Origin of the sequence: Aeromonas sp. QDB63 (assembly GCF_027707425.1) — a bacterium.
GTDB classification, from domain to species: Bacteria; Pseudomonadota; Gammaproteobacteria; order Enterobacterales; family Aeromonadaceae; genus Aeromonas; species Aeromonas caviae.
In genome coordinates this window covers 1-57,324 of record NZ_JAPCIS010000029.1, presented here as the reverse complement: position 1 = coordinate 57,324, position 57,324 = coordinate 1, and the positions used below count along the sequence as shown (strand labels likewise).

46 protein-coding genes, 2 pseudogenes and 1 other annotated feature are annotated in these 57,324 nt (G+C 62.9%); of the genes and pseudogenes, 25 read left to right on the top strand and 23 right to left on the bottom strand.

Features of this window, described 5'->3' with window-relative positions; all coding sequences use genetic code 11:
- Window positions 1-42 precede the first annotated feature (42 nt).
- From PG879_RS16115 to PG879_RS16105, 3 genes are all read left to right on the top strand, one after another.
- Window positions 43-1,140, top strand: coding sequence for an AMP-binding protein (locus tag PG879_RS16115; RefSeq protein WP_268914617.1), 1,098 nt, complete (start codon window positions 43-45; stop codon window positions 1,138-1,140).
- Between the two features lie 190 nt (window positions 1,141-1,330).
- The gene (locus PG879_RS16110; RefSeq protein ID WP_181023102.1) at window positions 1,331-2,029 is read left to right on the top strand and encodes a helix-turn-helix transcriptional regulator; all 699 of its coding nucleotides are present in this window, start codon (window positions 1,331-1,333) and stop codon (window positions 2,027-2,029) included.
- A 66-nt stretch (window positions 2,030-2,095) separates the two neighbouring features.
- Window positions 2,096-2,416, top strand: coding sequence for a hypothetical protein (locus tag PG879_RS16105; protein WP_143237504.1), 321 nt, complete (start codon window positions 2,096-2,098; stop codon window positions 2,414-2,416).
- Window positions 2,417-2,508: 92 nt separating this feature from the next.
- Here the strand turns inward: PG879_RS16105 and hisIE are convergent, their stop codons facing one another.
- From hisIE to hisG, 11 genes are all read right to left on the bottom strand, one after another.
- Complete coding sequence (hisIE, locus tag PG879_RS16100; protein WP_029314506.1) at window positions 2,509-3,144, bottom strand: bifunctional phosphoribosyl-AMP cyclohydrolase/phosphoribosyl-ATP diphosphatase HisIE; 636 nt, start codon at window positions 3,142-3,144, stop codon at window positions 2,509-2,511.
- Window positions 3,137-3,910: an imidazole glycerol phosphate synthase subunit HisF gene (gene hisF, locus PG879_RS16095; protein WP_042881382.1), complete on the bottom strand. Its 774-nt coding sequence runs from the start codon at window positions 3,908-3,910 to the stop codon at window positions 3,137-3,139. Before hisF ends, hisIE begins: the two co-directional genes overlap by 8 nt.
- A 178-nt stretch (window positions 3,911-4,088) precedes the next feature.
- A complete protein-coding gene (locus PG879_RS16090; protein ID WP_182958660.1) occupies window positions 4,089-8,060 on the bottom strand; it encodes a PAS domain S-box protein in 3,972 nt (1,323 codons plus the stop codon).
- On the bottom strand, window positions 8,057-10,195 hold the full coding sequence (locus tag PG879_RS16085) for a PAS domain-containing protein (protein WP_113978458.1): 2,139 nt from the start codon (window positions 10,193-10,195) through the stop codon (window positions 8,057-8,059). Before PG879_RS16085 ends, PG879_RS16090 begins: the two co-directional genes overlap by 4 nt.
- On the bottom strand, window positions 10,188-11,297 hold the full coding sequence (locus PG879_RS16080) for a response regulator (protein ID WP_010674688.1): 1,110 nt from the start codon (window positions 11,295-11,297) through the stop codon (window positions 10,188-10,190). The genes PG879_RS16085 and PG879_RS16080 overlap by 8 nt, the downstream gene beginning before the upstream one ends.
- A 132-nt stretch (window positions 11,298-11,429) precedes the next feature.
- Window positions 11,430-12,176 (bottom strand): 1-(5-phosphoribosyl)-5-[(5-phosphoribosylamino)methylideneamino]imidazole-4-carboxamide isomerase, encoded by a 747-nt coding sequence (hisA, locus tag PG879_RS16075; protein WP_143237505.1) that lies wholly within the window; start codon window positions 12,174-12,176, stop codon window positions 11,430-11,432.
- Window positions 12,177-12,181: 5 nt separating this feature from the next.
- On the bottom strand, window positions 12,182-12,805 hold the full coding sequence (hisH, locus tag PG879_RS16070; RefSeq protein WP_143237506.1) for an imidazole glycerol phosphate synthase subunit HisH: 624 nt from the start codon (window positions 12,803-12,805) through the stop codon (window positions 12,182-12,184).
- A complete protein-coding gene (hisB, locus tag PG879_RS16065) occupies window positions 12,805-13,938 on the bottom strand; it encodes a bifunctional histidinol-phosphatase/imidazoleglycerol-phosphate dehydratase HisB (protein ID WP_182958656.1) in 1,134 nt (377 codons plus the stop codon). The genes hisH and hisB overlap by 1 nt, the downstream gene beginning before the upstream one ends.
- Window positions 13,939-13,957: 19 nt before the next feature.
- The gene (gene hisC / locus PG879_RS16060) at window positions 13,958-15,028 is read right to left on the bottom strand and encodes a histidinol-phosphate transaminase (protein WP_069651239.1); all 1,071 of its coding nucleotides are present in this window, start codon (window positions 15,026-15,028) and stop codon (window positions 13,958-13,960) included.
- Complete coding sequence (gene hisD / locus PG879_RS16055; RefSeq protein WP_041211399.1) at window positions 15,025-16,350, bottom strand: histidinol dehydrogenase; 1,326 nt, start codon at window positions 16,348-16,350, stop codon at window positions 15,025-15,027. The genes hisC and hisD overlap by 4 nt, the downstream gene beginning before the upstream one ends.
- A 30-nt stretch (window positions 16,351-16,380) precedes the next feature.
- Complete coding sequence (gene hisG, locus PG879_RS16050) at window positions 16,381-17,277, bottom strand: ATP phosphoribosyltransferase (RefSeq protein WP_041211400.1); 897 nt, start codon at window positions 17,275-17,277, stop codon at window positions 16,381-16,383.
- A 24-nt stretch (window positions 17,278-17,301) separates the two neighbouring features.
- Window positions 17,302-17,430 (bottom strand) — a sequence feature (His leader region).
- A 190-nt stretch (window positions 17,431-17,620) separates the two neighbouring features.
- Between hisG and PG879_RS16045 the strand changes: the two genes are divergently transcribed.
- From PG879_RS16045 to rnd, 7 genes are all read left to right on the top strand, one after another.
- Window positions 17,621-17,866 (top strand): hypothetical protein, encoded by a 246-nt coding sequence (locus PG879_RS16045; protein WP_010674695.1) that lies wholly within the window; start codon window positions 17,621-17,623, stop codon window positions 17,864-17,866.
- Window positions 17,867-17,927: 61 nt separating this feature from the next.
- A complete protein-coding gene (locus tag PG879_RS16040) occupies window positions 17,928-19,847 on the top strand; it encodes an ATP-dependent DNA helicase (RefSeq protein ID WP_042017607.1) in 1,920 nt (639 codons plus the stop codon).
- Between the two features lie 97 nt (window positions 19,848-19,944).
- Window positions 19,945-20,646, top strand: a complete 702-nt coding sequence (gene tsaB / locus PG879_RS16035; RefSeq protein ID WP_042017608.1) for a tRNA (adenosine(37)-N6)-threonylcarbamoyltransferase complex dimerization subunit type 1 TsaB — start codon at window positions 19,945-19,947, stop codon at window positions 20,644-20,646.
- A 50-nt stretch (window positions 20,647-20,696) separates the two neighbouring features.
- Complete coding sequence (locus PG879_RS16030) at window positions 20,697-21,212, top strand: Slp family lipoprotein (RefSeq protein WP_039039136.1); 516 nt, start codon at window positions 20,697-20,699, stop codon at window positions 21,210-21,212.
- Between the two features lie 9 nt (window positions 21,213-21,221).
- Entirely contained in the window at window positions 21,222-22,073 is an 852-nt protein-coding gene (locus PG879_RS16025; protein ID WP_104452918.1) for an alpha/beta fold hydrolase, read from the top strand.
- A gap of 196 nt (window positions 22,074-22,269) precedes the next feature.
- Window positions 22,270-23,946, top strand: coding sequence for a long-chain-fatty-acid--CoA ligase FadD (gene fadD, locus PG879_RS16020; protein WP_143237509.1), 1,677 nt, complete (start codon window positions 22,270-22,272; stop codon window positions 23,944-23,946).
- 98 nt (window positions 23,947-24,044) lie between these two features.
- Window positions 24,045-25,157 (top strand): ribonuclease D, encoded by a 1,113-nt coding sequence (rnd, locus tag PG879_RS16015; RefSeq protein ID WP_270830409.1) that lies wholly within the window; start codon window positions 24,045-24,047, stop codon window positions 25,155-25,157.
- 158 nt (window positions 25,158-25,315) lie between these two features.
- Here the strand turns inward: rnd and PG879_RS16010 are convergent, their stop codons facing one another.
- From PG879_RS16010 to dusC, 4 genes are all read right to left on the bottom strand, one after another.
- On the bottom strand, window positions 25,316-25,684 hold the full coding sequence (locus PG879_RS16010; protein ID WP_039039175.1) for a TraR/DksA family transcriptional regulator: 369 nt from the start codon (window positions 25,682-25,684) through the stop codon (window positions 25,316-25,318).
- Between the two features lie 81 nt (window positions 25,685-25,765).
- Complete coding sequence (locus PG879_RS16005; protein ID WP_270830408.1) at window positions 25,766-26,731, bottom strand: DMT family transporter; 966 nt, start codon at window positions 26,729-26,731, stop codon at window positions 25,766-25,768.
- A gap of 74 nt (window positions 26,732-26,805) precedes the next feature.
- Window positions 26,806-27,633, bottom strand: coding sequence for an AraC family transcriptional regulator (locus PG879_RS16000; protein ID WP_010674704.1), 828 nt, complete (start codon window positions 27,631-27,633; stop codon window positions 26,806-26,808).
- Window positions 27,634-27,689: 56 nt separating this feature from the next.
- Window positions 27,690-28,634, bottom strand: a complete 945-nt coding sequence (gene dusC / locus PG879_RS15995) for a tRNA dihydrouridine(16) synthase DusC (protein WP_041211404.1) — start codon at window positions 28,632-28,634, stop codon at window positions 27,690-27,692.
- A gap of 176 nt (window positions 28,635-28,810) precedes the next feature.
- Between dusC and PG879_RS15990 the strand changes: the two genes are divergently transcribed.
- The 4 genes from PG879_RS15990 to PG879_RS15975 all read left to right on the top strand — a co-directional run bounded on the left by PG879_RS15990 (window position 28,811) and on the right by PG879_RS15975 (window position 32,975).
- Window positions 28,811-29,188, top strand: coding sequence for a YbaN family protein (locus PG879_RS15990; protein ID WP_143237510.1), 378 nt, complete (start codon window positions 28,811-28,813; stop codon window positions 29,186-29,188).
- A gap of 132 nt (window positions 29,189-29,320) precedes the next feature.
- Window positions 29,321-29,866: an adenine phosphoribosyltransferase gene (gene apt / locus PG879_RS15985; protein ID WP_010674707.1), complete on the top strand. Its 546-nt coding sequence runs from the start codon at window positions 29,321-29,323 to the stop codon at window positions 29,864-29,866.
- Between the two features lie 177 nt (window positions 29,867-30,043).
- Complete coding sequence (gene dnaX / locus PG879_RS15980) at window positions 30,044-32,521, top strand: DNA polymerase III subunit gamma/tau (RefSeq protein WP_041211405.1); 2,478 nt, start codon at window positions 30,044-30,046, stop codon at window positions 32,519-32,521.
- A 124-nt stretch (window positions 32,522-32,645) separates the two neighbouring features.
- Complete coding sequence (locus tag PG879_RS15975; protein ID WP_005301028.1) at window positions 32,646-32,975, top strand: YbaB/EbfC family nucleoid-associated protein; 330 nt, start codon at window positions 32,646-32,648, stop codon at window positions 32,973-32,975.
- A gap of 110 nt (window positions 32,976-33,085) precedes the next feature.
- On the opposite strand, the gene PG879_RS15970 is transcribed toward PG879_RS15975, so the two are convergent.
- Complete coding sequence (locus PG879_RS15970; RefSeq protein WP_041211406.1) at window positions 33,086-34,012, bottom strand: LysR family transcriptional regulator; 927 nt, start codon at window positions 34,010-34,012, stop codon at window positions 33,086-33,088.
- Between the two features lie 118 nt (window positions 34,013-34,130).
- Between PG879_RS15970 and PG879_RS15965 the strand changes: the two genes are divergently transcribed.
- A complete protein-coding gene (locus tag PG879_RS15965) occupies window positions 34,131-35,012 on the top strand; it encodes a pirin family protein (protein WP_041211407.1) in 882 nt (293 codons plus the stop codon).
- Between the two features lie 57 nt (window positions 35,013-35,069).
- Here the strand turns inward: PG879_RS15965 and PG879_RS15960 are convergent, their stop codons facing one another.
- Window positions 35,070-36,392, bottom strand: a complete 1,323-nt coding sequence (locus PG879_RS15960) for a YjiH family protein (protein WP_010674712.1) — start codon at window positions 36,390-36,392, stop codon at window positions 35,070-35,072.
- A 406-nt stretch (window positions 36,393-36,798) separates the two neighbouring features.
- Here PG879_RS15960 and PG879_RS15955 point away from each other — a divergent pair, with 406 nt between their 5' ends.
- The 7 genes and pseudogenes from PG879_RS15955 to PG879_RS15915 all read left to right on the top strand — a co-directional run bounded on the left by PG879_RS15955 (window position 36,799) and on the right by PG879_RS15915 (window position 47,631).
- Complete coding sequence (locus tag PG879_RS15955; RefSeq protein WP_182721847.1) at window positions 36,799-37,869, top strand: helix-turn-helix transcriptional regulator; 1,071 nt, start codon at window positions 36,799-36,801, stop codon at window positions 37,867-37,869.
- 83 nt (window positions 37,870-37,952) lie between these two features.
- The gene (locus tag PG879_RS15950; RefSeq protein ID WP_041211409.1) at window positions 37,953-38,375 is read left to right on the top strand and encodes a CBS domain-containing protein; all 423 of its coding nucleotides are present in this window, start codon (window positions 37,953-37,955) and stop codon (window positions 38,373-38,375) included.
- A 190-nt stretch (window positions 38,376-38,565) separates the two neighbouring features.
- The gene (gene hrpA / locus PG879_RS15945; RefSeq protein WP_041211410.1) at window positions 38,566-42,465 is read left to right on the top strand and encodes an ATP-dependent RNA helicase HrpA; all 3,900 of its coding nucleotides are present in this window, start codon (window positions 38,566-38,568) and stop codon (window positions 42,463-42,465) included.
- A gap of 69 nt (window positions 42,466-42,534) precedes the next feature.
- A complete protein-coding gene (locus tag PG879_RS15940; protein WP_041211411.1) occupies window positions 42,535-43,362 on the top strand; it encodes a hypothetical protein in 828 nt (275 codons plus the stop codon).
- Between the two features lie 163 nt (window positions 43,363-43,525).
- The gene (gene rplY / locus PG879_RS15935; protein WP_041205748.1) at window positions 43,526-43,813 is read left to right on the top strand and encodes a 50S ribosomal protein L25; all 288 of its coding nucleotides are present in this window, start codon (window positions 43,526-43,528) and stop codon (window positions 43,811-43,813) included.
- Between the two features lie 204 nt (window positions 43,814-44,017).
- Window positions 44,018-46,618 (top strand): annotated as a pseudogene (locus PG879_RS20545) (ATP-binding protein).
- Window positions 46,615-47,631, top strand: coding sequence for a response regulator (locus tag PG879_RS15915; RefSeq protein WP_041211412.1), 1,017 nt, complete (start codon window positions 46,615-46,617; stop codon window positions 47,629-47,631). Before PG879_RS20545 ends, PG879_RS15915 begins: the two are co-directional and overlap by 4 nt.
- Here the strand turns inward: PG879_RS15915 and PG879_RS15910 are convergent.
- From PG879_RS15910 to PG879_RS15895, 4 genes are all read right to left on the bottom strand, one after another.
- Window positions 47,607-48,251, bottom strand: coding sequence for an MBL fold metallo-hydrolase (locus tag PG879_RS15910; protein ID WP_041211413.1), 645 nt, complete (start codon window positions 48,249-48,251; stop codon window positions 47,607-47,609). The two genes, PG879_RS15915 and PG879_RS15910, sit on opposite strands and share 25 nt — an antisense overlap.
- Entirely contained in the window at window positions 48,245-49,375 is a 1,131-nt protein-coding gene (gene mnmH / locus PG879_RS15905) for a tRNA 2-selenouridine(34) synthase MnmH (protein ID WP_041211414.1), read from the bottom strand. Before mnmH ends, PG879_RS15910 begins: the two co-directional genes overlap by 7 nt.
- Window positions 49,372-50,409: a selenide, water dikinase SelD gene (gene selD, locus PG879_RS15900; RefSeq protein ID WP_041211415.1), complete on the bottom strand. Its 1,038-nt coding sequence runs from the start codon at window positions 50,407-50,409 to the stop codon at window positions 49,372-49,374. The genes mnmH and selD overlap by 4 nt, the downstream gene beginning before the upstream one ends.
- A gap of 348 nt (window positions 50,410-50,757) precedes the next feature.
- Window positions 50,758-51,942, bottom strand: coding sequence for an acyltransferase family protein (locus PG879_RS15895; RefSeq protein ID WP_041211416.1), 1,185 nt, complete (start codon window positions 51,940-51,942; stop codon window positions 50,758-50,760).
- Window positions 51,943-52,201: 259 nt separating this feature from the next.
- Here PG879_RS15895 and PG879_RS15890 point away from each other — a divergent pair.
- Window positions 52,202-52,845 (top strand): annotated as a pseudogene (locus PG879_RS15890) (glutathione S-transferase family protein).
- Window positions 52,846-53,319: 474 nt separating this feature from the next.
- Here the strand turns inward: PG879_RS15890 and PG879_RS15885 are convergent.
- Both PG879_RS15885 and PG879_RS15880 read right to left on the bottom strand, forming a co-directional pair.
- Entirely contained in the window at window positions 53,320-54,513 is a 1,194-nt protein-coding gene (locus PG879_RS15885) for a class I SAM-dependent methyltransferase (protein ID WP_039039155.1), read from the bottom strand.
- 183 nt (window positions 54,514-54,696) lie between these two features.
- A complete protein-coding gene (locus PG879_RS15880; RefSeq protein WP_041211417.1) occupies window positions 54,697-56,127 on the bottom strand; it encodes a methyl-accepting chemotaxis protein in 1,431 nt (476 codons plus the stop codon).
- An 85-nt stretch (window positions 56,128-56,212) separates the two neighbouring features.
- Between PG879_RS15880 and PG879_RS15875 the strand changes: the two genes are divergently transcribed.
- Window positions 56,213-56,485, top strand: a complete 273-nt coding sequence (locus PG879_RS15875) for an acylphosphatase (RefSeq protein WP_010674727.1) — start codon at window positions 56,213-56,215, stop codon at window positions 56,483-56,485.
- 12 nt (window positions 56,486-56,497) lie between these two features.
- Window positions 56,498-57,232, top strand: coding sequence for a CHAD domain-containing protein (locus PG879_RS15870; protein ID WP_041211418.1), 735 nt, complete (start codon window positions 56,498-56,500; stop codon window positions 57,230-57,232).
- The last annotated feature ends 92 nt before the right edge of the window (window positions 57,233-57,324 follow it).

Genomic DNA, 57,324 nt, shown 5'->3' with positions numbered 1-57,324 from the left:
CTGCGCGAGCAGCTATCACCCAGTAATGGGAATCCCCCTCCTGTGACGCGAAGCGCTAAGGTGGGGGAGGATGTCAATTCCCTCAACTACACCTCCGGCACCACGGGGAACCCCAAGGGGGTGGTCTATCACCATCGCGGCGCCCACCTCAATGCGGTCAACAATGCCCTCTCCTGGGAGCTGCCCAAGCACCCGGTCTACCTCTGGACCCTGCCGATGTTCCACTGCAACGGCTGGTGCTTCCCCTGGACCCTGGCGGCCACCGCCGGGGTGAGCGTCTGTCTGCGCCACGTGCAGGCGGCGGCCATCTACGGGGCGCTGCGCGAACACAAGGTGAGCCATTTCTGCGCCGCCCCCATCGTGCTCAATATGCTCAACAATGCCGATCCGGTCCTCAAGCAGGGACTCGACCACCCCGTCAAGGCGATGACGGCGGGGGCTGCGCCGCCCGCCACCGTGATCGCCGGCATGGAGGCCATGGGGATCGCCGTGACCCATGTCTATGGCCTCACCAAAACCTATGGCCCCTGCGTGGTGTGCGAGCCGCAAAGACGCTGGCAGGGGCAGGATGCCACCACCCTCTCCCGTCTCAAGGCGCGCCAGGGGGTGGCCTCCCCCCTGCAAGGGGAGATGCGGGTCATCAACCCCGTCAGCGGCGAGCCGGTTCCCATGGATGGCAAGACCCTGGGAGAGATAGTGCTGCGGGGCAACATCGTCATGAAGGGCTATCTCAAGAACCCGTCGGCGAGCGAGGAGGCGATGGCACAGGGATGGTTTCGAAGCGGGGATCTCGCGGTCTGGCACCCGGACGGCTATGTGGAGATCAAGGACAGATCCAAGGACATCATCATCTCCGGCGGGGAGAACATTTCCAGCCTGGAGGTGGAGGACGTGCTCTATCGCCACCCCGATGTGGAAGAAGCCGCGGTGATCGCCATGCCGGACGAGACCTGGGGGGAGGTGCCCTGCGCCTTCGTCAAGCTCAAGGAGGGGCGCGAGCTCACCCAGGCCGAGCTCATTGCGTTCTGCCGCGAGCAGATGGCCCACTTCAAGGCCCCCAAGCACATCATCTTCACCCCGCTGCCCAAGACCTCCACCGGCAAGGTGCAAAAATTCATGCTGCGCAAGCAGTTGGCGTGACGACAAAGGCGCCGCGCCATCAACGGGCCTGCGGGCCCGTTTTGTGTTGCGCGATGCAAAGAAGCAGGGCCTCGCCGGTAGCGGTCGCCAGCCAACAAGACGTGCCTTTCGAGCCCGTCCCGGCTTACCATGGCCGCCATGTCCCGCCAGCCTGAGGATGCCTGTGAGAAAATCGGACCGTCTGTTTCAACTGACCAACCTGCTGCGGGCGCATCAACCCCTGACCGCCCGGGAGCTGGCGACGCGCCTGTGCGTGTCGGAGCGCACCATCTACCGCTATATCGACGATCTCTCTTTGGCGGGCATTCCGGTTTACGGGGAAGCCGGGCTGGGCTATCGGCTGAGCGAGGGGTTCGAAATGGCACCGTTGCAACTGAGTGCGACCGAGCTGGAGGCCCTCATCACCGGGGTGAACCTGGTGGCGGTGCTGACGGGCAAGGGGATGGCCGATCCGGCCCGCGCCCTGCTCGCCAAGATTGAGGCGGCCCTGCCCGCCAAGGAGGCTCGGGCACCTCGCGTCCCCGTGGTGCGGGTGCCTGACTATTCCACGGCGCAGCCTGCATACGCTCGCTGGGACAGGTTGCACGACGCCATCACGGCCGGTCACTGGCTGCACATTGGCTACCGGGATGCCAGCGCCAGCAGGACGGAACGCCAGCTCTTTCCCCTCGGGCTCTTCTACTGGGGCGGATGCTGGACGCTCGGCGCCTGGTGTGCGCTGCGCCGGGCCTACCGGGATTTCAGGGTGGATCGCATCGACACCCTGGCGCCGTGCCGTCAGGGGGAAGGGGCGCCCCCTGGCGCGACCCTGGCCGATTACCTTGCCCTGCGCCAGTCGGATGCGTTTCCCCCTGGGCGCAGTGGCGCCGAAAAAGTCATTCAGGACTGACACAAGGCTGTCAGTAGCCCTTCGTTATGCTGGGTTCTCCAGAACATCCACAACGGAGAAAACGAGATGATCATCAAGGGTGACATGCAACAGGCAGGGGGCGTCGAATTTGCCACCTTCAGGCTCAGGGAAGGGGTGACGGAGGCGGATTTGCTCGCCCTGTCACGGCGGGTCGAGTCCGAGTTTCTTCTTCAGCAATCCGAGCTCATCATGCACTGCCTGCTGCGCGGCGCCGACGGCCTCTATGCCGATGTGGTGATGGCCCCCAGCCAGTCGCTGGTGGAAGCCTATTGCCAGCAGTGGCTGCACAACGACGTGGCAGGGGAGTACCTGACCCTGCTTGACCATCACTCGGTCAACATGAGCTTCTGGACCCGTATCGGCTGAGGGCGGCGCGGGGCCTGCCATCCCCCGGCGAGGGGGCAATCATGAAATGAAACGGGCCCACAGGGCCCGTTTTGTTGAACAGAATTCAATAATTACTTGGTGTGGCGCTCATGCAGGCGCTGCACCACATCCTTCAAACCCAAGCCTTCGTTTTGCAGCAAGACTGTCAGGTGGTAGAGCAGGTCAGCGGATTCGTTGATGAGCTCTTCCCTGTCTTTCGCCATGGCGGCCAGGGCCACTTCCACCCCCTCTTCACCCACCTTCTGGGCGATGCGCTTGGTGCCTTTGCCATAGAGGCTGGCGGTGTAGCTGGTGGCGGGATCTGCCCCTTTGCGTGATGCCAGGATCTGTTCGAGCTCGGCCAGGAAGCCGAGCGGCGGCACGGGGTGGCCGTCGAAGCAGGAGGGGTTGCCCAGATGGCAGGTGGGGCCGACCGGGTCGGCGGCAATGAGCAGGGAGTCCTGATCGCAGTCGGTGGTGATGGCGACGAGCTTGAGCACATGACCCGAGCTCTCGCCCTTGGTCCACAGGCGCTGCTTGCTGCGGCTGAAGAAGGTGACCTGGCCGGTGGTCTGGGTCTTTTCCAGCGCCTCGCGGGTCATGAAGCCCTGCATCAGCACTTCGCCGCTGAGGGAATGCTGGACGATGGCGGGGATCATGCCCTCACACTTGGCCCAGTCCAGGCGCTCGGCCAGCGGCAATGCATTGTCTACTGCTTGATTATTCACGGATGGCGACTCCTTCGTTTTTCAGCCAGCGTTTCAATTCGGGAATGGGAATGAGGCCCTTGTGGAACACGGAGGCGGCCAGCGCCCCGTCCACGTCGGCCAGGGTAAAGGCATCGCGAAAGTGCTCCATGGCCCCGGCGCCGCCGGAGGCGATGAGGGGCACCTTGCACACGGCGCGCACCAGCTTGAGCTGCTCAAGGTCGTACCCCTGACGCATGCCGTCCTGGTTCATCACGTTGAGCACTATCTCTCCCGCGCCCCGGCGCTGCACTTCCTGTACCCACTCCAGGGTGGTCCAGGTGGTGGTGCGGGTGCGGCTCTCGTCGCCGGTAAACTGTTTGACCTGATATTGACCGAGGGCGGCATCGAAGTAGGAGTCGATACCCACCACCACGCACTGCACGCCGAAGCGCTCGGCGAGCCGGGTGATCAGGGTGGGATCGGCCAGGGCGGGGGAGTTGATGGAGACCTTGTCGGCACCGAATTCCAGGATCTGGCGGGCATCCTCCACGCTTTTGATGCCGCCGGCGACGCAGAAGGGGATGTCGATGACTTCCGCCACCCGGCTTACCCAGCTCTTGTCCACTACCCGTTCGTCGCTCGAGGCGGTGATGTCATAGAAGACCAGCTCATCGGCGCCCTCGGCGGCGTAGCGGCGGGCGAGGTCGACAATGCCGCCCATCACCTCGTGGTTGCGAAACTGCACGCCCTTGACCACCACGCCATCTTTGACGTCGAGACAGGGGATAATACGCTTTGACAACATGCTCATTGCTCCATGTAAAGCACGGTTAAAGAAACGTCGTTCTGCCGCCGGCGTTGGCCCGGGCGGCGGACGGGAACACGGTTGGCATGCCTTGAACGGGGGCCCATGAAGGGAGAAACGACAGGCCCGGCAGGCCGTCTCGTCGCCTCTGGGCACCCCACTATATGCATGACTTCATTCAGTGATTCAACCCTTTGTCGCCCTTGACCTGCCCCGGATGGCAGGCTGGCGCCTCGGGGAGGGGAGCCCGATCGTCCGGGTGGGTCTCGTCCGTTGCCATATGCTGGCGCAGGGTGAGCAGGGCGGCATCAAAATCAAACGCCTTCAGTTGCCTGGTCAGGGTGTCGCTGCGAGACCCCAGCATGAGGCGAAGGGGACCGGAATACTGCTCGTAGAGGGGGATCACGGCGGTGTCGCTTTGCACCAGCAGGGCTTCCATCTGGCCCAGCAGTTGCTGGCGCCACTGATCCCCCAGAGGCACCAGATCGGTGGTCGGGGCGGCGAGATCGTCCCCGAGCAGAGCGCAAAGGGCGGCGATCTCTTCATCGATGGATGACATGAGTCCGGTGGGCTCAGTGTTGCCGTCCGCGATGGCCTGCTCCAGGGCCAGGCAGTGGCGCGACAGCTCATGTGCCCCCAGGGTGCTCGCCACGCCGCGCAGGCTATGGACCATGCGGGTTGCATCGCTGTGCTCCCCGGCCTGCAAGTGGCGGTGCAGCCGGGTCATATCCTGGCCATGCTCATGGATGAAGTCGCGAAGCAGGGCCAGGTATTTCTCCTGATTGCCGTTGAGGGCCGCCAGCCCCTGGTCGAGATCCAGACCCGGGTGTGCCTGCAGGCGGGCAAGGGGGCCTGTCACGGGATGGCGAGTGCTGTCGTCCGGGGCAAGCTCGGGGACCTTGCCTTGGGGCAGCCAGCGCTGCAGGGCTTCAAACAGCTTGGCGGGGGTGACGGGCTTGGCAATGAAATCGTACATGCCGGCCGATGCGCTCGCCTTTCTGTCCTCCTCGAAGGCGCTGGCGGTGAGCGCCAGGATGGGCAGCCTGTCCATGCCGGGCAGGGCCCGGATGGCGCGGGTGGCGCTGTAGCCATCCATCACTGGCATCTGTATGTCCATCAGGATGAGGTCGAAGGGGTGCTGGCTGACGAGGGCCAGGGCCTCCTGGCCGTTGACGGCCGTCTCGATGACGAGGCCGCTGTGGCACAGGAGCTCGAGCACCACTTCCCGGTTGATGGCGTTGTCTTCCACCAGCAGGATCCGGGCGTGGCGAGGGAAGCTGAAGGCCTGTTGGTTCCCCTGCTCGGACGGGGTCCGGGAAGGAGCGTCCTCTTTTGCCTTGAACAGCCTGGCGGTAAACCAGAAGCAGCTTCCCTGGCCTGGCTCGCTGGTGACTCCGACCTCACCCCCCATCAGGGCGGCGATCCGGCTGGTGATTGCAAGGCCAAGGCCAGTGCCGCCATATCTGCGAGTGGTGGAGACATCCGCCTGTTCGAACGCCTGGAACAGCTTCTCGCGCTGCGCAGGGGTGATGCCGATGCCGGTATCTTCCACCTCGAAGCGCAGCAGGTAGCCGGTGGTGAGGGGGCGGGCCAGCCTGACGCGCAGGGTGACGGTTCCCTGCTCGGTGAACTTGATGGCGTTGGTCGCATAGTTGAGCAGGGCCTGGCGCAGGCGGGTGATGTCGCCGTGCACCCAGGCGGGGGTATCGCCGATGTCCGTCACTATGGTGAGCCCCTTGGCCCTGGCCTGGTCGTTCATCAGGGCGCGGACGTTGTCCAGCATGGCGGTGAGGGTGAAATCGGTCAGCTCCAGCGTCATCTTGCCCGCATCGATCTTGGAGAGATCCAGGATGTCGTTGAGGATGCTGAGCAGGTGCTGGGCGGCAGTGTCTATCTTGGTCAGCCGTTCGAGGTCGGTGGGATCCCGGGTGTCGCGCTTGAGCAGATAGGTGAGCCCCAGGATGGCATTCATGGGGGTGCGGATCTCGTGGCTCATGTTGGCAAGGAAGGCGCTCTTGGCGTGGTTGGCACTTTCGGCCCGCTGGTGGGCCTGGGCCAGCTGCCGGGTGCGCTCGTTGACCATCTCCTCCAGGTGGTAGCGATACTGGTCCAGCTCCTCGCCGAGCTGTTTCTTCTCGGTGATGTCGGCCTGGACCGTGACGTAGTGGGTGATTTCACCGCTCTCCTGGCGGATCGGCGACACCGTGGCCAGCACCTGGTAGTGGGAGCCATCCTTGCGCTGGTTGATGAATTCGCCATGCCAGCGCTGGCCGTGGTTGATGGCATCCCACAGGGCGACATAGCTGGCATCCGGGGTGAGGCCAGAGCGCAGCAGGGACGGGGTCCGGCCTATCACCTCGTGCTGCTGGTAACCGCTGGCGGCGAGGAAGGCGGGGTTGACGTACTCGATGCGCGCCCGGGTGTCGGTGATGAAGACGCCGTCAGGGCTCTGTTCGAGGGCCAGGGACAACTGGCGCAACTGCTGCTCGGCCAGCTTGCTCTGGGTGATGTCCAGATGGATGCCAAGGAGGCGCACGGGCCGTTGCTGGGCGTCCCGATAGACGCTCCCTTTGCTCACCAGCCAGCGGATGCCGCCATCTGGCAGCAGGATCCTGAACTCCAGCTCGACGGGGGCGCCGCTGACCGCCCGCTCCGCCAGCAACTGCTCGATGTGCGGCCTGTCATCCGGATGCAGGCAGGCTTGCCAGGCGGCCAGCTCGCCGAGCGCCTCGGCACTGCGGCCATAGAGGCGGGCGCATTCCGGCGAGAAGAAGAGACGGTTGCTGACCATGTCCCATTCCCAGATGCCGACATGGGCCCCTTCCTGGGCCATCAGCAGGCGCTGTTCGCTCTCGCGCAGGGCGCTGCTGACGGTTTCGGCGCGCACCCGTGCACTGATGGCGTCGTCCATCAGGTTCAGGGCTGCGAGGCGAGCACGACGCTGGGTATCGAGCGCCATCTGCTGATTGTGTTGCAGGCGCTGCTCCGCGAGCTTGCGCTCCGTGATGTCCTGCACGGTGCCGTAGAGCTCGAGTATGGTGCCATCCCTGTCCCTGAGCGCCGCCCCACGGGCAATGACCCAGGCGGTCTCCCCCTGCTCCGTGATCACTTCGGCATCGCACTCGTAGGGCTGCCCGTCCAGCCTGCAGCGCTCGACGGCCTGGGCCACCGTGTGCCACCCCTCCTGGGTGAAGTATTTTCTGACCTCGGGATAGACGGCGGGGGGGAGGGCCGGATCCCGGCCATAGATGCGATAGATCTCCGGTGACCAGAAGTGGCTGTCATCGGCCACGCGCCAGCGCCAGTTCCCTATCTTGGCGAGACGCTGGGACTCGCGCAGTATGGCTTCATTGCGGCGCAGCGCCTCCTCGGTCTCCTTGTTCTGCCGGTTGTCCTCGATGATGGAGATGAAGTAGTCGGGATTGCCTTCGGCGTCGCGCACCAGGGCCACCGTCAGAGTGGTCCAGATGATCTCGCCCCCCTTGTGCAGGTAGCGCTTCTCCAGGGTGTAGTGGGGGATAGTTCCCGCCAGCATCCGGGCCACATGGGCCTCATCGAGGTAGAGATCGTCCGGGTGGGTCAACTGCTGGAACGTCATCCCGGTGAGCTCGTCGGCCCGGTAGCCCAGGATGTGGCACAGCCGCTGATTGACACGCAGCCAGTGTCCATCGGGGGAGACCAGGGCGATGCCGACCGCTGCCTGTTCGAAGGTGACCTGGAAGCGGTTCTCGCTCTGCTGCAACTGGTTCTGGGTGTTCATCAGCTCCTGCCAGCGCAGGACCTCTCTGGCCCGGGCGCGATGAAAGGCGGCACTGAGCACGCTGATGAGCAGACCGTTGGCGATGAGCAGGCACCATTGCACCAGATCCTGGCCAGCCTCGACACTCAGTGAATAGATGGGGGGGAGCATGAAATAGCTGGTGACCAGGGCGGTGATCAGGGTGCAGAGCAGACCAGGCAACAAGCCCCCCAACAGGGCGCAGACGATGATGGGCAGCATGAAGAGAACCAGCAGCGGTCGCTCACCAAAGGCGATGGGCAGCTGGACACGGATTTGCAACATCAGAACGGGCAGCAGCACGGCCAGCAGGGAGATCCCCCAGCGCTGGGTAGAGGGGCGCACATGCCACAGGGGTGACCAGCTCATCATGGGAGATCCTCCGGTGGCATGGGGGCCTGGGGATAGGGGGGCGGCACTCCGAGCTGACGGGAGAGCCCGTTGATCTGGTGCTTGAGGGCCAGCATGGCGAGCTCCCTGTCCACCATCACCTTGTTGAACCGCTCCAGCTCATGGTTCTGCTGGCGCAGCTCGCTGGCCTGGCGGGTCAGGGCCTGTTCAACCTGCTCCCGTTCGGTGACATCGAGCAGAATGCCGATGATGGCGGGCTGGCCGAGGTAGTCGACGCGCCGCCCGTACAGCTCGACCTCCAGGGATTCCCCGTGCTGATGCAGGGCACTGAAGCGGGTGTGGATATCGCGCGCGTCCTGCTCGCACGCGTGCACCAGCTCGGCGACCCTGGTGCTGTCCTTGGGAGCGGCAAGGGCGTGTAACTGGCCAACGGCGATCAGCGCCCCCGGGGTGTCATAGCCAAACAGTCGGGCAAAACAGGGGTTGATGTAGCAGAGCCGACCCTGCTGGATGATGTAGATCCCGGCAAGGGATTGCTCCACCAGGGCACGGAACAGCCCCTCGCGCTCTCGCAAGTCGGCCTCGGCCCGTTTGAAGTCCGTGATGTCCCGAGAGATGCCGAAGATCCCGATCACCTGCCCCTCGCTGTCTTGCAAGGGGCCTTTGGTTGCGAGAAACACATGCTCGCCATCGGGCAGGGTCAGGTACTCCTCCTCGGTCTGCACCCGGTTGCGCTCTATGACCTGGCGCCCGGATGCCATCAGCATCTGCGCCTGCTGCGGCGGGAAGAGCGTCAGATCATCCTGGCCCAGCACCTCGTCAACCGGCTTGCCGACAAACTGGCTGGCGGCCCGGTTGAAGAGGATGTATCTGCCCTCCTTGTTCTTGGCGAAGATGGCGTCTTCCGAGCTGTCGGCGATGGCGGAGAGCAGTTGCAACGCCTCCAGCCGCTGGGACTGGGAGTGCTGAAGCTGCTCGGCCATCTGCAGCCGGGTGTGCTGGCGCAGCAGGATGATGCCGGCGTTGGTGACAAAGAGCACCAGCAGGCCGATGAGACCGATCCAGACGCTCTCCTTGAAGGTGGCCTGGTAGAGTTCCGCCTTGTCGATCTTGGCCAGCAGGTACCAGTCCGTGTTCATGACCGGATAGACAACCCCGAAGACCTCGCTGCCCCGGTAATCCTGGCCATAAAGCACCTGGGGCGTGCCGCGTTCGGCGAGCCGCAAATACTGGGCTGCCAGCAGGGTGGGGTGGGTGACGGGATAGTGCAGGGTGAGAGCCGGTTCCGGGCGATAGCGCAGGCTACTCAGATAGTGGACCTGATCCCCCTGCTGGCGAAACAGAATGGCTTCTCCGCTGCTGTCTGGGATGGGCCAGGTACGAAGGATGCGATCGGCCCAGTCAGTACCGATGATGTGCAGCGCGAGGACGGTGGTCCCGTGGCCTGACGGGCCGAGGGGAGCCAGAAAATCCAGTCTGGCGTATCCCTTTCCATCGACATAGGGGGCCACTCTGAGCACCTTGCCTGCCTCAACCCGGGAAAGGGCGGCCTGCAGGGGACTATTCACGGGGCCAGCCCCCGGGGTCTGCCACAGGATATGGCCGGCAGGATCAAGCAGGGTCGCCCCCTGGAATCCACGCAGCGAGAGGACGTCCTGCAGTTGTGTCAGCCACTGTGTCTTTGCCGTCAGCCCATCAGGAGGCAGGGCACCATAACGCGGGCTCTCGATGATCTGGCGGACATCCTGATCGCGGTTGTCGAGCCATTCGGTGATGCGCCGGCTTTTGAGATCGGCGATGGCTTCGAGACGGGCCACTTCCGTGTCCCGGGTCAGTTCGATGTTGCGGGCGATGGCCATGGCGGTCAGGGCCAGGATGAGCCCGTTGAGCAGCAGGAAGGGGATCCACTGACGCCGGGAGAGGGCGGGCGTCACCGCTGGCTGGCTGATGCGACGACGCAGCATGGCATAAAGCATGAGGGCCGTGATGAGGATGAAGAGCCAGCCCTTGATGGTGCTTGCCATGGCGAACTGGGCAGGGGTGCTGAACAGCCACTCCACCGCCTTGTCGGAGAGCAGGATCCACAGGCTTGCCACGGCGGCATAGGTGAGCACGACGTTGAGCACATGTGCCCGGGTCAGAGGAGCCTCAGCCATCCACGGCCTCGCTGCCATCCTGGTAGCGTTCGGCAATGGTGACGAACGCGTCGAAATGGCGATCGAAGGCGGTCACGACATCGGGATCGAAATGGTGGCCGCTGCCGGAGAGGATGAGGGCGCGAGCCTCGTCGTAGCTCATGGCCGGCTTGTAGACCCTGGCGCAGATGAGGGCGTCAAACACGTCTGCCAGCGCCATCAGGCGAGCCGAGAGGGGGATGGCGTCCCCTTGCAAGCCGTCCGGGTAGCCGCTGCCATCCCACTTCTCGTGGTGCCAGTGGGCGATCTCCTTGGCCAGGGTGAGGAAGGCCAGGGGCTGCTCCATGTCCTGTTCGGCCTCCTCGATGGCATCGCTGCCGAGCTTGGCGTGGGTGCGCATGATCTGCCACTCCTCCGGGGTCAGCTTGCCCGGTTTGAGCAGGATGTGGTCGGGAATGCCCACCTTGCCGATATCATGAAGCGGTGCGGAGCGGCTCAGCAGGTCGATGTAACCCGGGGTCAGGGTATCGGCGAAACGGGGGTGATCAGCCAGGGCGCTCGCCAGCAGACGCACATAGCCCTGGGTGCGCAGGATATGGTTGCCGGTTTCGGGGTCGCGGATCTCCGCCAGATGGGCGAGGGCGCGGATGGAGACCTGCTGGATCAGGTCGTTTTCCGCCATTCGCCGCGCGACCTCGGCTTCCAGCGCCGCATTCTGGTTTTGCAGGCCGTCACGGGCCTGCTTTGCCTCCAGCTGGGTACGCACCCGGGCCTGAACGACCACCGGCTTGATGGGCTTGGTGATGTAGTCGGCGGCGCCGAGGGAGAGGCCGAACTCCTCGCTTTGGGGGTCGGCGAGGGCGGTGAGCAGAACGACGGGAATACGGCTGCTGATCGGGGACTGACGTAATTGCCTGAGCACTTCATAACCATCCATGCCGGGCATCATCACATCCAGCAGGATGAGGTCAGGCTTTGGATCCGCGCTGACGATGCGCAGGCATTTTTCCCCGCTCTGTGCAGCCAGCACGCGGTAATGAGGCGAAAGCAATTCGGTCAGTACCATCAGATTTTCGGGTGAGTCGTCGACGATCAGGATGGTGGCGTTGTGAGGTGTCAACATATGTCTTCCATGACGCTATCCCTGTGAGGTCGAGTATAGAGCCAATTGCTGCCAAATCATAAGATTCGCCCCCATCGGGGAGAAAGAGGCCTGCCCGGATGGGCAGGCTGTCTGATGCCAGAAAGGGGCGCGTCACGCAGCGCGGCCGTCACCCCAGCAGCGAATGGCTTCTGCCACGTCAAACTTGCCCTCCAGCAGGGCACGGCCGAGGATGATCCCCTTGACGCCGGTTCCCTTGAGCGCCTCGATATCCGCCAGACCGCCGATACCGCCGGACGCCTGGAAGCCGACGTTCGGGTAGCGGGCACAGAGATCCCGGTAGAGTTCGACGTTGGTGCCCGCCAGGGTACCGTCCCGGCTGATGTCGGTGCAGAGCACGTGTTTAAGTCCGGCGGGAAGGAAGCGCTCGATCAGCGCCTCGATGGAGATGCCGCTGTTCTCCTGCCAGCCAGCCACTGCGATGTGGCGGTTGCCCTGTTCATCGATGTTGACATCCAGGGCCAGCACGATGCGCTCGGGGCCATATTTCTCCATCCAGCTGGCCACCAGATCCGGGGATTTGACGGCGGTGGAACCGATCACCACCCGGCTGGCGCCGGCCGCCAGCAAGTCGGCCACATCCTGTTCGCTGCGCACGCCGCCGCCGACCTGCACCGGTGCCTCGGTGGCGGACAGCAGCTGGGCGATGAGGGCCAACTGGCGGGCCTTGGCATCCTTGGCGCCGTCCAGATCCACCAGGTGCAGCTGCGCCGCCCCCTGGCTGACATAGTCATCGAAGCGGGCCTGCGGGTTGTCGCTGTAGGCGGTTTTCTGGCCGTAGTCGCCCTGATAGAGGCGCACGACCTGACCGTTGATAAGGTCGATTGCGGGAATAATCATGCCTGTCATAGCTCCAGAAAGTTTTGCAGTAGGCGGGCACCGGCCGGGCCGGATCGCTCCGGGTGGAATTGGGCGCCAAAGAAGTTGTCCCGCCCGACGATGGCGGTAAAGGGCAGGCCGTAGCCGCAGGTCGCCAGGGTCGCGTCGGTCACCTCCAGCGCATAGGAGTGGACAAAGTAGAAGTAGCTGCCGCTGGGAATGCCTTTGAGTAGCGGGTGGGTCTCGTCGTGTTCAATCTGATTCCAGCCCATGTGGGGCAGGCGCAGGTTGCCCACCTCCATCAGGCGGATCCTGCCAGGCACGATGCCGAGGCAGTCGATGAGCGCTCCTTCGCTGCCATCGGCGCTCATGTTCTCTTCCGAGGCCTGTGCCAGCATCTGCATGCCGAGGCAAAAACCGAGCAGCGGCTGCTTGGCGGCGCGAATGAGGGGCACCAGTTCCCGCTCATTGAGGTTCTTCATGGCGGCGATGGCGGTGCCGACGCCGGGCAGGATCAGTTTGTCCGCCTGCTCGATGTCGGTGGCCTTGCAGCTCACCCTGGGCTGCACGCCGAGGCGCTCGAACGCCATGCGCACCGAGGCGAGGTTGGCGCAGCCGGTGTCGATGATGACCAGGTTCTGTTTCCCCATCACAGCACCCCCTTGCTGGAGGGAAGCTCGCTCCCTTCCACGCGAATGGCCTGGCGCAGGGCGCGGCCAAAGCCTTTGAACAGCGCCTCCACCTGATGGTGGGTGTTGCCGCTGCCCACCTTCATCTGCAAGGTGATGGCCATGGCGTCAGAGAGGGAGCGGAAGAAGTGGGGCACCATCTCGGTGGCCATCTCTCCCACGCTGTCGCGACCAAAGCCGCTCGGGCAGTCGAACACGAAGTAGGGACGGCCGCTCAGATCCAGCGCAGTGGCCACGTCCAGCTCGGTCAGCGAGGTGCTGTCAGCCTCCTGGCGGGGACGCCCGTCGATCACCGCCTGCACCTCGTCCATCGCCAGCACGAAGCCGAAGCGGCCGATGCCGCGCTTGTTGCCAAGGGCCTGGCGCAGGGCTTGACCCAGTGCCAATCCCACATCTTCCACCGTGTGGTGATCGTCGATGTGCAGATCGCCGCTCACTTTGAGCTTGAGGCGAAAGCCCGCGTGGGTCGCTATCTGATCCAGCATGTGATCGAAGAAGCCGATGCCGGTGGCGATCTGGTTGCCACCGCTCTTGTCGAGATCCACCGCCACCTGGATGCGGGTCTCCTTGGTGTAGCGCTCCACCTCGGCCACGCGCCCCTTGGAGAGCAGCTGATCACGAATGGCAGTCCAGCCGTGATCTTGCGGGTGGTAGCGTATGCCGCGGATGCCCATGTTCTCGGCAAGCTGGATGTCGGTCTGTCTGTCGCCAATCACGAAGGAGTTGGCAAAGTCGATGCGGCCCGAGGCGAGATACTCCTTCACCAGCCCAAGGTGAGGCTTGCGGCAGCTGCAACCGTCGGTGGGGAAGTGGGGACAGATCAGCACTTGCTCCCAAGTGACGCCCTGGGATTCGAAGAGGTGCATCATCAGGTCGTGGGGCGGCTGGAAGTGTTCAAGGGGCAGGCTGGCGGTGCCGAGCCCATCCTGGTTGGTCACCATCACCAGCACGTAGCCGGCGGCCTGGAGCTCACGCAGCACAGGTATCACCATGGGCTCGAAGCGCAGCTTCGCAAGGCTGTCCACCTGCTTGTCGGTGACCGGCTCCTCGATCAGGGTGCCGTCACGGTCGATAAACAAAAACGGGGTTTTCATCGCTACATCCTTGCTTGTCTTACAGAGAGGGTGGGGGCAGGTCACGCAGCACGGCGAGCACGGCGTCCATTTCGCCCTGATAGCCGATGGTGATGCGGATGCTGTTGTCAAGGCCAGGCTTGCTGGAGAAATCACGCAAGATGATGCCGGCGGCCTTCATGGCGGCGAACACGGCGGCGCCATCTTTGAAGCGCACCAGCACGAAGTTGCCTTTGTCCTCGAACACTTCCTTGACGCAGGACAGACGAAGCAGCTCCGCCTTGATGAGCGCCTTCTGCTTGTTGAGCTCCTGCACCCGCTCCTGCATCAATTCCAGCCCCATGGGAGAGAGCGCCTGGGCGGCAATCTGGGCGATGGGGTCGGGAATGGGGTAGGGCGCGATCACCTTGGCCAGCATGGCAATCACCTCTGGATCCCCCAAAGTAAAGCCGCAGCGGATCCCTGCCAGGGCGAAGGCCTTGGAGAGGGTGCGGGTCACCACCAGGTTCGGGTATTGGGCGAGCAGGTCCACCACGGAGGCCTCCGGGCAGAACTCGATGTAGGCCTCGTCCACGACGATGATGGCGCGGTCCCGGGCCTTCTCCAGCAGGGCGACGAGTCCCTTGCGGCCCACCAGATCCCCGGTGGGATTGTTGGGGGAGCAGAGGAACACCAGCTTCACGTCAGAGAGGCGATCGGCGATGGCGGGCCAGTCCGGCTGACGGCTGGCGGTCAATGGCTGCTCGACAATCCCCACGCCACAGGTCTCGGCGCTGATGGCGTACATGCCGTAGGTGGGGGGGCAGATGAGGATTTGATCTTCCCCTGCCTCGCAGAAGGTGCGGATCAAGAGCTCGATGGCCTCGTCGGCACCGCGGCTTACCAGCACCTGATCCGGATTGACCCCGGCGTAGGCGGCATAGCCATTCACCACCTCGGCCGGCTGGCACTCGGGATAGCGGTTGAGGCGGCTCCCCTCGACGGTGAAGGGATAGGCCAGGGGGGCCTCGTTGGCATTGAGCCAGACGTGGCCCTGGCCGCCGATGCGGCGAGCGGACTGGTAGGGAGTGAGAGCCCGCACAACGCGACGGGCCAGATTGACGATGCTCATGACAAATCCTTCTGCTGTGCTGTTTGTTGGGGCTCGGCGGCCAGGGCGTTCAACCTGAGGGTGACGGCATGCTTGTGGGCATCGAGCCCCTCGGCCTGGGCGATGCGCTGGACGATGGGGCCAAGGCCGCGAATGCCGTCTGCAGTGAGCTCTTGAACCGTGTAGCGGCGCTGATAGTCGGCAAGCCCCAAGCTCGAGCAGGTGCGGGCATAGCCGTAGGTGGGCAGGGTGTGGTTGGTGCCGCTGGCGTAATCACCGACCGACTCCGGTGTCCATGCCCCGAGGAAGATGGAGCCCGCGTTCTCGAGCTTGTCCAGCAGATCCCGGGGGGCCCGGGTCTGCACGATGAGGTGTTCCGGTGCATAGGCGTTGGAGATGGCGCAGGCCTCCTCCAGGTTGTCGCAGAGGATCACCAGGCTTGCCTTCAGGGCTTGCTCGGCGATGTCGCGGCGGCTGAGGTCGGCGAGTTGCGCCTGGATCTCGCTGCCGATGGCATCGGCCAGGGAAGCGGAGGTGGTGACCAGCACCACCTGGCTGTCGGGGCCGTGCTCGGCCTGGGAGAGCAGATCCGATGCCACGAAGGCCGGGTTGGCGCTCTCGTCTGCGATCACCAGCACCTCGGAGGGGCCGGCTGGCATGTCGATGGCGGCGCCCCGCCAGTCACGGGAAACCTGGCCCTTGGCTTCGGTCACATAGGCGTTGCCCGGGCCGAAGATCTTGTCCACCTTGGGGATGGTTTGCGTGCCATAGGCCATGGCCGCGATGGCCTGGGCGCCGCCGATGGCGAACACCTGACGGACGCCACAGGCGCGGGCGGCAAACAGGATCTCGTCGCTCGCCGGAGACGGGGTACAGAGCACCACCTCACGGCAACCGGCCAGGCTTGCCGGAATGGCCAGCATCATCACGGTGGAGGGGAGCGGCGCGCTGCCTCCCGGGACATAGAGGCCGACCCGGCTGATGGGTTGGGTGCGCAGCTCGCACAGTACCCCGGGCTGGGTTTCGACTCGGACGACGGGTTGTACCTGGGCGGCGTGGAAGGTACGGATATTGGCGATGGCGGCCTCGATGGCACCCTTGATGTCATCACCGAGTCGAGCGCAGGCGGCATCCACTTCCGCGTCGCTCACCCGAAGCTGTTCGCGGGGCGCGCGTTCGAAACGCTGGCTCAGCTCGCGCAGGGCCTCATCGCCCCGGCTACGTACCGCGGCAATGATGTCTCGCACCACGGTACCGATGTCGGCTTCGTCGCCAAGGGCGGGCCGGGTCAGGACCTCGGCTTGCCGGGCGGGGGAGAGGGTCTTCCAGATCAGGGTCTGCATGATGTGTCTTCCTTATTCCATCATCTCGGCTTATTCCATCATCTTTTCAATGGGCAGCACCAGGATGGAGCTGGCACCCAGGGCCTTGAGCTGTTCCATGGTCTCCCAGAACAGGGTTTCGCTGGAGACGACGTGCAGGGCCACCTGGTTGGTGTCACCGGCGAGCTGCATGATGGTGGGACGCTCCGCCCCCGGCAGCAGATCGGTGATGGCATCGAGCTTGTCTTTGGGGGCGTGCAGCATGATGTATTTGCTTTCGCGCGCCTGCTGCATCCCCTGGATGCGGGGCAGCAGCTTGTCGATGAGTTTCTGCTTGGCATCGTTCAGGGGGTTGGGAGCCTGCACCAGGACGGCCTTGGAGCGGTAGATCACCTCGACCTCTTTCAGGCCGTTGGCTTCCAGGGTCGCGCCGGTGGAGACCAGATCGCAGATGGCATCGGCCAGACCCGCGCGGGGGGCCACTTCCACCGAGCCACCCAGCATCACGCTCTTGAAGCCCAGGCCCTTCTCGTCGAAGAAGCGCTTGAGCAGACCGGGGTAGGAGGTGGCGATGCGCTTGTCGGCCAGGCTCTCGGGTCCTGTGTAGTTGACATCGTCCGGCACCGCCAGAGAGAGGCGGCAGCCGCCGAAGTCGAGCTGCTTGAGGGTCTTCACCGCAAAGGGCTGCCCCTGGGCTGCGCGAATGAGCTGCACCTCTTCGAGAACGTTCTCGCCGATGATGCCAAGATCGACCACCCCTTCCATCACCAGACCCGGGATGTCGTCATCACGCACTCGCAGAATGTCGATGGGCATGTTCTCGACATGGGCGATGAGGCGCTGTTCCCGCAGGTTGATCTTGAGGCCGCAGCTCTTGAAGAGGGCCTGGGAATCCTGGCTCAGACGACCGGATTTTTGCATGGCGATGCGCAGACGTTGTGTTTCCATTGCTCGATTTCCTTTTAGTCAAAAACGAAAAAACCCTCGGAAGTATGTGCTTCCGAGGGTTTATGAATCTTGCGGTCCTTTTGGAAGTCACCAGTTAAGTGTCTTCCAGCAGTCAACCTCCTGAAAGACTATTCGGGATGATGATGGTGATGATGAGTCTTCAGGGTGGTGAACTTCATGATGTAATCAATCCTTTACAAATCAGATGCCGTTGTTGACGCCCGATTTAAACTACCTGCCTTGACAGAAAATGCAACCGAAAAATGTGATCCGGACGATTAAAGTTGAGAAAACGGTTTTCTGGTCGATAACTAGACAATGAGATGCCAAAGGAGGCGACATCATGCCCAGCCAGGACCTGTTATTTCCCATCCTGCCCCGCGCACCCTCGACACCGAGCCCGGATGACATCAAGCGGGAGGTGACCCAGATCAGCCAGAAACATCAGCTGCGCAAGATAGGCACCGACAATGGCGGCGGTGGCCAGCATCACCAGCAGAGAGAGCAGCCGCCAAAGCCTGATCAACCAGCGGTGCAGGATGATGATCACAAACCGGATCCGGACCACCGGATTGATCTCTTCGTCTGAACGCATTATCAGTCCCGCTTTTTCCGCGCTTTTGGCATAATGCCCGCTTTTGCAGCGGGACATGCCTTTGACCATCATCCAGACCCTGTTCAAGCCAGACGGCCCCCTGGCCCGCCATATCGACGGCTTCAAGGCCCGTGCCCCGCAACTGGAGATGGCCGAGGCGGTGTCGCGCGCCATCAAGCAAGGTGGCCGCTTGCTGGTGGAGGCTGGAACGGGCACTGGCAAAACCTATGCCTATCTGGTGCCTGCGCTGGAATCCGGCAAGCGGGTGGTGATCAGTACCGGGTCCAAGAACCTGCAAGAGCAGCTCTTCTATCGGGATCTGCCCACCATCACGGGGGCGCTTCACTACACCCCGCCGGTGGCACTGCTCAAGGGGCGCAGCAATTATCTCTGCATCGAGCGGATGAACCGGCTGTTGAGTGAATCCCATCTGCAAAAGCCCGAGATCCTGAGCGATCTCGTGAAGGTCAAATCCTGGTCGACTGCCACCGACAACGGCGATGTGGGGGATATCCCGGGGCTACAGGAGAACGCCGAGATCCTTGCCCATGTCACCAGCACCAACGACAACTGCCTGGGTCGCGACTGCCCCTATTACGATGATTGTCACCTGGTCATCGCCCGGCGCCGTGCCATGGACGCCCAGGTGGTGGTGATCAACCACCATCTCTTTTTCGCCGACATGGCGGTCAAAGACACCGGCTTTGGCGAGCTGGTGCCCGAGGCGCAGGTCTATGTCTTCGACGAGGCGCACCAGCTGCCCGAGATCGCCAGCCACTACTTCGGCAAGTCCGTGGGCAGTCGCACCATCCAGGATTTGGCGCAGGATATCCAGCTCGCCTACCGGGCAGAGGCTCATGACATGGCCCAGCTTGGCAAGGCGGCGGACAGGCTCGCCATTGCCAGTCAGGATTTGCGCCTTGCCTTCGGCGTGGAGGGGGGGCGCGGCAACACCCGGGATCTGCTGAGACAATCCCTCTGGGCCCAGGCGCTGGCCCGCCTCAACGATGCCATCGGGCTCTGTTATGAAGTGCTGAAACTGGCGCTCGGGCGAGGGGAGCAGCTGGATCATTGTTTCGAGCGCATCAGCGAGCTGCGTACCCGCCTTGGGGAGGTGCTGGCGGTCAACCAGACCGGTTTCTCCTACTGGTATGACTGTTCGCGTCTGCACTTTACCCTCAATCTGACGCCGCTGTCGGTCGCCGAGCGCTTCGGTGCCGAGGTGCAGCGCCCCGAGGTGGCCTGGGTCTTCACCTCGGCCACCTTGACGGTGGACAATCGCTTCGCCCACTTTGTCGCCGAGATGGGGCTGGCCGGCAGCGCCGAACTCATTCTCGACAGTCCGTTCGATTACGCCGAGCAGGCGCGCCTGTGCGTACCCCGTTTCCTGCCAGAGCCCAATGCCTTCGGGCGCGGGGAGCAGCTGGCGACCCTGATGATCCCCCTCATCAACAAGACGCCGGGGGGGTGCTTCTTCCTCTGCACCAGCCATCAGGTGATGCGCCAGGTGGCCGAGGTGCTGCGCCGGGAAATCGGCCGTACCGTCCTGCTGCAAGGGGAAGACAACAAGCAGCGGCTGCTCAAGACCTTCGTGGAAAACGGTCGGGCCGTGCTGGTGGCCACCAGCAGTTTCTGGGAGGGGATAGACGTGCGGGGGGCGGCATTGTCCTGTGTTATCATCGACAAGCTGCCCTTTGCGAGCCCGGACGATCCCCAGCTCAAGGCACGGGTGGAGGATTGCAAGCTCAAGGGGGGGGATCCCTTTGCCGAGCTGCAGTTGCCCAAGGCGGTGATTGCCCTCAAGCAGGGGGTGGGGCGGCTCATCCGTGATCGCAGTGATCACGGTGTACTGGTTATTTGTGATCCCCGGGTGGTCAACAAGCCCTATGGCGCCACCTTCATCAAGAGCCTGCCTGCCATTCCACGGACCCGGGAGCTGGCGACCCTGGGCGAATTTTTCGGACCACGGGAGTGAGTCCGCCGCGCCGGGGCTGATTGCCCCCGGCCATGCATGACGGCAGGCCTTGGCCATGCTGACGATTTAACTGACTGATGTGAAGAGAATAAAAAGAATGGATGAGTTGAAGATCCTGGCCGTGGATACCGCCACCGAAGCCTGCTCCGCAGCCCTCTTGGTGGGCGATACCCTCTACTCCCGCTGGGAAGAGGCGCCCCGTGACCATACCCGCAAGATCCTGCCCATGGTTCAGGCTCTGTTGGATGAAGCCGGTCTATCGTTGGATGAGCTCGACGCCATCGCCTTCGGTCGTGGGCCTGGCTCCTTCACCGGGGTACGGATCGGGATCAGCGTGGCCCAGGGGCTCGCCTTTGGTGCCGGCGTGCCGATGATCGGTGTCTCCACCCTGGCGGCCATGGCCCAGGGGGCCCATAAGCTGGAAGGGGCCGAGCAGGTGCTTGCCGCCATCGATGCGCGCATGGACGAGGTCTATTTTGGCCACTACGCCCTGGTGGACGGAGTGATGACGCTGGTGGGCGAGGAGGTGGTGAGCGAGCCAGCCGCACTGGTGCAGGCCCGTGACAAGCTGACTGGCGCGGTGAGCTGCGTTGGCACCGGTTTTGAAACCTATGGCGAGACTCTGGGCGGCCTGGCAGATGTGCTGATGCCAAGCCAGGTGCGTTTCCCGGCGGCCGCCGACATGCTGCCTCTGGCACGCCAGGCCTGGTTTGCGGGTGAGGCGGTGCCGGTTGAGCAAGCCACCCCTGTCTATCTGCGTGACAAGGTGACCTGGAAGAAACTGCCGGGTCGCGAATAGGCGGCAACAGCTGCCCCGGGCTGCTTTGTCGGACGATGAAGGAGAGACGAATGAGAAAATCCGTGATCATGCTGGGATTGGTGGGGCTGCTGCTGGGCGGTTGCAGCACGGTGCCCAAAGAGCTTGCCTATGAGCCTGCGGATCAGCTGGTGGCCTATCAACCCGCTCTGCAGGGGATGGAAGGCAAGCCGGCCCGCTGGAGCGGTGTCATCTCGGCGGTCCACAACAAGGCGGATCAGAGTGTCATCGAGGTGGTCTATCTGCCCCTCAAGTCCAACGGGGTGCCGGAGCAGACCGAGCAGAGCCCCGGTCGTTTTCTCGCCATCATGCAGGGGTTTGTCGACCCGACCCTCTATGCCAAGGGTCGCAGCCTGACGGTGCTCGGCACCCTCGACAAGCCGGTGGACAGCCAGATTGGCGAGCACAAGTATCGCTTCTCGGTACTCAAGGTGACGGGGAGCAAGCTGTGGCCACCGGTGAAGGAGGTGGAGATCCGCTACATGGATCCCTACTTTTACGATCCTTTCTATGATCCCTTCTGGCCCAGACGGCCCCTGCGCCGCTGAGGAGCCCGGATGACGGCGACATTGCAGGAGCGCAGGCTGCGCCTGGCGGACGGGCGGCACATCGCCCTGCTGGACAATGGTCAGGAGGACAGACCGCTGCTGGTGGCCCTCCATGGCTGGCTCGACAACGGCGCCAGCTTTTTGCCTCTGGCCCCCTGGCTGTGGGCGTTTCATCTGGTCTGCGTCGATCTGCCGGGCCATGGTCACTCCGATCACAAGTCGACCCCCTATGTCTTCGTGGACTGGCTGGATGATCTCTACCAGATCACCCAGGCCGCGGGCTGGCAGCGTTTCATCCTGCTTGGTCACTCCCTGGGGGCGCTGATTGCCTCTGCCTATGCCGGCGTTTTTCCCGAGCAAATCGAGCGGCTCATTCTGCTGGAGGGGCTCGGCCCCTTGAGCCAGCCTGACGAGGAGGTACCGGGGCATCTGCGTCGCGCCATCCTCAACCGCACTCGTACCCGTGAGCGTGCAACCAGTGGATTTGCCACCCTCGAAGAGGCCGTGGCTGCCCGCTGCAAGGTGGCGGACATCCCCCCGAGTGCGGCACGCCTTATCTGCGAGCGGCAGCTGGAGGCGCGGGCAGGGCGCTGGTATTGGCGCAGTGATCCCCGTCTTCGCGATCTCTCGCCCCTTCGCATGAGCGAGGGGCAGGCCCAGGCCCTGATCCGGGCCATCGCCTGTCCGGTGCTCTTTATCCGGGGAGAGCAGGGCTTCCCCGGGCTCCTGGCACAGTGGCAGTTGCGGGAGGCGGCCTTTGGCCACATTGAACGGGTGACAGTGGCAGGAGGCCATCATTTTCATATGGAAAATTCATCAGAAACCGCCGTTTATATCGAAAACTTCGCTCAAATCCGGTAGGATCAGCGGCTTTGAATCATGTCAGGTTTGCTTTCTCCTTCACATTTCCCGTTGTTAATTCACTGTTAATTGATGTTGCCTTATGTAAATATGTGCGGCATTAGAGCATGAACTTAAAACAACTGATTGAAATGGATGTGACAGGGACGGAGGCAACACAGTGAGCGCACAGGTGCGAGTTATGCAGGAGAAGTTCGTGGAAAGAGTCTGGCTGAAGCGTTATCCAGAAGGGGTGCCCGCCGAGATCAATCCAGACCAATACGGCTCTCTGGTCGAGATGTTTGAAGAGTCGGTGAACCAGTTCGCCGATCAACCCGCCTTCGTCAACATGGGGCAGACCATTACCTACCGCCGGCTGGAGGAGCAGTCCCGAGCCTTCGCCGCCTACCTGCAAAACGAGCTGAAGCTCGGCAAGGGGGACAGGTTGGCCGTGATGATGCCGAACCTGCTGCAATACCCCATCGCGGTATTCGGCATCCTGCGGGCCGGCATGACGGTGGTGAACGTCAACCCCCTCTATACCCCGCGCGAGCTGGAGCATCAGTTGAAAGACTCCGGCGCCAAGGCCATCGTCATCGTCTCCAACTTTGCCCACACCCTGGAAAAAGTGGTGTATGACACTCCGGTCAAGCACGTGATCCTGACCCGGATGGGTGACAACCTGGGGCTGGCCAAGGGGACCCTGGTCAACTTCGTGGTCAAATACGTCAAGAAGCTGGTGCCCAAGTACAACCTGCCCCATGCCAGCACCATGCGCCAGGCCCTCGCCAAGGGGCGCTACCTGCAGTACATCAAACCCGAGATCAGCAACCAGGACATCGCCTTCCTGCAATACACCGGCGGGACCACCGGCCTCTCCAAGGGGGCCATGCTGACTCATCGCAACATGATCGCCAACGTTGAGCAGTGCCTCGGTGTCTATGGCCCCGTGCTGGAGCGCGGCAAGGAGTTCGTGGTCACGGCGCTGCCGCTCTATCACGTCTTCGCCCTGACGGTAAACTGCCTGCTGTTCATGCGTCTGGGGGGCTACAACCTGCTCATCAGCAACCCCCGCGACATCCCGGGTTTTGTCAAAGAGATCAAGAAGTATCCTTTCACCTGCATCACCGGGGTGAACACCCTGTTCAACGCCCTGGTCAACAACGACGAGTTCAAGGGCATGGATTTTGCCAAGCTCAAGCTCACCATCGGTGGCGGCATGGCGGTGCAACGGGCGGTGGCCGAGCAGTGGAAGGGGCTGACCGGCACCCCGCTGCTGGAGGGCTATGGCCTGACCGAGTGCTCGCCCCTGGTGAGCGTCTGCCCCTATGATCTGGTGGATTACAACGGCTCCATCGGTCTGCCGGTCTGCTCCACCGAGATCCGTCTGGTGGATGACGAGGGTAACCAGGTCACCGAACGGGGTGCCCCCGGCGAGATGCAGGTGCGCGGTCCTCAGGTGATGACCGGCTACTGGCAGCGCCCGGAGGCGACCGCCGAGGTGATGCAGGATGGCTGGCTCTGCACCGGCGACATCGCGGTATGCGACGAGCAGGGTTTCTTCAAGATCGTCGATCGCAAGAAGGACATGATCCTGGTCTCCGGCTTCAACGTCTACCCGAACGAGATAGAAGACGTGGTGGCCCTGCATCCCAAGGTGCTGGAGGTGGCCGCCGTCGGCGTACCCAATCCGGTGTCCGGCGAACAGGTGAAGATCTTCGTGGTCAAGAAAGATGCAAAGCTGGCGGAAGAGGAGATAATTGCCCACTGCCGCAAACATCTGACTGCCTATAAGGTGCCGAAACTGGTAGAATTTCGCGACGAACTTCCCAAGACCAACGTGGGCAAGATCCTGCGCCGCGTACTGCGCGACGAGGAGATTGCCAAGCAGTAACCGGCATGCACTGCTTTGCAGTCCAGCGCTGTCGTTATGCAAAACCGTGGGACATCCACGGTTTTTTCTTTCTGGATCCGACCAACGTGCAGGCAACGATGCAATATCAACTCATTTCACAGCAAGCCGAACTGGATCAGTATCTCGCTTCTCTGGCCGACGTTCCCCTGGCCATCGATACCGAATTCGTTCGCACCCGTACCTACTATCCCCAGCTCGGTCTGTTCCAGATCTACGATGGCAAGCAGCTTGCCCTGCTCGATCCCCTGACCCTGGATCTCTCCGGTTTGTGGCAGCGCCTCGGTCGGGCCGGACAGATTGCCATCCTGCACGCCTCCGGTGAGGATCTGGAGCTCATCCAACATCAGGCGGGTCACCTGCCCAACCAGATGCACGATACCCAGCTGGCGACAGCCTTCCTGGGCCATGGCGTGTCGGTGGGGTTTGGCGCCCTGGTCAACGAATTCCTCGGGGTTGAGCTTGAGAAGGATCAGGCCCGTACCGACTGGCTGGCGCGCCCCCTTACCCCTCGTCAGCTGGAATATGCCGCGGCGGATGTCTTCTACCTCATGCCCCTCTACGAGAAGGTGATGGCCAGACTGCGCGAGAGCGGCAAGTTCCCCTGGTTCGAACAGGAGTGCCAGAACCACTCCGCCCGCAAGACCCAGGGCAGCGATCCCCGTCAGGCCTACCTAGAGATAGTCAACGCCTGGCAACTGGGTCGCCGTGAGCTGGCCATCCTGCGCGAGCTGGCCGCCTGGCGCCAGCAGGAAGCGGTACGCCGGGATCTCGCCCTCAACTTCGTGGTCAAAGAGCTGCACCTGTTCAAGGTGGCGGAGCGTCGTCCCGCTTCCCTTCGGGATCTCAACGAGCTGGGCCTCTCGCCCATCGAGATCAAGATCCACGGCAAGCGGATGCTGGACATCGTCGCCGCCGCCCAGCAGAGCGACCCTGCGAGCTGGCCCGATCCCATCCGCCGTCTGGTGGACTTCCCCCAGTACAAGGCCGAGCTCAAGCGCATCAAGGCCATGGTGGAGGAGAAGGCCAAGGCCAGCAACATTCCGCCGGAGCTGGTGGCGAGCAAGAAGATCATCCACCAGTACTTCACTTGGAGCTGGCGCATGAGTGCCGAGGAGCGGGCCAGGGCGGACAAGCCCATGCTGCTGCAAGGGTGGCGTCATGAGCTGGTAGGCCACCTGCTGGCCCAGTGACGAGTACGCAGTACGAGAAGGGGAGTCCATGACTCCCCTTTTTCATGCCTGTGCGGCCGCCCCCAGGGGTTGCCGGGATCGTCGCACCAGGGGGTTGGTCATGATGGGAAGCGAGAAGGGGTGGAGGAGGAAAATGGCGGGCACAAAGGGTGCCCCCATCAGAGTTCGTGAGCGTGGAATCCCTTGCGGTAGCGGGCCTCGCAGCGCGGGCAGCGTTGCAGGGTCGGATCCTGTTCCAGCTGTTCAGGGAGCAGCGGCTCCTCACAATCGGAGCAGAAGCCATAGAGCCCCAGATCCATCTGGCAGAGCGCCGCGTCGAGCCGCTTGAGGCGTGCCACGCTGTGTTCCACCCCGGGCAGATCGAGACGGCTGGTCAGATCAACCAGTTGATCCCGCTCGCAGCGCTCCACCTTCTGTGCCCAGTCATCTTGTCGACAGGCCTTGAGCTGACGGATCAGCTCCTCTCTTGTTTGCGCCCAGTCGGTCAGAAGGCGCTGATGCCATTCGGCCAACCGGGCTTGCGTCACTTCACACACAGCAGCCCCCAAAAACGAGTGATAAAACTCGGCCAGTATAGGGAAACCCGCGGTTTATCAAGATGACATGAATCAAGTTAACCGTGCTTTGACGGGTTTTTCCGGCAGGTGCTGCGGCTTGCCGGTGATGACGTAGAGCACTCCCGCCACCAGACAGACGACACCCACCAGGGTACTCATGGGGGGCATGATCCCGCGCAGCATAAAGGCGTAAAAGAGCCCCGCCAGAGTCTCGAACACGATGAGCGGCCCGACCAGCACGGTCGGCAGGCGCTGGCTCGCTTCGTTCCAGCACAGGGTGCCGAGCCAGGAGCAGAGGAGCCCCACTGCCCCCATCAGCAGCACGAAGCGCAGGGGCGTCGGCCCGAAGGGCAGGGGAAAGTCCGGTGCGCTCAGGGCAAGATGGCCGAGGCTGCCGAGATAGGCAATGAGCGCCACCGGCAGGGTCACCAGCCCCTGGGCGGTGGCCCAGACGGCCGGACTGCGGCCCGGGTGCTCGCGCAGCCAGCGGGCGTTGCGCAGGGGATACCAGGTCCAGCACAGCACGGCGCCCACCGCCAGGGCGAGCCCAAGCAGTTGTTCGGTGCGCGCCTCGGTGTGCCAGGTGAGCTCGGCGCTGTTGACCAGACAGAGGCCGGCCCCCATCAGCACCAGGGACGGGTAGAGCCGGGTGCGGGAGAGGCGACCGTCCCGTGCGCCATAGAGGCGGTTGGCGGCCAGGGCCGTCACCACCGGCAGGGTGCCGATAAACATGGCCGCCAGGGGCGAGCCGATGCGCAAGATGGCCCCCGACAGGCAGAAGTAGTAGAGGAGGTTCCCCACCAGAGTGAGGGCGAGGGCCTCTCGCCAGTCGCTGGCCGAGAGGGCCGCCAAGTGTTTGCGGGCCTGCCAGGCGAGCGGCAGTACGATGAGGCCGAAGGCGAGGTGGCGGCCGCTCGCGAGCAGGGCGGGGGGATAGCCGTCCACTAAGAGGGGGGCGACGAAGATGAGCCCCCACATCAGGCCGGCCAGCAGGGCAAACAGGACTCCGATCAACATGTTTCATATCCGGTAAAGAAGAAGGAGGCCAGCCTAGCAGGGGGGAAGGGGGGCGTATTGAACCAGATTGCGCTTTAGCGGCCAGCCTGCACCTGTTTCTGGTAGCGGACCGGGGTGGTGCCATAGCGGCGCAGGAAGGCACGGTTGAGGTGGGACTGATCGGCCAGACCACAGGCGGCGGCCACCTCGGCCGCGGGCAGGCCGGCAGCCAGCCACCCCTTGGCGCGCTGCAGACGGATGGCCATCAGCATCTGCTGGGGGGTGACGTGAAAGCGGGCCTTGAAGCTGCGCTGGAAGTGGTAGGGGCTGAGGTTCACCGAACCGGCCAGCTCGGCCAGGGTAATGGGGCGGGCGAAACAGGCCTGCATATAGTCGATGGCGCGGCCCAGAGGGTGGGCCGCTTCGCGCGGGGCCGCCAGGGCCCGGGCATGGGGGCGTAGGGTCTCGCACACCCTTAGCAGCAGGCCGTCGGCGGCGAGCTCGCTGTCACAGTGCCAGAGGGCATCCAGGGCCGCCTGCAGGACGGGGGCAGTGCGCGGATCGCTTCGCACGGCATCGGTGAAATACCAGTCGCGCTCGCCGCTGATGGCCTCGAGCCGATCGGCGGGCAGGTAGAGCATGCGATAGCGCCACCCTTGCTCGCAGGCTGACTCGCCCGTGTGCAGCTCATCGGGGTTCATCAGCACCAGGCTGCCGGGACCGGCCAGGAGCTGGCTGCCGCGATAGCGAAAGCGCTCGGCACCGCACTCGATGACACCGAGGCCAAACCCCTCGTGACTATGGGGATCGAAGATGTGGTGCTGGATGTGGGCGCGATAGAGCTCGGTCGCAGGCTGCCCCGGCAGGGCGCGAAAATCGGCCCTGTCGTGCTGATGGGTAAAGTTGACCGGTACTCCCTGCATCCTGACCTCCTGTCAATGAGCCTTCATCATAGGGCGCCGCGGGGCGGCGGCCAAGTCTAGGCCTGTGAGGCGCACTCGCGCTCGAGGGCGGAGCGGATCTCCTCTGCGGTCTTGATGGTGCGGATGCGGCGAAACAGCTCGTCGGCCTGGGGGTATTCCCGCACTATGTAGGAGAACCACTGCTTGATGCGGCTCGGGTAGTAGTCGGCCTTGTCGCTCGCCAGATCCTGCTCGGTATAGGTCACCATCAATTGCAGTACCTCGGCCCAGCTCATGTGTGCACACCCCGTCTTCATCACGTTGGCCAGGTTGGGGAGGGAAATTGCGCCCCGGCCAACCATGAGGGCATCGCAACCGGACACCCGGGCACAGATCAGGGCATCGGCATGGTTCCAGATCTCGCCGTTGGCGGTGACGGGGATGGGCAGGGCGCGGCGGATGGCGTCCACGTACTCCCAGTGTGCCGGCGCCTTGTAGCCTTCGCGCTTGGTGCGGGCATGCACCGCCAGCTCGTTGGCGCCCCCCTGATAGACGGCCTGGGCGTTGTCCAGATAGAGATCCTTGTCATCGTATCCCAGGCGGATCTTGGCGCTCACCGGCAGGTGGGCAGGCACGGCCTCCCGCACCGCCTTGACGATGCGATAGACGGTCTCGGGTTCCTTGAGCAGCACGGCGCCCCCCTTGCTCTTGTTGACCGTGGGGGCAGGGCAGCCGAAGTTGAGATCGACCCCGGGAGAGCCGAGCTCGATGGCGCGCACTGCGTTTTCGGCGAGCCATTCCGGATGCTGTCCCAGCAGTTGCACCCGTACCGGGGTCCCCGCACGGGTCTTGCCATCCTGTCTGAGCTCGGGGCAGAGGCGATGGAAGACCTTGGCGGGCAGCAGTTGATCGACCACCCGGATGAATTCACTGACGCAGAGGTCGTAATCATTGACGGAGGTGAGGACCTCCCGCATCAGGTGATCCAGCACCCCCTGCATGGGGGCCAAAATAACGCGCATAGCTGCTTCCGAAGACAAGGGGAGAAAAAAGAGCGCAGATTGTAGTGGCAATGGCCGGGATTGTCAGCCGTCTGCCCACTCGATGGCCCCCATCGACGGCCGCAGACTGGGCCAGGCTGTCAGCTTCCGGGCCAACTCTGTTAGGCTAAAGGCAGAGAAACACTAGAGGAGTACCCATGAAACGCTGGTGTCTGATGGCCCTGGGCTGGCTTGCCTTCGCCACCGGGATAGTCGGGATAGTCCTGCCCCTGCTGCCGACAACCCCCTTCATGTTGCTGGCGGCGGCGCTGTTTGCGCGCTCCTCCCCCCGCTTTCATGGCTGGTTGCTGGCGCATCCCTGGTTTGGCCCCCCCATCCTCGACTGGCAGCAGTATCGCGGCATTCGCCGCCACGCCAGATGCCGCGCCATCATCTTCATCCTGATCTCGTTCTCGGGATCGCTGCTGGTGGTGCCGTTGCCCTGGGTGAGGTGGCTGCTGGTGGTCATAATGGTGATCCTGCTCACCTGGTTGATGCGTCTGCCGGTGCTGGAGCCGGTTGCAATGAAGAAGTGAAATCCCTAAGCTATCGCGGCAATAATGCTATGGAGTTGGCTCGTCATTTTTGCGTGACGGGCCTTTTTATTGCCCCCAGGCGGAGACCCCGTGCGCCGCCATGGCAGGGCTCAAAAAATAAGCGGTCAAATAATGAATCCGGAAACCCTGAAGTTTATCGAAGCGAGCATCAAGACCATTCCCGACTATCCGAAGCCGGGCATTCTGTTTCGCGACATCACCAGCCTGATCGAGAATGCCGAGGCCTTCAAGGCCACCATCGATCTGCTGGCCGATCATTACCGTGATCAAGGCATCACCAAGATTGTCGGCACCGAGGCCCGTGGCTTCATCTTCGGCGCCCCGGTTGCCTACGCCATGGGGCTGGGGTTCGTGCCGGTGCGCAAGCCGGGCAAGCTGCCCCGCGCCGTCATCGAGGAGTCCTACGCCCTGGAGTACGGCACCGACACCCTGCAACTGCACACCGATGCCATCGTGCCCGGTGACAAGGTGCTGGTGGTGGACGATCTGCTGGCCACCGGCGGCACCGTCGATGCCACCGTCAAGCTCATCCGCCGCGCCGGCGGTGAGGTAGCGGATGCCGCCTTCATCATCTCCCTGCCGTCCCTGGGCGGTGATGCCCGCCTGACCGCCGCCGGCGTCAAGGTTGTCTCTCTGGTGGAACTCGCGGGGGCGTAAATCGCCCCTTCGCGCGGCAGGCCTCGTCACCCTGCTTTCTGCCGCAAACCGGTGCCTGAACGGGCACCGGTTTGAAATTCAAGCGATCCCTCCCAAGGCGGCGCATCCCCCATACAGCCAGCCCTCCATTTGTGTTAGCATCCAGCCTCAATGCCTCGTTTCCCAGCATCGAGATCTATGAGCTATCAGGTTTTGGCGCGCAAATGGCGCCCCCATACGTTTGAACAAGTGGTCGGCCAGCAACATGTGCTGACTGCCCTGACCAATGCCCTGGATCAGGGACGGCTTCACCATGCCTACCTGCTGAGCGGGACCCGCGGGGTGGGCAAGACCACCATCGCCCGCATTCTGGCCAAGAGTCTCAACTGCGAGCAGGGGATCAGCAGCCATCCGTGCGGTGTGTGCGATACCTGCCGCGAGATCGATCAGGGCAATTTCGTCGATCTGCTGGAAATCGATGCGGCGTCCCGCACCAAGGTGGAAGACACCCGCGAACTGCTCGACAACGTGCAGTACCGTCCGGCCCGTGGTCGTTTCAAGGTGTACCTCATCGATGAAGTGCACATGCTGTCGCGCCACAGCTTCAATGCGCTGCTCAAAACCCTGGAAGAGCCGCCCCCCTATGTGAAATTCCTGCTGGCCACCACGGATCCGCAGAAGCTCCCCATCACCATCCTCTCGCGCTGCCTGCAGTTTCATCTGAAGAGTCTGGATCAGACCCAGATCGCCAGGCAGCTCGAATGGGTGCTGGATCAGGAGGGACAACCCTTCGAGCCTCGCGCCCTGCTGGCCCTGGCCAAGGCGGCTGACGGCAGCATGCGCGATGCCCTGAGCCTCACCGATCAGGCGCTGGCCCACGGCAACGGCAGCGTGCGCCTGGAGAGCGTGCTCACCATGCTGGGGACCCTCGATCATCACCACCTGCACCAGTTGCTGGAGGCAGTGCTGCGCCAGGATGCACCCGCCACCATGGCCAAGATCACCGAGATAGCGACCCTGGGCCCCGACTTTGATCAGCTCCATGCCGAGCTGGAAGCCTTGCTCCACCGGGTGGCCATGGCGCAACTGCTGCCTGCGAGCGTGCAGGAGCAGGGGGCGGATGCCGATGCCTTGCTGCAGCTTGCCGGAGCCATGAGCCCGGAAGAGGTGCAGCTCTGCTATCAAATCGTGCTGGGGGGGCGCAAGGATCTGCCCTGGGCCCCTGACGGGCGCACCGCACTGGAAATGACCTGTCTGCGGATGCTGGCCTTCTCTCCCCGGCGCGAGGTGGTCCATCCCGCCAACCTGGCGGCCCAACCTCTCATGACAGGGCACTCCGGCGTGATGGCGGCTGCGAGGGAAAGCGCGCCGCTCCTGCCGGGAAAGCCCCAGGGGGCTGAGCCGGCCCCGGCTGCCAGTGCAGCACCACAGGCTCCCGCCGCGCCAGCATCGGTCCTTGAGGCCGAGCACGTCGCCCCCTCACCCAAGGCGGAGGAGGGCGCAGTGCTGGATCCGCTCTTTGCCGAGCAGGATGAGCTGCTGCGTGAGGCCGAACGGATGGGTTACGAGGCCGTGGTGCCTGCCAGTCCGCCTGCAGAGCCTGCCTCTGGGCCGTTGGCGGCGGATGACGCCGGGCAGACGCAGCAGGTTGATGTTCAAGGGGAAGACGTCGCCATCTCTTCGACCTCCAGCATGCAGAGCCTGCTTGGCAAGCGCAATTTGCTGCGAAGCCGCCTGCGTGGCGAGCAGAGTGCAAACGCCGCGCCTGCCCGGGTCACTCCCGTCAAACCGGTGGCCGCGACCAAACCGGCCCCGATGCCTGCCGTCGCGACTTCGCCCCAGGCCGAGGTGCAACCAGCGGCGCGGCCCGAGATGCCGGTGCAGGGATCTGCCATGCAAACGGGGTATGACGACCTGCCCCCTCTGGATGCCTATGAAGAGGGGGCCAGTGACTACGAAGAGTATCTGAATCAGGGGTTTGACGAGGGGTTTGCCAGTGCCCCGTTGCCCACGCGGGCAGTGACTTCCGCCCAGCCAGCTCCCGCCACCATGGCACCTCCTTCGCAGGAGGATCTGCCGCCCTGGGATCTGGGCGCTGACGCCGGCAGCGCGGATGCGGCGGCACCTGTGGTTGCCGCTATGGTGCCTGCCGCGCCTCCAGTGGCTGCCAGCGAGCCTCAGCCCGCCATTGCGTTGATGGAGACCATCGACTGGGATGCGCTGGAGAGCGACGCCCAGCCCGAGGAGGAGGGGGAGGTCGCCCGTCTGATCCCCTCGTCCTTGCTGGTCAATTGCGGGGACGCCTGGGCCGAGCTCATCGCCCGCACCGGGGTGGGTGGTCGGCTGCGTCAACTGGCCATCAACGCGGTGATGACCCGGGAAGGTAATCGGGTCTCCCTGCTGCTCAAACCCGAGCAGCGCCATCTGGTGAGCGACAAGGCCCGCGCCGATCTGGCCGAGATCATCGGTCCCGAGCTGGGCGGCCCGGTTCACATCGATGTGACCCTGGGCTCGGATCCCGCGCGGGAGACGCCGCTCGAGATAGAGCATCGTCTCTATCTCGGGGTGCGTGAACAGGTGAGCCGGGATCTGGCGGCGGATCCCAACGTACAATTCTTGCAGCAGCGTTTCGGCGCCGTGCTCCATCCCGAGAGCATCGAACCCCTGAGTCGCTGAGTTGCGGTGAAAAAACCGTGCCGGGGCTTACCCCCGGTTGAAAAGACCTTTGGCTGCCCCCACTTAGGGCAGATGAACCCACAGCCCGGCGCTGGATGCCGGATTTCAAGACGAGAGACGATCTATGTTTGGTAAAGGTGGAATGGGTAACCTGATGAAACAGGCCCAACAGATGCAAGAGCGCATGCAGAAGATGCAAGAGCAGCTGGCCCAGATGGAAGTGGTCGGCGAGGCGGGCGCAGGCATGGTCAAGGTGACCATGGCCGGCAGCCACAGCGTGCGTCGTATCGAGATCGATCCCAGCCTGATGGAAGATGACAAGGAGATGCTGGAAGATCTGGTCGCCGCCGCCGTCAATGACGCCGTGCGCCGCGTGGAAGAGCAGAACAAGGCCAAGATGGGCGAGCTGACCGGCGGCATGCAACTGCCCCCGGGCTTCAAAATGCCCTTCTGAGGATCCTGCCCGTATCCGTTTCCCCTCCTCTGTGAAGGGGAAAATGAAAAGGCCAGAGCCAAGCTCTGGCCTTTTGCATGTCGGCACACCCGGGAACGGCCATGCACAGATCATGGCGGGAGCTGCGTACTTGCCTGCCCCAGGGGGGAGAAGCCCTCGACCAGATGATCGATGAGGGCGCGGATGGCAGGCAGCAGACCGCGGCGTGAGGGGAAGACCGCGTGGATCACCTCCTGGCGCGGTGCCCAGTCGGGGAGCAGACGCACCAGCCGGCCATCGGCCAGGGGCTCATCCATCATCATGGTGGGCAGTTGCACGACCCCGAGCCCGTCGATCGCCCCCTGACGCAATGTCTGCATGTCGGTGGTGGCAAAGCGGGGGCTGTGGTGCTGTTTGACTCTGGCCCCATTGGGGCCCAGCAGGGTCCAGTGATGGCCTTCCAGGCTGGCGCCATGACCGAGGCTCGGCCATGACAGCAGATCTGCGGGGGCCCGGGGCATGCCGAGTGACGCGACAAGGGCCGGGCTTGCCACCAGACACTGGGTCGCATAACCCAGCACCCGCATGGCGAGATCGCTGTCCTCCAGGGGCAGTGGTCGCACCCTGAGCGCCATGTCCAACCCCTCCGCGACCAGATCCACCGCCCGGTTGACCCCGACGAGCTGCACCTTGACGCTGGGATGGGCCAGGGCGAAGGAGACCAGCATCCTCCCTACGTGGGCGTGCAGCAGATCGATGGGGCAGGCGATGCGCACCAGACCGCAAGGCTCGCTCTGGGTCGCGGCGATGAGATCCTGCGCCGCATCGGCTTCCACCAGCATGGCCCGGCAACGGGTGTAATAAGCCTGCCCGAGTTCGGTGACGGTGAAGCTGCGGGTGGAACGCTGGATAAGACGCACCCCGAGTCGCTCTTCCAGCATGGCGATGCGGCGGCTGAGCCTGGACTTGGGCATGCCGAGGGCCCTGCCGGCCTGGGCAAAGCCCCCGTGATCCACCACCTGGACATAGAAATAGAGGTCGTTGAGATCCTGTTGCATGGGGTTATCGTTCACAAAATAGGACGCTGATGGCAAATTTTACGTCTACCGGACGCAGCGTTCCAGACTCACAATGCGAGCCACGACACATCCCGTGACGATCACCCAGGAGAGCATCATGAAAAGAGTCATCGGTATTTACAGCGCCCCTCGACAACACTGGGTCGGCGACGGATTCCCGGTTCGCTCGCTGTTCTCGTATCAGACCCATGGCCGCGCCTTGAGCCCCTTCCTGCTGCTGGACAGGGCTGGCCCGGCACATTTCGAGCCCGCCGATCATGCCAGGGGAGTGGGGGAACACCCGCACCGTGGTTTTGAGACGGTCACCATCGTCTATGAAGGGGAGGTCGCCCATCGCGACTCGACCGGCCAGGGGGGGATCATCGGTCCGGGAGACGTGCAGTGGATGACGGCCGCCGCCGGCATCATGCACGACGAATTCCACTCCCAGGGGTTTACCCGTCGTGGTGGCACCCTCGACATGGTGCAGCTGTGGGTCAACCTGCCCGCCAAACACAAGATGTCGACGCCCGGTTATCAGGGCATCACCAGCGACACCATCCCGCAACTGAGCCTCAAGGAGGGCGATGTGCGGGTACGCATCATCGCCGGGAACGATGCCGGGTTGCAACAAGGCGAGGTAGAGGGGCCAGCCCGCACCTTCTCGCCCATGAACATCTGGGATCTGCGGCTCAAGGGCGGGGCCAGCGTGGTGCTGCCGGCGGTAGCGGGATGGAACAGCGCCTTGGTGGTGCTCAAGGGCTCTCTCATTATCAACGGTCAGGAGCGCGCGTGCGAAGCACAACTGGTGCTGCTCGATCCCAACGGGGAGGAGTTCATGCTGGAGGCGGAGGGCGAGGCCAGCTTGTTGCTGCTGAGTGGCGAGCCCATCGATGAACCCATCGTGGGTTATGGTCCCTTTGTCATGAACAGCGAGGCAGAGATCCATCAGGCGATAGATGATTTCAACAGCGGCCGGTTCGCCGTCATCGCCCCCTGAGACAATCCCGATAAAAACAAAGCGCCTGATGGCGCTTTGTTTTTTTGTGAGCCCTGGTCAACCGAGCCAGCCGAGGGCCAGTGCCAGCCTGCCGCACAAGGCGGCCAGCAGGATGCCAAGCAGGGTGCGCAGCAGCCAGATCACCACCAGCTGTCCCACGCTCACCGGGATCCGGGTGGCCAGGATGCAGGGGATGGAGGCAGAGAAGAAGAGCACCGAGCTGACCGAAACCACGGCCGCGACATAGCGCACCAGCAGGTCGGCATCCTTGAGCAGGATGGCGGGCAGGAACATCTCGGCCAGACCGGCAGAGAGGGCCTTGGCGGTGGCGAGCGGTTCGCCGAGATCCAGCAGCCAGGTCAGTGGCCAGAGCAGCCAGCCCAGCAGATCGAACAGGGGAGTGTGCTTTGCCAGCAGCAGGCCCAGCAGACCGACGGACAGTATGGTGGGCACCACGGCAGCGGCCATGTGAAGACCGTCCCTGAGGTTGTCCTTCAATTGCCGCAGCAGGGGATCAGCCTGGTGGGACTGGGTCAGGCCGCAGGTGAGGGCCGCCTGCCAGCGGCTCATGCCAGCCGGTAGCGGCTCGTCGGTCTCCCCATGGTGAGCCAGGCGGCTGATGGGAGGAACACGCGCCAGGATGGCGGTGATGACGAAAGTGATCACCAGGGTGGACCAGAAGTAGAAGTTCCAGTGTCCCATCAGGTTGAGGGTCTTGGCCACGATGATCATGAAGGCGGCCGAGACGGTGGAGAAGCCGGTGGCGATGATGACGGCTTCTCGCACCGTGTACTTGCCCGCGAGGAAGACCCGGTTGGTGATGAGCAGGCCCACCGAGTAACTGCCGACGAAAGAGGCGACGGCATCGATGGCGGAGTGACCCGGCGTGCGCCACAGGGGGCGCATCACGGGTTGCATCAGCACCCCGATGAATTCCAGCAGGCCGAAACCGAGCAGGAAGGTCAGGGCCATGGCGCCGATAGGCACGATGAGACCCACTGACATGGCCAGTTTGTCGAACAAGAAGGGGAGGCGATCCGGGGTCATCAACCAGGCAGGGCCCCAGTCTGTGACATACAAAATGGCCAGGGCCAGCCCGAGCAGCTTGAACAGGCTCAATACCCTGTCGATGGGACGGGCGCGCCAGCGGCCATCCAGCAAGGGGGTGATGGCGCCATAGGCGATGAGCAAGAGAATGAGGGTCAGGGCAAGGGGGCGCTGGGCAATCAGAAAGCCGGCCAGGTGATCCACCACTATGGTGCTGCGCCCGCCAAGCTCGAAGGGAACAAAAAAGATGGCGATGCCAAGCAGGCTGGCCAACAGCAGCTTGATGCCGGCCCCTGATCCTGCCGGTGCAGTGAGCGTGTGTTCAGGTTCCATTTTCTCTCCTTGTGATCCGCATGGTTCAATTCCATTGAGGGGATGATTTGTATATACAATATCGTCCGGCGCTCAAAATGGAAACACCAAAGTCACCAAAATGCAACATGTGAATCGGTGTGGATGCAGATGACCCCAATGTTGAAAAGCGTGATCTTGGGGGGAAGAGGGGCCGGGATGGCGAGTGGGTGGTGAGACATCAAGAGGTAAAACAGGGAGGTAAGCGACCAGCGCCAGGAAAAACATGAGCGGCTATTTACCCTTTTTGGCCATATTCATTCATGAGCCTATATTCATGACTATTTATGAATAAATCATAAACCCTTTGTTCATTTGACTACTTTTCGACTATCCCATTGCAGAGTAAGATGCCTCTTCAATAAAAATAAGAATTAGGAGTTCGGGTGTGAAGGCATTAGAGAAAGAAAGGATATCGCCCTATATCAGCCAGTTATACGAGTGCGGTATTAATGATTCTGACATTAAGCTGGTGGTGGACCAATTTCGCGCGGACGTCTCCTGCAGCTCGTCCCTGTTTTTATTGCGGGACGATGACAAGAGCGACGGAATAAAGCTCTTTTCCAGCGGGTTGAGCGAGGCCCAGCAACAGTTTTATGTACAGCACCATCGCCAGGATGTGTGGTTCAATCATTATCTGGACAAGGGCTGTCAGGGGATCGTCAGCGCCAACACCATCTCCAGCTCAGTGGGTCTGCTGGCAAGCTTCGGCGCCCAGTTTGCGGCCGGTGGCGTCTGCCGGGTGAAGGGAAGGGGTCTTAGCAGCCTGTGCAGCTATCGCGGTGCCTCCCAGGATGACTTCAGCAGCCGGGAGCTCATGTCGCTGTCGGAGATCTATTCCGGTCTTGCCGCCTGGAGCCACCATTATTGGAATCTGCTGGCCCTGGAAACCCAGAACTACCAGTTGCAGCAGCTGGTAAAAAATCATAATAAGCCCAGCGCCATCATAGATGACAAGGGACATATCCATTATTCCAATGTGGCATTCAACCGCATTGCCGATGAAAATGTGGAACTGCGCGCCATCAATGGCATTTTCTCTTTGCAAAATAAAGAGCAGCAGCGCCAGCTCAAGGAGATCCTCAACGGATTTGCCTATTTGCTGCCGGGGGCAAGCGCCTATATGTCTATTCCCCGCCAGGCCAACCTCAGGCCGCTGCTGATCCAGTGCACCCTGATGAGCGGCCTCAGCCGTTTCGAGCGTTATGTGGAGGTGGTGCTGCGCGACCCCGAGCACTCCTTCAACCCCGACATCGAAGCCTTGGCCAGCCTCTATCCGCTCACCATCGGCGAGAAGGAGCTGCTGGTGCTGATGACCAAGGGGTACAGTAGCAACGACATCGCCGAACTGCGCGGGGTCAAGGTGGAAACCGTGCGTTCCACCCTCAAGGGCGTCTTCAAGAAGACCGACTGCCACAGCCAGAACGAGCTCTTGCTCTTGCTGCAATCCATCTCCTGATCCATGCGGACTATGCTTGGAGTGAGCCGGACATAGTGCCCGGCTCTTGCCTCCCCTCGGGAGGCCTGTTGGGGGAAAGCGTCATGGAATCACTCAAGGCAAAGGACTACATGCAGACCAAGCCCATCACCTTCAGCGCGGAGATGATGGTGCAGGCGGCGGTGGAAAAATTTCTCAACAGCCATCAGCTGGGTGGCCCCGTGGTGGACAGCCGGGGGCATCTGATTGGTTGGGTATCCGAGCAGGATTGCATCGCCGTCATGCTCAAAGAGGCCTACCACTGTGAACAGGTGGCCCAGGTCAAGGATGTGATGCGCAAGGAGGTGCTGGCGGTGGGCCCTGACACCAGCATTCTGGATCTGGCCGAGATGATGATGGGGCAGAAACCCAAGATCTATCCGGTGGTGGAGGAGGGACGCCTGCTCGGGGTGATCAATCGCCACAACGTGATGCAGGCCATCCATGCCCAGCTCGACACCTGCTTCGTGCACCAGGCCAGAGTCTGACGCTCCCCGTGTCACGGCATTCATGAGCAGGCCCCGGCCTGCTCTTTTCATCCGTGGTTGTCATGAGGGCTCCGGTTCATGCCCTGGTGCGCCGCTTTAAGGCTTGCACCCTCCGGCCTCGCTCTTTAGGATCGCTCCCAGCTTGTCGATATGGCCCCCTTGCGGGGCACTCTTTTAAGGAATTCGTACCTTGTCTCTCTCTATCGAGGCGCTGCGCCGCCGTCTCTCTGCCTGCATGAACCTCGACGCCCGCCGTCTCTCCAGCCGTCTGCACGGCGTCAAGAAGTTGCCGGAAGCCAAGCAAGGCCAGGTGCTTGAGACCATAGCCGCCGAGCTGGATGCCGCCCAGGCTCGTTACCAATCCCGTCTTGCGGGCGTACCCAAGGTCACCTATCCGGACAACCTGCCGGTGAGCCAGAAGCAAGGGGAGATCGCCAAGGCCATTCAGGACCATCAGGTGGTGATCATCGCCGGGGAAACCGGCTCGGGCAAAACCACCCAGATCCCCAAGATCTGCCTGGCGCTGGGGCGCGGGGTCAAGGGCTTTATCGGCCACACCCAGCCGCGCCGCCTCGCGGCCCGTACCGTGGCGGCCCGTATTGCCGAGGAGATGGAGTCCGAGCTTGGCCACTACGTGGGTTACAAGGTGCGCTTTACCGATCAGGTGAGCGAGCAGACCCACATCAAGCTGATGACCGACGGTATACTGCTGGCGGAGATCCAGAACGACCGGATGCTGACCCAGTACGACACCATCATCATCGATGAGGCCCACGAGCGCAGCCTCAACATCGACTTCATTCTGGGTTATCTAAAACAGCTGCTGCCAAAGCGCCCGGACCTCAAGGTGATCATCACCTCGGCCACCATTGACCCCCAGCGTTTCTCCCGTCATTTCAACAAGGCGCCGGTGATCGAGGTCTCTGGCCGCACCTATCCGGTGGAGGTGCGTTACCGCCCGCTCACCAGCGATAAAAGTGAGGGACTGGAGGAGCGCGACGAGCTGCAGGGGATCTTCGATGCGGTGGAAGAGCTGGCTAGAGAAGGTTTAGGAGACATCCTTATCTTCATGAACGGCGAGCGGGAGATCCGCGACACCGCCGACGCCCTGCGCAAGCTCAACCTGCGCGACACCGAGGTGCTGCCGCTCTATGCCCGCCTCTCCAACGCCGAGCAGAACAAGGTGTTCCAGCCCCACGCCGGGCGGCGCATCGTGCTCGCCACCAACGTGGCGGAGACCTCGCTGACGGTACCGGGCATTCGTTACGTGATCGATCCGGGCACCGCCCGCATCAGCCGCTACTCCTGGCGCACCAAGGTGCAGCGCCTGCCCATCGAGCCGGTCTCCCAGGCGAGCGCGAACCAGCGTAAAGGGCGTTGCGGCCGGGTGGCGGACGGGATCTGCATCCGCCTCTACTCGGAGGAGGATTTCAACGGCCGTCCCGCCTTCACCGACCCCGAGATCCTGCGCACCAACCTGGCCTCCGTCATCCTGCAGATGCTGGCGCTCGGCCTTGGCAACATGGAGGCCTTCCCCTTCGTCGAGCCGCCGGAGTCGCGCCATATCAAGGACGGCCTGACCCTGCTCAAAGAGCTGGAGGCAGTGCGCGAGCTACCCGCCGCGGGCGATCGGGAGGCCAAACTGCAGCTGACCGAGACCGGTCGTCAGCTCTCGCGCATCCCCCTTGATCCGCGTCTGGCGAAGATGGTGATCAGCGCGGCGCAGACCGGCTGTCTGAGCGAGGTGATGGTGATCACCGCCGCCCTCAGCATTCAGGACCCCCGCGAGCGGCCCATGGAGAAGAAGCAGGCCGCCGACGAGCAGCACAGACGCTTCGAAGACAAGGATTCCGACTTCCTCGCCTTCGTCAATCTGTGGAACTACCTGAAAGAGCAGCAGGATCTGCTCGGCAGCAACCCGTTCCGCCGCCTGTGCCAGAAGGAGTTTCTCTCCTACCTGCGGGTGCGCGAGTGGCAGGACATTCACTTCCAGTTGCGTCAGACGGTCAAGGAGCTGGGTTTTAAAGCCAACCATGAACCGGCGGACTTCAAGACGGTGCACTGCGCGCTCTTGACCGGCCTCTTGAGCCATATCGGCAACAAGGATCTGGAAAAGCCCGAGTTCCTCGGGGCCCGCAACGGCCGCTTCCATCTCTTCCCGGCCTCGGGTCTGTTCAAGAAGCCGCCCAAGTGGGTGATGGCCGCAGAATTGGTGGAAACCTCGCGCCTCTACGCTCGCATCAACGCCAAGATCGAACCCGAGTGGGTGGAACCGCTGGCAGGCCATCTCATCAAGCTGCACCACAGCGACCCCCACTGGTCGAAGAAAAACGGCGCCGTGATGGCCAAGGAGAAGGTGACGCTTTATGGCCTGACTCTGGTCAATGAGCGCACCATCAACTTCAGCCGCATCGACCCGGCGCTGTGCCGCGAGCTGTTTATCCGCCGCGCCCTGGTGGAAGGGGATTTCGAGACCCGTCACCGTTTCTTCAGCGATAACCGCAAGCTCCTGGCCGAGGTGGAGGCGCTGGAGCACAAATCCCGTCGGCGCGACATCTTGGTGGATGACGAGGATCTGTTCCGCTTCTACGATGCCCGTTTGCCGGAGGAGGTGATATCAAGCCGCCACTTCGACAAGTGGTGGAAAGAGGCGCAAAAGCAGGACCCCGAGTTGCTCAACTTCGAAAAAGAGATGCTGATGAAGGGGGATGCCGCCCACATCAGCGATCTCGACTACCCCAACTTCTGGCAGCAGGGGCGCCTCAAGCTCAAGTTGACCTATCAGTTCGAGCCGGGGGAGGCGGCGGACGGCGTGACGCTGCATATTCCGCTGCCGCTCTTGAATCAGGTGGAGGTGAAGGGGTTCGAATGGCTGATCCCGGGGCTGCGTCACGAGCTGCTGGTGGCCCTCATCAAGTCCATGCCCAAGCCCATGCGCAAGAACTTCGTGCCGGCGCCGAACTACGCCGATGCGCTGCTCGCCAGCATCAGCCCCGAACAGGGGCCGCTCTTGGACGAGATGGAGCGCCAGCTGCGCCGCATGACCGGCGTCACCGTGCCCCGCGAAGCCTGGGACTGGGCTGCGGTGCCCGATCACCTGAAACTCACCTTCCGGGTGGTGGACGATAAACACAAGAAGGTGGCGGAAGGCAAGGACCTGGAGGCATTGAAAGAGTCCCTGCGTGGCAAGGTGCAGGAAACCCTGTCCCAGGTGGCGGACGACGACATCGAGCAGTCCGGCCTCACCCTCTGGAGCTTTGGCGAGTTGCCCCAGGAGTACAGCCAGAAGCGCGGCGGGTTCGAGGTGAAAGCCTATCCGGCACTGGTGGATCAGAAGGATTCAGTCGCCATCCAGCTGGTGGAGAGTCCGGTGGTGCAACAGCAGCTGATGTGGGCGGGCCAGCGCCGGCTGGTGCTGCTCAACGTGCCGTCCCCCATCAAGTATCTGCAGGAGAAGCTGCCCAACAAGGCCAAGCTGGGCCTCTATTTCAACCCCTTTGGCAAGGTGGCCGAGTTGATTGACGACTGCATCGCCTGCGGCTGCGACAAGCTCATCGAGCAGCACGGCGGCATGGCCTGGGACGAGGCCGGTTTCGAGGCGCTCAAGGAGTATGTCCGCGCCGAGCTCAACGACGCCGTGGTGGAGGTTGCCAAGCAGGTGGAAGCCGTGCTGACCCTCTCCCATGAGATCAAGAAGCGGCTCAAGGGCAAGATGCAGCTCGATACCGCCTTTGCCATGTCGGACATCCAGCTGCAGCTGGACAAGCTCATCCACAAAGGCTTCGTCACCGAGACCGGCTGGCAGCGGCTGCCTGACTTGCTGCGCTACCTGAGGGCCATCGAGCGGCGTCTGGAGAAGCTCGCCATCGATCCCAACCGGGATCGGGTCTACATGCTCAAGGTGCAGAGCGTGGAGTCGGAGTATAAGGCACTGCTGGCCAAGATCCCCAAATCCCAGCCGATGCCACCCGAGGTGGCCAATATCCGCTGGATGATAGAGGAGCTGAGAGTTTCCTTCTTCGCCCAGCAACTGGGGACGCCGTACCCCATCTCCGATAAACGGGTGCAGAGCGCCATTGCCCAGTGCTAAGCTGCTATCTATCTGTTTTATTGGATAGAATAAGAACAGAGAAGGCTTGAAGGGAAGGGAGGCCATCATATGCTGGGGATCTGGTTGGGGGTGGCGCTGGTCAATATCAGCGGTTACCAGCCCATTGCGGAGCAAACCTGGGTGCAGCTCAACCCGGAGTTCTATCCGGTGCACCGCTCCGTGCCGCCCATCTTCGCCGCCTGGCGGGGCAATCAGTTCCCGCCGCTGGAGCAGAAAAAGAAGAACGGCCGCTGGCAGATTCTCTTTCCCGCCCGTCTGGTGCCCCCCTTCGATCTGTTCGAGGGGGAGGCCCAGCTCTCCAAGGCCTACCTGGCCAGGCTCAAGCGCATCGACGAGATGGCCTATGGCATGGCCCCCCATCAATCGCAACCGACTGCGGCCGCACTGTATCAACCCTCCTTCGAGGCGCCGGGGGCCAGTGCCTTTATTGCCGAGTTCTCCTTGCCTGGTGCCATGACGGGCAGAGGCCGGATGGCGCAGGGGGAGCCCTTGCTGGCCAGGCTGGCGGTGCCGCTACTCCCCGGGGCGAACGGGAGCGTGCAGCTTGCCGCGGCCAGCCCGTCGTCAGAGGGCGCCATCCTGACCCTCTCCGCCACGGCGGCAGGGGGGGATGGGCGGGTCTGTCATCAGGTGGCGGCGGGGGAGACACTCTGGCGTATCGCGAGCCAGTTGCAGGCGCAGGCGGGTAGCGGATCCGACACCTACAGCTATCTGCTGGCGCTGGTGGCGGAGAACCGTCCCGCCATGGGCAAGGGGATCCGGGTGCAGACCGGCCAGCGACTCTACTGCCCGAAAGCGGAGACCCTGGCGCAGTTTGAGGCCCTGAGCCCGGCCCAGCGCCAGCAGCAGTTTGCCCGCCTGGAGCAGGGGCGCTGAGGGGCGCGTCGGGGCAGGGGAGAGCCTCGGCATCTGCCAGTGCGATGGCAAGCGGTTCGTCCCTTGTATCCACCCCGGGCCCGTGCTAGTATTCGCGCTCGTTTTGCGAGGTGCTGACCGGTCGCAGTCAACACCATACATTCATCTAAAAGAGATACTTACTATGTCTTTCGTATTCCAAGCTGAAGTCCGTTCTGACCTGGGGAAAGGTGCGAGCCGCCGCCTGCGTCATGCTGACCAAGTTCCTGCCATCGTTTACGGTGCAGGCAAAGAAGCCGTGTCCGTTACCCTGGACCACAAGAAGCTGATCCTGGCCCAAGAGAAGCCGGAGTTCTACTCCTCCGAGCTGACCCTGGTCATCAACGGCGAAGAAGTGAAGGTGAACGTGAAGGCTATCCAGCGTCACCCGGTTCGCTACAAGCTGGTTCACCTGGACTTCGTTCGCGTCTAATCGACAACGAATGTTCCTGTGAAGAGGCCACCCAATCGGGTGGCCTCTTTGTTTTTACAGCATTTTTGCCGGGAAAATAAAATACTCAAACAGCACTATTGGTCTTTACTTGTAGGCATGATTGACAGCAGGTCACGTGTTGTGATGCTCTGATGTCCACAAGGTGCTCGAACAAATCCATTTTTCGGGGTGATGTTGACCGTTTTGAAGGGAATCGTACGGACATATTTCCTGCTGTTTTCACCTATTCTGCTGTTGGTCCTGGCGGGGGGCTATCTGCTGGGCAATGCACTGATCGAGCGCGAGCTCTACCGCGTTCGCAGCGATTAGAGCACCTTCCTGGCGCTTGCCAGCGGCCGCCTTGACGGTGAGCTGGCGGTGCCGCTGCGTCATGTGCGCAGCATGTCGGAAGAGCCCATTCTGCTCGAGGCGGCGGCTCGCAATGACCGTGACACCCTGGCCGTCCAGTTCACCATCCTGATGAACCGTAATCCCGACTATGCCCAGGTGCGTTGGCTTGCCCCGGATGGCATGGAGTTGGTGCGCATCGATCGTCAGGGACAGCGTGTGTGGCGTGTGACGGACGACCAGTTGCAGAACAAGGGGGAACGTTACTATTTTCGCGACGCCATGGCGCTGCCCTGGGAGCGGGTCTACGTCTCGCCGCTCGATCTCAACGTTGAACACGGCGTGATCGAACGTCCCTTCAACCCCATGATCCGCATTGCCAAGCGTATGCGCCTTGGGGGACGAGATCTTGGTCTGCTGCTTATCAACGTGCAGGCCGCCCGTATGCTCAAGGAGTTTGCCGACAGCAGCGGCAAGGCGGCCGATCACACCATGCTGTTCAACCAGGACGGATATTGGCTGCACAGCCCGGACCCATCCCAGGAATGGGGCTTCATGCTCGAACATCCGGATCTCACCCTGAAGCACACGTCCCCCCAGGCCTGGCAGGCGTTCTGGGGCGCATCAAACGGCCAGATGGAGTCTGCCGACGGACTGTGGAGCTGGACCACTCTGTACCCGGCACAGAATCATGATCAGCTGATCTGGAAAGCCGCTTCCCTGGTGCCGCGCAGCGAGCTGCTGGCCATTCGCACTCATATCTGGGGGATCATCTCGGCCACTTGCGCGATGCTGCTGCTGTTGTTTGGTGCCGGGGTGGCCGCATTGGTGCGCAGCAGGCACAGGGAGCAGCTGGCCCAGCAGGAGGCAGCCAGGCTGGCACAGGTCAAAGGGGATTTCATCGCCAACATGAGCCACGAGATCCGCACCCCCATGAACGCCATCATGGGGCTGACTTACCTGCTCGAGCAGGGAGGGCTCGACGATGGCCAGCATGTCCTGGTGCGCAAAATCCACCAGGCCGGGCAGGCGCTGCTCGGGATCATCAACGACATTCTCGATTTTTCCAAGATTGAGTCGGGCCGGCTCGAGCTTGAGCGGGTGCCATTCAGTCTGGAAGAGGTGCTCGATCACGTGGCGGCCATCATGTCCACCTGCGTTGGCCAGAAGCACCTGGAACTGGTGGTGAGCAGCGCTCCCGAGCAGGTTTCCCATCTGATTGGGGATGCCCTGCGCCTCGAGCAGGTGCTGCTCAACCTGACCGGCAATGCCATCAAGTTTACCGAGCGCGGGGAGGTGGAGGTCAAGGTCGAGCTGGAAGCAGAGCAAGAGGGCATGGCCACCTTGCTGTTTCGGGTGCGCGACACCGGGATCGGCATTCCCCCCGAGCAGCAGGCCAATATTTTCAATGCTTTCTCCCAGGCAGACTCCTCCAACAGCCGCCGTTTCGGGGGGACCGGGCTCGGTCTGACCATCAGTCGCCGCCTGGTGAACCTGATGGGGGGGATATCGGTGTCACCAGCGAACTGGGCAAGGGGAGTGAGTTCTGGTTCCGCGTCCGGCTGGAGCAGGTGGAGCGGCCCGAGGCCCTGAACGAGCGTCTGCAGCACATCTCGCTGCTCATCGCCGACGACAATCAGGTGACCCGTGACGCCCTGTCGATGACGGTGGGTTCCCTCGGTTGGGAGTCTCGGGTGGTGGAGTCCGGTGAGCAGGCGCTGCACCATCTTCAAGGATCAGCGCGAAGCGGCGCTGGCCTCTGGCATGAACGACTTCATCGCCAAGCCGCTCGATGTGGAGCAGCTCATCGCGACCTTGCTGCGCTATCTGCCGGACTGCGTCCTGCCGCTCACCGTGAGCGACGAGCCACGCGCCCAGGAGCCGGTGGCCGGCATCGATATCGATACCGGACTTCGCAACTGGGGTGAAGCCTCGGTCTATCTCAAGTACCTGCGCCGTTTTCGCGATGACTACATGACGGTCGGCACCGTGTTGCCGGACTACATCGCCCAGCACGAGACCGATGCGGCCGCAAGCCTGACGCACAAGATAAAGGGGGTGGCGGGCAGTCTGTCGCTCACCGATGTGGCGCGCATCAGCGCCGAGCTGAACGAGGCCATCGAGCAGGGGGGGGACACCAGTCAGCTCATCGCCCCCTTCCTCGAAGCGCTGGAGCAGGCACAACATGCCATCGATACCTATGCCGGGCGCGAGCCGGGCGCGGTCAGCTCCCCGCTGGCCCAGGGGGAAGCGCGGGAGGTCTGCCTGCACGCCCTGCATCAGGCCCTGGTGAGCGAGGATCTGGATCTGATTGAGCCGGCGCTGAGTCAGGCCAGGAGTTACCTGCCTTGCGAGCTGGTGAGCGAGATAAGTGCGGCCCTGGAGCTGTTCGATATTCCGTTCGCCACCCGCAAGCTGGAGGATTATCTGGAGGATCGGGAGGAACCTGCGCCATGAATCGACCGCGAGTGCTGATCATCGACGACGAGCCGAGCAACCTTGGGCTGCTGCGGCAAATCCTCAAGGAGGAGTACAACCTCTTCTTTGCCAAGGGGGGAGAGGAGGGGCTGGCCGCCGTGGGGCGCCACGAGCCGGCCCTGATCCTGCTTGACGTGCGCATGCCCGACATGGATGGCTACGAGGTGTGCCGCCGGCTCAAGGCCGATCCGGCCCACGCGGGGATCCCGGTACTCTTTATCACCGCGAGCGACAACGCAGACAGCGAGAGCCAGGGGTTTGAGGCGGGCGGAGTGGATTACATCTACAAGCCGGTCTGCCCGAGCACGGTGCGTGCCCGGGTGCGCAATCACCTCTCCCTGGTGCGCCTCGATCAGCTTGAGTGCAGCTATCGCACCGCCATCGTCATGCTGAGCGAGGCGGGTCACTACAACGACACCGACACCGGGGTACATATCTGGCGCATGGCCGCTTACGCCCGGGCCCTGGCCGATGCGGCGGGCTGGAGCCCGGAGCAGTCGGATCTGCTGGAGCTGGCGGCCCCCATGCACGACATGGGCAAGATTGGTATCCCCGATCACATCCTCAAGAAGCCCGGTCCCCTCACCGAGGAGGAGTGGGTCATCATGCGCAGTCACCCGCGCATCGGTTACGAGATCCTGAGGCGATCCGATGCCCCCATCTTTCGCATGGCGGCGGAAATTGCCCTGCATCACCACGAGAAATGGGACGGCTCGGGTTATCCCGCCGGCGAGACCGGCGAGGGGATCCCCGAGGCGTCGCGGATCGTGGCCATTGCCGATGTGTTTGATGCCCTGAGCGTGCGTCGTCCCTACAAGGAGCCCTGGCCTCTGGACAGGGTGCTGGCCACCATGCGTGATGGTGCCGGCCAGCACTTCGATCCCCGGCTGCTCGCCCGTTTTCTCGAGATCATGCCGGAGATCTTGCGCCTCAAGGCTCAATGGGATGCCCGCGAGGCGCGGGGGGATTACCAGATGGGCGCTGTCAGATAGGGATTGCTGGCCTTCTCGCGACCGAAGGTGGAGCTGGGACCATGGCCCGGGATGAAGACGATGTCATCCCCGAGCGGCAGCAGGGTCTCGGTGATCGAGCGGATCAGGGTGGCGTGATCTCCGCGCGGGAAGTCGGTACGGCCTATGCTGCCGGCAAAGAGCACGTCCCCCACCCAGGCCAGGCGCTCGGCCTGGCTGAGCAGCACGACATGACCCGGGGTGTGGCCCGGGCAGAAATAGACCTCCAGCTCGCAATTTCCAAGCTGAACCTTGTCCCCCTGGGCGAGCCAGCCATCCGGGGTGAAGGCCGGGGTATGGGCAAAGCCGAACATCTGGCTCTGCTGGGGCAGGATGTCGAGCCAGAAGGCATCTTCCCGGTGGGGGCCGACAATGCTGACGCCGGTGCGAGTACGCAGCTCGGCGGCGGCCCCCACGTGATCCAGGTGGCCATGGGTCAGGATGATCTTCACCAGCCGCAGCTCGTGCCTGGCGATGGCGGCCAGCAGTTTGTCCGCCTCGCCACCGGGATCGATCAACGCCGCCTGGCGGGTCTCGTCACACCAGATGAGGGAACAATTCTGGGCGAACTGGGTGACCGGGATCACCTCGAACTTCAACATGTGGGACTCTCCTGAGGGGTCTGAAGGGGGGAGCGTTTGGCGAAGAAGGCGAGGCAGGCCTCCTTGTCACCACGAAACAGGATCCGCTCGCGCTTGTTGTCCAGCTGATAGCGGTACATGGGGTCATAGTAGCGAGTCAGCAGCAGTCTGATCCAGACCAGATGGGCGCGGGTGTCCCCGCTCTGGGCCTGTTCCCTGAGGGCGGCCTGCAACAGCCCATCGAGTTCGCGATAATCCTTGTCACCGAGTCGGCGCTTGAGCCTGGCCATGGCGTCGGTGAGGTAGCCGGCAAACAGCGGCCAGCCTGCATCTGGCCCATGGAACTCCAGATAGCGCAGCCAGAGATCCTGCACGTAATCGGTGCGGATCTGCTCGGCCCGAGCCTCCTGCGGCACCTCCACCACCACCAGAGGAGCCCGGCACATGGCCTCATAAAGGTTGAGTGGCAGGGCGCAGCGACCGATGAGGCGGCTCTCGTCTTCCAGTACAAACTGTGACTCCCCCCGGTTGCGACGCTGAAGCAGCTCGATGGCAAGCCGATTTTCGAAGTCGATGTTGCCGGGTTGCCCACCCGGCAGTTGGCCAAACGACGACCCCCTGTGACGGGCGTGCCCTTCCAGATCCACCGCTTGGGTGATGTGCGCCAGCATGTGGGTCTTGCCGGAGCCGGTCATGCCGGTCAGCACGGTCCAGTCGCACTCTGCACTGGCCTTCGCCTGGGTGTCGATGAGAAAGTGGCGCAGCGCCTTGTAGCCGCCCGCGACCCGGGGGCGGGTGACGCCGGCCTCGGCCAGCCACTGTTGTACGGTTTGCGAGCGCAGGCCGCCGCGAAAACAGTAGAGCAGGGCGTCGGGTTGCTGGCGCAACCTGGCCAGCCAGCCTTCCATGCGCGCGGCGCGCACCGCGCCACCTACCAGTTGATGGCCTAGGGTGATGGCTGCGGCCTGTCCCTCCTGCTTGTAACAGGTACCGACCCGGGCACGTTCCTCGTCAGTCATCAGCGGCAGGCTGACGGCGGTGGGAAAGGCCCCTTCCTTGAACTCGACGGGGGCGCGCAGATCGATGAGTGGAACCTCATCCAGAAAGATCCGGGCGTAATCCGTGGCCAGTGGCAGGGCACTCATTGGACAACCTCGATGAACTGGTTGCCGGTGCGGGCCTGCAACTGGCCGATGGGAGAGAGGGTCAGCCCTGCCTGTGCGGCAATGGCAAGGAGCTCGGCTTCACTTTCTTTACCGACGGCTACCAGCAGGCCGCCGCTGGTCTGCGGGTCGCACAGGATGTTGCGGGTGCGATCATCCATGGTGCCCAGCTTGTCACCATAGGAGTCGAAGTTGCGCAGGGTACCGCCCGGTACGCAGCCCTCACTCAGGTAATAATCCACCTCGTCCAGCAGCGGCAGCGTCTTGAAGTCCAGACGGGCACTGACGCCGGAACCTTCGCACATCTCCAGCAGGTGGCCTGCCAGTCCAAAACCGGTCACGTCGGTCATGGCGTGCACGCCGGGTAAGGCGGCGAAGCGCTGGCCAATCTTGTTGAGGGTGCACATGGCATCCGGGGCCAGTTGTTCATGCTCGGGCTTGAGCTTGCCCTTCTTCTGAGCTGTGGTGAGGATGCCGATGCCAAGCGGTTTGGTCAGATAGAGGGTGTCGCCCACCTGGGCGGTGTCATTCTGCTTGATGGCGTCGAGTGGCACGATACCTGTCACCGCAAGACCGAAGATGGGCTCGGGGGCGTCGATGCTGTGGCCACCGGCGAGCGAGATCCCCGCCTCGTGGCACACCTGGCGGCCGCCGTCGATCACCTGCTGGGCCACTTCCGGCGCCAGCGTGTTGATGGGCCAGCCGAGGATGGCGATGGCGACGATGGGCTTGCCGCCCATGGCATAGATGTCGCTGATGGCATTGGTGGCGGCGATGCGACCGAAGGTGAAGGGATCGTCGACGATGGGCATGAAGAAGTCGGTGGTGGAGACGATGCCCTGGCCGTTGCCGATATCGACCACGGCGGCGTCATCTTTGCTGCTGTTGCCGACCACCAGGGTGGGGTCGTCAAAGCCCGGGATCTGGCTCTTCAAGATGGTGTCGAGCACCTTGGGGGAGATTTTGCAACCGCAGCCAGCGCCGTGGCTGTATTGGGTCAGACGAATGGAAGACATGCTTTCCCCTTGTGTGGGCAGACTTGCGTGTGCCAATAACTGCTGTGGCACCGTCAAATGTGCGCGCAAAAATAGGGTGGCCCTGGCGGCCTGTGAACACAGTGATGTCAGGCTGCCTGGCAGGACGGGAGGAGGGCAAGGATGCGCCGGCGAAGCCCCGCCGAGGACCACAGGACGGGCCATTATGCCACAGATGGCCCTCTTGATTCGAACTGGAATTGACACAAAGCGAAGGGGATTGTCGGGTTCAAAAAGAGCCGTACTCTTCGCCTTGCTCAGGCTAGTCCCACTTTGAGCCGCCCCGACGGCGTGCCGGTCTTGCATCGGGGCAGCATGTGGCGACGGAAACTAGCCAGCTTGCTCCATCACTGGTTGGGGCGCCTTGCCTAGCCGGCGCAGTCGCCGTTGCAGCGGCCGCTCCAGCAGGGTGTAGCTCAGCGCCGAGAGCCCGATCAGCACGGCGAGCATCAACAGGGTGGCCAGCACCCCCAGCAAGGGGTTGGTCTGGGCGTACCACCACGCGGTGAGCCCCGGCGCCAGAGAGTGGACAAGCTCGCAGCCGGTGAGCAACACCAGGGCGTGGAGCAGGTAGATGGAGTAGGAGAGATCCCCCAGCCAGTTGGTGAAGCGGTTGTCCAGGAGGCGCAGCAGCGGGCTCTGGCGCTCCCCTTGGGCGGCGGCAATCCAGATCAGCAACACGTAGGCGCTGATCAGTAGCAGGGTCAACAACGGCGTCATGGTGAACTGCATCAGTGCGAAGGGGAGCAGAAAGGCGAGCAGCAGCGGCAGATCTTGCTGCATCATGGGCCACTGGCGGGCAGCCTTCACCTTGGGCAGCAGCCAGAGGCCGAGCACGAATTCACTCACCCCGCGCCCGATGGCCAGCGCGCCGCTGGTGACATCCAGGGTACCCCGGCTGTGCACGATATAGGCCAGCACCGTCAAGGCCAGCAAGGGGGCGAGGTTGCTCCAGCGGCTGCGGGTGACGGCGAGGGGAATGAGCAATGGAAACAGCAGATAACTTATCCACTCCACGCTGAGCGACCAGGCAGCGAAGTTCCAGGTCAATCCGTGATCCGTTACCACCTGCAGCAGCAGGAAGGCGCTTGGCAGTGCCTCGGCGGGGGTGAAGGGGGAACCAAAAGGAGGCATCCCCTCCCACTCCCACATCTTGAACAGGGGGCCGGCGTAGAAGCCAATCCCGTGGTGGGCCTTGTAGAGCTCCCAGCCAACCAGCAGCAGCAGGGTCACCAGGTAGAGGGGATACACCCGGGTCAGCCGCAGCCAGAGGAAGCGGCCATAACCAATGGTGCGGGGCGTGCGGGCGAAGGCCTCCCCATAGACATGGGCCAGCACCAGCCCGCTCAAGATAAAGAAGAGATCGACCCAGAGGTAGCCGTTCTCGATGAGTCGGGTGTGGCCGGCGATCGACTCCATCCACTGGGGGAAGAGTAGCAAGCGGGCGTGGAACAGCACCACCATCAGGGCAGCGATGCCCCGCAGCGGCGTCAACAGCGGCAATGATTGATTCATGACGGGATCCTTGATGATGTTCAGCTTGGCCTGACATCAATTTTTGTTGTGGTGCCGCTCATCAACCCTGATGAGTCGGCTGCCCCGGCTTGGCGGCCACAGTCGGGATCACCCTACCTAAAAGAGATCCATACGGGTGTTATTGCCGTCATGAATGGGCGTTTATCATCCCAAAACCAGCATGGGATAGGGACGCATCGAAAATAGAGAGGGGATCTAGACTAGGGAAGTCATCCCTCTGAGCGTCAGGAACATCCCCATGAAACTCTATGCCCACCCTTTTCGTCCTACAGCCAGAAAGTGCTGATCGCTCTCTACGAGAATGCCACCCTGTTCGAATACCGGAACCTCGAAGAGCCGGCGGCCAGCGCCGAACTTGCCGCCCTTTGGCCACTCAAGCGCTTCCCGGTGTTGCTGGATGACGGTCGCTGCATTCTCGAGAGCAGCACCATCGTCGCCCATCTGCAGGCGTACCATCCGGGCCCCGTCAGCCTGATCCCGCCCGGCGATGCGGGTCTGGAGGTGCATATGCTGGATCGCATCTTCGACAACTATGTGATGACGCCGATGCAAAAAGTGGTGCTGGATGCGCTGCGCCCGGCCGCTGATCGCGACCGCTATGGCGTAGCGGAGGCCCGCGAGCTGCTCAATCAGATCTACCCCTGGCTTGATCAGCGACTGGAAGGACGCCACTGGATTGCCGGCGCAGACTTCACGCTGGCCGATTGCGCCGCCGCCCCCTCGCTCTTCTACGCCGACTGGGCCCACGATATCTCGGCTGGCTATGGCCGCCTGCGTGCCTATCGCGCCCGTCTGCTCAATCATCCCTCCATCGTGCGGGTGGTGGAGGAGGCGAGGCCATTTCGACACTACTTCCCGCTGGGCGCGCCGGCGCGTGATTGAGCGGGATGACTTGTGGTGGGCGAGTATTGTCGCCCCAGGCAATGTGCGAGGCGGACAGGGGCATGGCGTGATCCATTGCAGGGGAAAACAGCAATTTTCATTCAAATGAGTGGGTATGCGTTTATGGCTGATATTTCCCCGAGGATTTTTTAATATTGATGCGTAATATTTCATGATTTTGCATAAAGCAAATGCCGGGAATGTCTCTGTTGGTGGGTTGTGTAGTGAAAGAGAGATGAGAATCGGGTTAACGATGCGGCAACTCTTGATTGAGGATGGCTGTCGTCAGTCGAAGAGGAGGGATGGGGGCAGCAATCGCTGTTGGTGGCAAAGTCGGGGGGAGGTTATCTCTTTGGCGGCCGCATGAAAAAAGCCCGCTTTGATCGCGGGCTTTTTGATGGCTTGCCAGACCCAGCCCTGGCCGGGATCTGAAATGAAACCGGGGACAAGGGGGGCAGCGCTGGTCTGCTCGGCTTAGCGGGCGCGCACCACCAGCCCCTTGAGGTAGAAGCCTTCCGGATAGGCGGTGCCGATGGGGTGATCGGATGCCTGGGACAGGAGTTCCAGGATCTGGGCATCGCGGCCGGCATCGAGCGCTGCATCGGCCACTATCTTCTGGAACAGGCTCTGCTCCATCAGGCCGGAGCAGGAGTAGGTCAAGAGCACGCCACCCGGCGCCAGCAGCTGGAACGCCAGCATGTTGATGTCCTTGTAGCCGCGGCAGGCGCCCAGCAGCTGGGCCTTGCTCTCGGCAAACTTGGGTGGGTCCAGCACGATGACATCGAACTTCTCGCCCTTCTCGCGATATTCGCGCAAGAGCTTGAAGACGTCGTGACGCACGAACTGGGTGTTGCTGGTATCGAGACCGTTCAGTTCGGCGTTCTGGCGGGCGATGTCCAGCGCATTCTGGGAGAGATCGACGTTGACTACCTCCTTGGCACCGCCCTGGAGGGCATAGACCCCGAAACCGCCGGTGTAGCAGAAGCAGTTGAGCACCCGCTTGCCTTCAGTGTATTTCGCTGCGGCAAGGCGGTTGTCCCGCTGATCCAGATAAAAACCCGTCTTGTGACCGTTACGAATATCTACCAGGATCTTGACGCCGCCATTCTCCTCGATGACCACGGGGTCGGTCGGGGTCTCGCCATGGATGACGCCGGTGCGCTCCTTCAGCCCTTCCTTCTTGCGCACGGCCACGTCAGAGCGCTCATAGATGCTGCACTCGGGGTAGAGGGTACGCAGCGCTTGCGTGATCAGCTCGCGCTGGAACTCGGCGCCGGCAGAGAGAATCTGGCACACCAGGAAGTCGGCGTAGCGGTCGATGGTCAGGCCCGGCAGACCGTCGGATTCGGCGGCGCAGAGGCGATAGCCGGTGAGGCCCTGACGCTTGATGAGCCCGTCACGGGACTCCTGCGCATATTTGAGGCGACGGATGAAGAAGTCGAGATCGACGCTCTCATCCTTGTCGAAGGTCCAGACCCGGGCACGGATCTGGGAGCTGCCGGACCAGGCACCACGGGCGAGCCATTTGCCGTCATGGGTGAAGATCTCGACGGTATCGCCGTCAACGGGGTTGCCCTGCACCCGCTCAATGCCCTTGGAGAAGATCCAGGGGTGGCGACGCAGCAGGGATTTTTCGCGGCCTTTGACGAGATAGATGGAAGCGCTCATGGGTAGTTGCCGATGGTAGAAAAGAAGGGGGCATATAGTAGGGGCTGTGAGGGTAGGCACGCAAGCCGCGTCTACCGGGATCCGTGCATCCACACGCGGTCAGGGTTGGACGGGCTGTTTCGCGCGTCCCCAGCGCCTGGCCCAGACATGGCAGGCCATCTGGACGATGGCCTGCCGGAGTGGTCAGATCCGCAGGCCGGTGAGCGCCTGACCGAGTTCGCTGGCGGTTCCCTTGAGGCCGGTGGTGCCGGCGACCGCCGCGCTGGCGGACTCCTCCACCCGGCTTGCCTCGTGGCGCACCTTGTCGAGGTTGCGGGTGATCTCCTCGGCCACCGAACTCTGCTCTTCGCTGGAGGTGGCGATCTGGGTGCTCATCTCCAGCACCGCATCGCTGTGGTTGCTGAGCCGCTCGATGTCCATGCCCACTTCGGTGATGAGCTGCTGGCTGTCGGCCGCGCGCCCCACCGTCTTCTCCATGATGTCGTTCAGCGCCCCGGTCCCTGCTTGGAGCTCCTCGATCATCTGCTGGATCTCCACGGTCGCCTGCTGGGTGCGGCTGGCGAGGGTGCGCACCTCGTCGGCCACCACCGCAAAGCCGCGTCCCTGTTCACCGGCGCGGGCCGCCTCGATGGCGGCGTTGAGGGCCAGCAGGTTGGTTTGCTGGGAGATGGCGTTGATGACGTTGACCACTTCGTTGATGCGATTGGCGTTGTGAGTCAGCCGCTCGACCGCGCCCGAGGCATTGCCAATCTCGTCTGCCAGGGTGCGGATGGCGGTGATGGTGCGTGCCACCCGTTGTGCCCCGTGAGTCGCCTCGTCGCTGGACTGGCGGGTTTGCAGCAGGGTGTCGTTGGCGTTGCGGGCAACTTCCCGGATGGCGGCGGACATCTGCTCCATGGCGGCGGCAAGGGAGTCCATGTGCTGGCGCTGGGCGCGGGCAAGCTGCTCGCCGTCGCTGGCATGCTCGCGAAATTCGTCGGCGGCCAGGGTAAGGGCATCGGCGGACTCTTCCACCAGTTGCACTATCTTGTGCTGGCGGTCGGTGAAGGTGTCGATGCTGCCCGCCAGAATGGAGAACTCGTCCCGCACCGGGAAGAAGTTGAGCCGGAAGGTGAGATCGCCGTTCGCTACCGTCTGCAATGCCTTGTTGGTGGAGTAGAGCGCCCCCGAGACAAAGGTCATCAGATAGTGGGTGATGAGGGCCAGCAGGGCGGCCAGCACCGCGATGATGGTGAGCGTGGTGCCCTGACCATCCCAGAGGGCGTAGTGACTCATATCCAGGGTGCCGGAGACGACGCCCGCCTGACCTGCGCTGGCGCCATAGCGATAGATGTCTCCCTGCTGGCTAAGGCCGGTGGCGGCGCCAGGCGTGAGTACGAGATCCGCGGGCAGGGTAAGGGTCGGCTGCTGGCTCACCAGCTGGGCCGTGGTCTCGACCCGCCCTTTTAGCTGATCCACTCTGAGCTGCATCGCCTGATCATGGCCGTCGGCCAGCAGATACCAGGTGAGGAAGGCGATGAACACCAGGGGGCACCAGAAGGTGATAAGAAATTTCTCGCTGATCGTGAGGTGAATGAGATAACGGTCAACCCACCGAAACTTTACTTCTTTCATAATGGTATTGCGTCCTGCAAGGGGAAGAGAGTGTCGCGCTCATTATCGCCCCGGGGAAAAATTACTTAAGAGAAAGGTGTGATAAATGGGAGAGCAATCGTTTGTCGTGCGGGTGTGGGGTCAGGTTCAGGGGGTGGGATTTCGCTACTTCACCCGGGAGCGGGCGCTGCAACTGGGGCTGCGGGGGCATGCCTACAACCTGGAAGATGGCTCGGTGGAGATCCTGATTGCCGGTCCCGAACAGAAGGTACAGATGATGCTGGGCTGGCTTGAGCACGGGCCTCGAACCGCCACCGTCACCCGAATGGAGTGCACCCAGGCGTTGCCACCCACCGGAACCGGTTTTCATACCAACTAGCCGGGAGGGGTCATGGGGGAGAGCGGGATTGCGCAGGCCAACCGGCTCGTTGGGCAATATCGGGGGGCGACCCTGGCACTGCGCCAGAACAAGGGGATGGAAGAGGTGCATGCCTACCGGATAGCGGCCCGCCGCCTGCTGGCGCTGCTCGCCCTGTGGCGACCCCTCATTCATGAGCCCGAGCTGGAGCGGCGATTGACCCGTGCCGTCGGCACGCTCTCCGCCCTGCGCGATGCCCAGGTCTATGCGCAGCATCATGGTGGTTCGCTTCGGCAGAACCGCTTGCCACGGGTCCCCCTGTTGACCGGCCTGCTTGCCCGTTGGCTGGCCCGACTGGAAGAGGTGCCCGTCGGTGTCGATCTCTTGCCGCTGTTTCAGCTGCATCTGGCGCTGTCACTGTCGGATGCACTGGCGAAGACCACCTCCCTTCCTGTGGGCATCAGGGCGAAACTTCGGTGCTGGCACCGGCTGCGTCTGGTGCTGAAACAGGCGCGCTACGGGATGGAGCTGCTGACGGCACAGGGGGGAGGGGATCCGGCCTGGTTGTCCATGCTGGTGAGCTGGCAGGAGCGGCTTGGGCAATTGCAGGACAGGCGCCAATGGCTCAGACGCCTTGGGGGCGAAACGGGGCGGGGCCAGCAACGGCGAGCCCTGAAAACAGAGATCCGCTGCCAACTACTGCAACTGGATTGCCATCAGGCGGAGCTGGTCGGCCTTCGCATGGCATTGCTGCAGAGCGGGCAGTAAGCACCCCACAAGGTAAAAAAAGGCGCTGTCCCAATTACATGTTGAAAGGCTAACCTTGAAGTAGGTCATCACCCTGAGGGCCTCCATCATGG

Bases quoted from the DNA above. Each gene is read 5' to 3' on its own strand.
- hisA (WP_143237505.1), bottom strand. From the start codon at position 12,176: ATGATTATTCCCGCAATCGACCTTATCAACGGTCAGGTCGTGCGCCTC.
- PG879_RS15880 (WP_041211417.1), bottom strand. From the start codon at position 56,127: ATGAAAGAAGTAAAGTTTCGGTGGGTTGACCGTTATCTCATTCACCTC.
- PG879_RS16000 (WP_010674704.1), bottom strand. From the start codon at position 27,633: ATGCAGGGAGTACCGGTCAACTTTACCCATCAGCACGACAGGGCCGAT.
- hisC (WP_069651239.1), bottom strand. From the start codon at position 15,028: ATGAGCATCGTCAATCTGGCCCGTCGCGTTGTGCGGGCTCTCACTCCC.
- hisB (WP_182958656.1), bottom strand. From the start codon at position 13,938: ATGAAAACCCCGTTTTTGTTTATCGACCGTGACGGCACCCTGATCGAG.
- PG879_RS15965 (WP_041211407.1), top strand. From the start codon at position 34,131: ATGAAAAGAGTCATCGGTATTTACAGCGCCCCTCGACAACACTGGGTC.
- mnmH (WP_041211414.1), bottom strand. From the start codon at position 49,375: ATGAGTGCCCTGCCACTGGCCACGGATTACGCCCGGATCTTTCTGGAT.
- PG879_RS15950 (WP_041211409.1), top strand. From the start codon at position 37,953: ATGGAATCACTCAAGGCAAAGGACTACATGCAGACCAAGCCCATCACC.
- selD (WP_041211415.1), bottom strand. From the start codon at position 50,409: ATGTCTTCCATTCGTCTGACCCAATACAGCCACGGCGCTGGCTGCGGT.
- hisG (WP_041211400.1), bottom strand. From the start codon at position 17,277: ATGGAAACACAACGTCTGCGCATCGCCATGCAAAAATCCGGTCGTCTG.
- dnaX (WP_041211405.1), top strand. From the start codon at position 30,044: ATGAGCTATCAGGTTTTGGCGCGCAAATGGCGCCCCCATACGTTTGAA.
- PG879_RS16080 (WP_010674688.1), bottom strand. From the start codon at position 11,297: ATGTTGACACCTCACAACGCCACCATCCTGATCGTCGACGACTCACCC.
- PG879_RS16045 (WP_010674695.1), top strand. From the start codon at position 17,621: ATGCCCAGCCAGGACCTGTTATTTCCCATCCTGCCCCGCGCACCCTCG.
- PG879_RS16105 (WP_143237504.1), top strand. From the start codon at position 2,096: ATGATCATCAAGGGTGACATGCAACAGGCAGGGGGCGTCGAATTTGCC.
- PG879_RS16030 (WP_039039136.1), top strand. From the start codon at position 20,697: ATGAGAAAATCCGTGATCATGCTGGGATTGGTGGGGCTGCTGCTGGGC.
- PG879_RS16040 (WP_042017607.1), top strand. From the start codon at position 17,928: ATGCCTTTGACCATCATCCAGACCCTGTTCAAGCCAGACGGCCCCCTG.
- rplY (WP_041205748.1), top strand. From the start codon at position 43,526: ATGTCTTTCGTATTCCAAGCTGAAGTCCGTTCTGACCTGGGGAAAGGT.
- PG879_RS15910 (WP_041211413.1), bottom strand. From the start codon at position 48,251: ATGTTGAAGTTCGAGGTGATCCCGGTCACCCAGTTCGCCCAGAATTGT.
- PG879_RS16085 (WP_113978458.1), bottom strand. From the start codon at position 10,195: ATGGCTGAGGCTCCTCTGACCCGGGCACATGTGCTCAACGTCGTGCTC.
- PG879_RS15975 (WP_005301028.1), top strand. From the start codon at position 32,646: ATGTTTGGTAAAGGTGGAATGGGTAACCTGATGAAACAGGCCCAACAG.
- PG879_RS15970 (WP_041211406.1), bottom strand. From the start codon at position 34,012: ATGCAACAGGATCTCAACGACCTCTATTTCTATGTCCAGGTGGTGGAT.
- apt (WP_010674707.1), top strand. From the start codon at position 29,321: ATGAATCCGGAAACCCTGAAGTTTATCGAAGCGAGCATCAAGACCATT.
- PG879_RS15990 (WP_143237510.1), top strand. From the start codon at position 28,811: ATGAAACGCTGGTGTCTGATGGCCCTGGGCTGGCTTGCCTTCGCCACC.
- PG879_RS16025 (WP_104452918.1), top strand. From the start codon at position 21,222: ATGACGGCGACATTGCAGGAGCGCAGGCTGCGCCTGGCGGACGGGCGG.
- hisD (WP_041211399.1), bottom strand. From the start codon at position 16,350: ATGCAGACCCTGATCTGGAAGACCCTCTCCCCCGCCCGGCAAGCCGAG.
- PG879_RS15940 (WP_041211411.1), top strand. From the start codon at position 42,535: ATGCTGGGGATCTGGTTGGGGGTGGCGCTGGTCAATATCAGCGGTTAC.
- PG879_RS15875 (WP_010674727.1), top strand. From the start codon at position 56,213: ATGGGAGAGCAATCGTTTGTCGTGCGGGTGTGGGGTCAGGTTCAGGGG.
- hisF (WP_042881382.1), bottom strand. From the start codon at position 3,910: ATGTTGTCAAAGCGTATTATCCCCTGTCTCGACGTCAAAGATGGCGTG.
- rnd (WP_270830409.1), top strand. From the start codon at position 24,045: ATGCAATATCAACTCATTTCACAGCAAGCCGAACTGGATCAGTATCTC.
- PG879_RS15960 (WP_010674712.1), bottom strand. From the start codon at position 36,392: ATGGAACCTGAACACACGCTCACTGCACCGGCAGGATCAGGGGCCGGC.
- PG879_RS15895 (WP_041211416.1), bottom strand. From the start codon at position 51,942: ATGAATCAATCATTGCCGCTGTTGACGCCGCTGCGGGGCATCGCTGCC.
- PG879_RS15885 (WP_039039155.1), bottom strand. From the start codon at position 54,513: ATGAGCGCTTCCATCTATCTCGTCAAAGGCCGCGAAAAATCCCTGCTG.
- PG879_RS15915 (WP_041211412.1), top strand. From the start codon at position 46,615: ATGAATCGACCGCGAGTGCTGATCATCGACGACGAGCCGAGCAACCTT.
- tsaB (WP_042017608.1), top strand. From the start codon at position 19,945: ATGGATGAGTTGAAGATCCTGGCCGTGGATACCGCCACCGAAGCCTGC.
- PG879_RS15870 (WP_041211418.1), top strand. From the start codon at position 56,498: ATGGGGGAGAGCGGGATTGCGCAGGCCAACCGGCTCGTTGGGCAATAT.
- PG879_RS16090 (WP_182958660.1), bottom strand. From the start codon at position 8,060: ATGATGAGCTGGTCACCCCTGTGGCATGTGCGCCCCTCTACCCAGCGC.
- dusC (WP_041211404.1), bottom strand. From the start codon at position 28,634: ATGCGCGTTATTTTGGCCCCCATGCAGGGGGTGCTGGATCACCTGATG.
- PG879_RS16005 (WP_270830408.1), bottom strand. From the start codon at position 26,731: ATGTTGATCGGAGTCCTGTTTGCCCTGCTGGCCGGCCTGATGTGGGGG.
- hisH (WP_143237506.1), bottom strand. From the start codon at position 12,805: ATGGGGAAACAGAACCTGGTCATCATCGACACCGGCTGCGCCAACCTC.